Genomic DNA, 57,671 nt, shown 5'->3' with positions numbered 1-57,671 from the left:
GACGCGACCCGCGGGGTGCGCGACTTCGCCGACGACGTGGCCCCGCTGCTGGCCGAGCTGGCCGGCGGCGGCAAGGTGACCGTGGTCGGCCACTCGCTCGGCGGCGGCGTGGCGATGCAGCTGCTGCTGGACCACCCCGAGCACATCGGCGCCCTGGTGCTGGAGGCGCCGGTCTCGCCGTACGGCTTCGGCGGCACCCGCGACCTCGACGGCACCCCGACCACGCCCGACTTCGCGGGCACCGGCGGCGCCTCGGCCAACCCCGACTTCGTCCGGCTGCTCGCGGCGAAGGACCGCGGCACGGACGAGCAGACCAGCCCGCGCAACGTGATGCACGCGTTCTACGCCGCGCCCGGGTTCGACTTCGGGGCGGACGAGGAGCCCCTCCTCGACACCATGCTCTCCACGGCGATCGGCGAGGCGAACTACCCCGGCGACGGCACCCCCAGCGAGAACTGGCCCGGCCTGGGACCCGGCACCAAGGGCGTGCTCAACACCCTCTCGCCGCGCTGGCTGAACCTGTCGGGGATCGTCGACGTGGCCGAGAAGCCGCAGATCACGTGGATTCGCGGGGAGCTGGACGCGATCGTCTCCGACACCTCGTTCTTCGACCTCGCGCAGCTGGGCAAGCTCGGCCTCGTGCCCGGGTGGCCCGGCGAGGAGGCGTGCCCGCCCCAGCCGATGATCGGTCAGACGCGGGCGGTGCTGGAGCGGTACGGCAACTACCGGGAGCTCGCGTGGGCGGGCGTCGGGCACAGCCCGCACGTCGAGCGCCCGGAGGAGTTCGCCGCCGTGCTGCGGGAGGTCGTGGGGGCCTGACGTTCGGATGCGCCGGGCCGCGCTGTGCTGCACAGTGTTGCGTGTGGATGCGACCGACAGCAGCGGCCTGGTCTCCGTCATCACCCCGATCTGCGTGATCGTCGGGCTGATCGGGGTGCTCGTGCCCATGGTGCCGGGCCTGGTGCTGTGCTGGGCCGGCGTGGCGGCGTGGGCCGTGTTCGGCGGCCACGGCGCGACCGGGTGGGCGGTGGGGATCGCGGCCACGGTGGTGCTCGCGCTGGGGTTCGTGGCGAAGTACCTCGTGCCGGGCCGCAACCTCAAGCGTGCCGGCGTGTCCAACCTGACCCTGTTCCTGGGCGGGGTCGGCGGGATCATCGGTTTCTTCCTGATCCCGGTGGTGGGGCTCGTCATCGGCTTCGTGCTGGCCATCTTCCTGGTGGAGCTGGCCCGCCACCACGACGCTCGGGCGGCCTGGGGTTCGACGAAGCACGCCCTGAAGGCGGCCGGGCTGTCGATGCTCATCGAGCTGGCGACCGGCCTGATCATCGCGGCCGTCTGGCTCGCGGGCGTCTTCGTCGCCTGACCCCGGTTGCCCCCCTCGCTGCTCCCGCGTCCATCCGGTAGCCGACCGAAAATGTCGTACCCGTGTGGCACTGTGTCGGCATGGAGATCGGTCGGCACATCGACGCCCTGGAGCGCGCCGGGCTGGATCTCGTCGACGCCGCGGGGAAGGCCGGCTTCGACGCCCCGGTCCCGACCTGCCCCGAGTGGACCGTCCGCGAGCTGGTCCAGCACGTCGGCTACGTGCACCGCTGGGCGGCCACCTACGTCCGCGACGGCCGCACCCAGATCCTGACCGACGACGAGGAGGCCGACGCGGTCGGCCCCTTCCCCGCGGACCCGGCGCTGCTCGACTGGTTCCAGGCCGGCCACACCGCCCTCGTCGACCTCCTGCGCGCCGCCCCCGCCGACACCCCCTGCTGGCACTTCCTCCCCGCCGAGACCCCGCTGGCCTTCTGGGCCCGCCGCCAGGCCCACGAGACCACGATCCACCGCGCCGACCTGGAGGGCGCGGTGGGCGACATCGCCGGCGTGGACGCCGGCCTCGGCCTCGACGGCATCGACGAACTGCTGATGGGCTTCTACGGCACCCGCGGCCGCCGGCTGCGCGCCGAGACGCCCTGCACCCTGTCGGTCGAGGCCCTTGACGGCGCCGCCGCCGACGGCCCGCACGCGTGGACGGTGTCCATGACCCCCGCGGGCGCCACCATCACGCGCGGCCCGACCCCCGGCGCCGACTGCACCCTGCGCGGCCCGGCGAGCGCGCTGTATCTGGCCCTGTGGAACCGCCGCTCCACCACGGACCTCGACGTCCAGGGCAACGGGTCGGTGCTGTCCCTGTGGCGCGAACGAGCCACGATCCGCTGGACCTGACCTCCCTCCCTCTCTCACGCTGGGGTTCTCGGGTTTCTGGTCGTGCACCTCCTCCTCTCGCACTTCGCCTCTCCGGATCCTGTTTCTGCGCCTTGGTCTCTCGCGCTTTGCGGGGCGGAGGGGGATTTGCCACACGATGTCGGATCGACGAGGGTCGGCGTGGCAGACTCGGCCGGGACCTGAATCATCGTTAGGGAGGGCGGTCGCATGGGGCGCGAGTTTGCATCCGTCGGGGTGGTGGGGCTCGGGACCATGGGGGCCGGCATCGTCGAGGTCTTCGCCCGCAACGGGATCGACGTCCTGGCCGTCGAGGTCAGCGACGCGGCGCTCGGCCGCGGCGAGCAGACCCTGCGCGGCAGCGTCGACCGGGCCGTGCGCAAGGGCAAACTGTCCGAGGCCGAGCGCGACGAGCTGCTGAGCCGCGTCACGTTCGCGGTCGGGCTGCCCTCGCTGCACGCCGCGGACCTCGTCATCGAGGCCGTGCCCGAGCAGCTCGCGCTCAAGCAGCGGATCTTCGCCGAGCTCGACCGCGTGTGCAAGCCCGAGGCGATCCTGGCCACGAACACGTCCAGCCTCTCCGTCACCGAGATCTCGGTCGCCACGAGCCGTCCCAACCAGGTCGTGGGCATGCACTTCTTCAACCCGGCGCCGATCATGAAGCTGGTCGAGGTCGTGCGCACGGTCGTCACCGCCGACGACGTCGTCGCCGACATCGAGGGCCTGTGCGCGCGGCTGGGCAAGGTCGACGTGACCATCGGCGACCGGGCCGGGTTCATCGCCAACGCGCTGCTGTTCGGCTACCTCAACCAGGCCGTGTCCCTGCTCGAGGCGAAGTACGTCACCCGCGAGGACCTCGACGCCGCGATGCGCCTCGGCTGCGGCCTGCCCATGGGCCCGCTCGCGCTCATGGACCTCATCGGCCTCGACACCGCATACGAGATCCTCGACACCATGTACCGCCGGGGCGGCCGCGACCGCCGCCACGCCCCGGTGCCGCTCATCAAGCAGATGGTCACGGCCGGTCTCCTGGGCCGTAAGTCGGGGCGGGGCTTCTATACGTACGAGAAGCCGGGCTCGCCCGTGGTCGTGCCCGACGAGTTCACCAGCCTCGCCTCACGCGCCGGGCCCGTCTCGGCCGCGACCACATCGCCCGACTCGGCCGCGACCGCATCGCCCGCCTCGGCCGCGACCGCATCGCCCGCCTCGGCCGCGACCGCATCGCCCGTCGCGACCGGCTCGCCCGCGACCGCACCGCCGCCCGTCGCGACCGGCTCGGCCGCGACTGCGCCGCCCGCCTCGACAGGCGCGGACACGTTGCCCGGCGAGACGGCGGTTGGGGCTCCGGACCGCGGGGTCGAGCCGGCCGTGCTCGCGCGGGCGGTCGCGAAGGTCGGTGTCGTCGGCTCCGGCACGATGGCCACCGGCATCATCGAGGTCTTCGCCCGAGCCGGGTTCGAGGTCGTCTCCGTGACCCGCGGCGCCGAGCAGTCCGGCCGCACCTGCGAGACCTTGAAGACGTCGTTGAACAAGGCCGTCGTACGCGGCCGGCTCGACGAGGCCGGACGCGACGCCGCGCTGGGCCGGGTCACCTGGTCCGCGACCATCGAGCACCTCACCGACGTGGACCTGGTCGTCGAGGCGGTCGTGGAGGAGCTGTCGGTCAAGAAGGCCCTCTTCGCCTCGCTGGACGAGATCTGCAAGCCGGGCGTCGTGCTCGCGACCACCACGTCGAGCCTGCCGGTCATCGAGCTCGCGGTCGCCACCGAGCGCCCCGCCGACGTGGTCGGCCTGCACTTCTTCAACCCGGCGCCGGCGATGGGGCTGGTCGAGGTCGTGCGCACGATCCGCACCTCCGAGCAGGCCGTCGCCACCGCCACCGCGATCTGCCGGGCGTTGGACAAGCACGCGGTCGTGTGCGCGGACCGTTCCGGGTTCGTGGTCAATGCGCTGCTGTTCCCGTACCTCAACGACGCCGTGAAAATGGTCGAGGCCTCGTACTCGACCGCCGACGACATCGACCACGCGATGAAGCTGGGCTGCGGCTACCCGATGGGCCCGTTCGAGCTGCTCGACGTGGTCGGCCTGGACGTGGCCCTGGCCATCCAGCACGAGCTGTACCTTGAGCTGCGCGAGCCCGGCTTCGCCCCGGCGCCCCTGCTGGAGCACCTGGTGACGGCGGGCTACCTGGGCCGCAAGGTCGGCCGCGGCTTCCGCGACTACTCCCGGAGCTGACCGAGCCCACGGCCGCCGAGCCCGCATGAAGGTCGGCCGCGGCTTCCGCGACTACTCCCGGAGCTGACCGAGCCCTCGGCCGCCGAGCCCGCATGACCCCGGCACCGGTCGCGGGTCGAGCAGTGGACGCGGGCGCAGCGCGTGGCGGTGGTGGTCGTGCGCGGCGCGAGGTGGGAGATTGCCCGGGTGCGTGCCGCTCCCGGGTGCGGGTCGCGCGATGCGCCGGGCGTGCGGAGCGATAGGCCGGTCGCCCGTCGTGCACGCGCTCGGCCGGCTCGCGTGCCGCTCCCGGGTGCGGGTCGCGCGATGCGCCGAGCGTGCGGAGTGATAGGCCGGTCGCCCGTCGTGCACGCGCTCGGCCGGCTCGCGTGCCGCTCCCGGGTGCGGGTCGCGCGATGCGCCGAGCGTGCGGAGCGATGGCGACCGGCGGATACGCTGGACATGTGTCTCCCCGGCGCAACCACCCCAAGCGCGACGACGCACCGCCGCCGATCGACCTCGATCGGGTCAAGCGGGGCGTCGGCGCCGTGCAGCAGTGGAGCGACGGGGAGTGGCAGGTGCGCAACATCCCCGCGGGCGGGGCGACGAAGGCGTACCGCTGCCCGGGCTGTGACCAGGAGATCGGGCCGGGCGTCCCGCACCTGGTGGCCTGGCCCGCGGACGAGCGCGGGGACCTGACCGATCGGCGGCACTGGCACACCGGCTGCTGGCGCGCTCGCGACCGGCGCGGGCCCAACATCCAGCGGAGCCGCAGCGCGCCCCGCTACGGCTGAGAACGCCACCACCGCGCCCGAGACGATGCGAGCCGCCGAGGGCGCGAAGGCCGCCAAGTGGCGCGAGCCGCCGAAGGGGCGAAGGCCGCCGAAGGTGCGAAGGCCCGAGCGGTGCGGGCCGTTGACAGGTGCGAAAGGCCCCGAGTGCGCAGGCGGGAGCGTTAGGGCTGGGGAAGGTCGCGGCGCACGAACGAGCGCGTCTGCACCGGAACGAACGGCATCGGCTCCTGTGAGGACAGCCACGTCGATCGGCGGCGGCGGATGGACAGCCACGGCTCGCCCGCGACCGAGCGGGCCAGTGCCGCCGCGCTCAGCATCAGGCCCATCGCCCGGGTCCGGCCGGGGGTGAGATGCCGGTGCGCGAAGGCCATGCGCTCGGTCAGCAGGGCGGTGCTCACCAGGCGCGCCGGGCGCGGCGAGGGCGGGTTCGCGGTCATCTGCGCGTCGGGGACGAGGGTCGGGCGGGCGCCGAGGGCTCGTGCGCGTACCGACAGATCCGCCGTGGGAAGGCGCTCGTCGAAGCCGCCCAGCATGTCCCACAGCCCGCGCTCGATGAGCAGCATCCGCGGGGTCAGGGCCGGCACGGCGCCGCCGATCGCCCGGTCCAGCCGCGGCAGCCGTTCGGGGTCGAAGGGGAGGCTCAGTGCCAGGCAGGCCGTGCCCAGCAGGGTGGGCGCGGCCTCGACGGTGCGGCCGTCGTCGGCGCCGTCACGCAGGGTCCGGCCGGTGCAGAGCCGCTCGTCGGGGTGGGAGCCCGCGTGCTCGAGGAGCGTGCGGACCGCGTCGCCGACCGGCTCGAGGCCGGGGTCGAGGAACAGCAGCCACGGCGCCCGGGTGCTGGCCGCCCCGAGGTTCAGCGCGGCCGGCGCCGGCAGCGGCTCGTCCTGGCGGATCAGGGTGACGTCGCGGAAGGCGTGCCGCACGGCGGCCGCGGTGTTGTCGGTGGACCCGTTGTCCACCACGACCATCTCGGCCGGCACTTCCGTCCCGGACTGGATTGCGCCGAGTCCCCGCAGCAGACCGCCGCGCTCGTTGCGCGCGACGGAGACGATGCTGACGACCGGTGCTGGCTGGCTACTGCTCACGAGTGGCTCCCACGGCGAGGCTGAAGCTTCCCGGATAGTACCGGCGGCCGGGGTGACCCAAGCCGAAAGTACCGAGGGAGCTTGGCCGATCCGGCGGGTGACATTCCGGCGGATGGGCGCTGCGAGCAGCGAAAACGTAGATATTGGACATGAACTCAGCCCGGGTCCGACTGCCGCCGGGTGGCGTGTCGCTGCTATCCTCTCGACGGCGGCGCAGGAAAGCCCGGCCAGCTATTTGTGCTCATGCGTTCAAACATTCCTCGGACCATTGCCTTCCGGACCTGAAACGGAGTGCAGCCGGAAACGGGGACGAACGCAATGCACGACGGCGGCCGAGGCGATGGCTTGACGGTGACGCTCGGTTTAAGCCCCTGCGGTGTGTGATGGCGCTAGAACGGACGGTGATCATGCGGTGCTCATCGGTGATCATGCGTTCGGCCTGGTTATCGCGATCAGGTTCGATTGGTCGCCGTCACTGCCCGGTCCTTAAGTCCGGCATAGAACTCAATTAAGGCGACGCAGCGTGATTTCCGGCGCACGAGCGGCGTCTTGTCCTTTTTTCCCTTATTGGACGATGCCTTCGGCAAAGGTGCAGCACCGCTGGTGTCAATAGCACCTTCAGCCACGTCGGGAATGCGGCACGATGGTTCCGGCAATGGCCGCTTCCTCGGTACCTTACCGCCGGGGTTCGGCCGCCCAACGGCAGTCAAGGTGACGAACGCCACCGCATTTCACCTTCGATAAGTGGATTGAGCAGCACGTAAGGGGGTTGGGATGGTTTTGGCGGATTCGGCCACGGTCGAGACCGCGGTGATGGCGGCTTTCCCAGGGGTCCAGCGGCGCCGGCTCAGGTCGACCGGGCGCAATCTTCTCGTCGCGTTCCTCGGCGATACGCTGGCGGTCACGATCACCATCACGACCGTCGTACTGTTCATGGCCGGCGACCTGATGGGTGGGGCATTCGTCGCACCGGGCGTGGGGGTCGCGCCCGTGTACTCCGTCACCGCGTTCGGACTGTTCTGGCTGCTATTACTGGCGGGCAACCGCATGTACGACCGCTGGTTCCTGGAGAACCGCACCGGAATGATCTATCGGAGCCTGCGCGCCGCGGTGATCGCGGTCGCGATCCTGGCCCCGATCTGCGTGCTCTTCGACCTGCTGTACCTGCTCAAGCCGATCATCGTCGCCGTGCCCGTCGCCGCCGGCCTGACGATCGCCGGCCGCTACGCCACGCTCGCGGTGCTGCGCACGGTGCAGCGCGAGTACGTCCGCCAGCGCACCCTGGTCATCGGCCCGGCCGACTCGGTCGTCACGCTCCTCACGGCGCTGCGCCGCGATCGCTCCTACGGCCTGCGGGTCGCCGGAGCCTGCATCACGGACCTCGACCAGGCCCGCAAGGTCACCGCTCACTCCATCCCGGTGTACGACGACCTCAAGGACGTCGCCGGCACCGCACTCAGCACGGGTTGTACGGCGGTGCTGGTCGCGCTGCCGCTGGAGATGGACCCGTACAAGATGCGCCGCCTGGCCTGGGAACTGTCCGACAACGACATCGAGCTGCTGGTCGCGCCGGCCCTGCCCGAGGTCGCCCCCGAGCGCGTGGCCGTGCTGCCCAGCGGCGGCGGACCGCTGCTGCACGTGCGCGCCCCCGTGCTCACCGGCCCGCAGCGCGCGGTCAAGAACGTGCTCGACCGTCTGCTGGCCGGCATCCTGCTGATCCTGGCCGGACCGTTCATGCTGGTCATGGCGATCATGATCCGCGCCACGAGCCCGGGGCCGGCCCTGTTCCGCCAGCCGCGCGCCGGGATCAACGGCAAGGAGTTCACCTGCTACAAGTTCCGCACCATGGTCAAGGACGCGGACAAGCTGCGGCAGGAGATCGAGCACCTCAACCAGCACACCGAGGGCCTGCTGTTCAAGATGAAGCGGGACCCGCGGGTGACGAAGGTCGGCTCGATCCTGCGCCGCACCTCGCTCGATGAGCTGCCGCAGCTGCTCAACGTCATCAACGGCACGATGTCGATGGTCGGCCCGCGCCCGCCGTTGCTGTCGGAGGCCGCCGAGTACGACGACGACGTGCGCCGCCGCCTGCTGGTCAAGCCGGGCATGACCGGGTTGTGGCAGGTCAGTGGCCGCTCCGAGCTGTCCTGGCAGGAGTCGGTGCGGCTCGACCTCAACTACGTCGACAACTGGTCCCCGCTGCTCGACCTGCGCATCCTCGCCCGCACCGCGAACGCGGTCGTCCGGGGCACCGGCGCCTACTGAAGCTCGAGACGAACCCCCGGCGAGCCCGCTCGCCGGGGATTTTGCTGTCTCAGCGGGTGCTGAGGTCGCTGCCCCAGCCGCCCTTGTCGCGGCGGACCCGGCTCAGCGTGCGGTCCAGCACGAGCACGCCGAGGTAGGCGGCCGCGTCGACCGGGCTCACCTCGCGGCGCCGCAGCAGACCCGCCAGCGAGCCCAGGCCGGGCCCCGCTGCGCCGCCGGTCGTGTGCGGGCGCTGCAGGGCCGCGAGCTGGCGGTTGCCCCGGCGGACGCGGACCCGTCGGTTCAAGTGCGATTTGACGGTACGAGCTGGGCGCACCAAAGACCGGGCCTCGGACACCACCAGGCGCTCGTCCGGGGCGAAACTGGTGTGCACCCAGCCGTCATCGGCGATCACGTCCGGCATCGGGAAGACCCGTGCGTGGCCCGCCTCGGTGAGCACGTAGACGCCGACCCCGGCGAGCGCGCGCGTCGGCGCGAGGAGCCGGTGGTGCACGCGGTGGACCCGCCGCGCGATCGGCCCGACGCGGTCGAGATCGAGCTCGGGCACGGGCGCGCAGGCCAGCACGCCCGGCCGGGCACAGGCCCGGACCAGGGCCCGGACGGACTCGGCGGTCAGCTCGACGTCGGCGTCGAGGTAGAGCCGGGGGAAGCTGCGGCAGGCCTCGTCCCCGAGCCGCAGCGCGGGCACCTTGCCCGGCACGGGCGTGTCGATCACCCGCACCCCGGGGACGGCGGCCGCGGCCTCGGCGGTGGCGTCGCTGCACGCGTTGGCCACGACGATGACGTCGAACTCGCCGGGCTCGGCGCCCTCGAGCAGCCGGTTCAGGTTGCGCCCGATGACCGCGGCCTCGTTGTGGGCCGGGATGACGATGCTGACCATGGTTGCCGGTGCCCGGCGCTCAGGCGACGTGGATCTCGGCGGCCACCCCGAGCTCCACGAGGGTCTTGGCGATCTCCTCGTGGTACGCGGGGTTGGTGATGACGACCGCCCTCGGCTGCAGCGCGGTCAGCGTCGACGGCGGGTCGACCCGGTGCCCGGTCACGGGCAGGAACCGCCCCCACTTGCGCGGGTTGAGGTCCACGACGCCGGCCAGGGCGAGCTCGCGGTCGGCGAGGGTGAGGAACTGCACGCCCCGCGTCCCGGCGCCCCACAGCACCGGCTTGGCGCCCTCGGCGTCGAGGCGCGCGATGGTGGCCCGCCAGCGCTCCCGCTCGGCGTGGTGCCGCTCGGCGAAGCCGGCCCCGGCGGCGAGCTGCTTGTCGCGGGCCCGCAGCGAGGGCAGCTCGCCCGTGTGCGCGACGTGCCCGCCGGCGCGGGGGCGGTTGGCCGAGACCTCGATGTAGCGGTACATCCCGGAGAACAGCGTCCCGGTCGACTCGACCGTCCAGCCGGCCCGGCCGAAGATGCTCGCGAGGGCGTAGGCGCCGAAGTACGACACGCGCGGGTAGGTGACGTCCCAGCCGGCGCCGGCGAGCTCGTGCGCGGCGTCGGGGACCTCGACGTAGCCGAACACCTCGCGCCCGGCGGCCTGTTCACGCAGGTCGACCAGGAACTCGAACGGGTCGTCGAGGTGTTCGAACCAGTGGCGTGAGGTGAAGAAGTCGTACCGTGGGAGGCCGTCCTTGCGCGGCGCCAGCGCGCTGTGGAACGTGGTGGCGCCCTGCTCGCCCTCCTCGCCGGCGTACCGCGCGTCGTAGCCGACGCCGCCGGCCCCGCCGATCCGGGTCAGCTCCTTGAGGAACTCGCCCTGTTCGCACCCGATGTCCAGCACGAGCTTGCCGTTGAGGTCGTAGCGCTCGTTGAGGTTCTCGACGAGTTCGGTGGAGAACCGCTGGAAGGCGGGGGAGAAGTACAGGCTGGTGTCCATCGTCGTGTCGTAGACCAGCCGCTCCGGCTCGAACGCGATGTTGCGCACGTACGCGCAGCGCGGGCAGGCGGCGAGCGTCATCCGGCCGGTCGGCGAGGCGACGGCGTCGCCGTGCGCCTCCCAGTGCACGCCGTTGAGGACCGGGACGTCGCCGAGCTCGGCGAACGGGACGAGCTTGTCCTCGTCACAGGCGTCGCAGACGCGGGGGCCGTGCTCCGTGGTCACGCCGACACCCGCCGATCGTGCCGGGCTTCCCGGCGGTCATGGGCAGTGACGAGCACGCGCATAGCGAAGCTCCCGATCGTCGGCGGGTGGGAGGTGAGTTTATGGTTCGGCAAACGGCCGCGGGGTCGTCTGTCGATTTCCTGACTGGCACCTCTGCGTGGCGGGGTTCGGTTCAGATCTTGTTTTGTCGCGGGCCTTGTGGTTCGCAGGCCCTTTTGGTTCGCAGGCCTTGTGGTTCGGCGGCCTTTTGGTTCGGCGGCCTATTGGTTCGGCGGCCAGCAGTCTAAGGCGTCTTCGGCCGAGTGATGCGACCGGCCCGGATCGCGTTGTTTTCGGTGCTTCAGGCGAGGCTCAGCGGGTGCCGTTGGCCTCGACGGTGACCTTGCCGTTGGCCGGGAGCGCGGCGGTGGCGGCGGTCAGCTCCTCGTCGAGCTCGGCCCCGTCCGTCTTGGGCTCCTCCGTCTTCGTGGCCTTGGCGCCCTGGGCCTTCGACTTCCCGTTGCCGTTCGTGCTCGGCTTGGGCTCCGCCGCCTTCGCCTCCGCGGCCTTGAGCGCCTCGGCGGTCTCGGCCTTCGCGGTCGCGACCTCGGCCTCCAGGGTTGCCACCTTGGCCTTCAGGGTCTCGGCCTCGGCGGCGGCGGTGCGCAGGGAATCGGCCTCCGCCGCGGTCGCGCGCAGGGTCTCGGCCTCGGCGGCGGCCTCGCGCAGAGCACCGGCCTCGGCCTCCAGGGCGGCGATGCGGGCCTTGAACTGCGCGGCCTCGGTGTCGGCGGCGGCGCGGATCTCGGCCGTCTCGGCCTCGGCGGCGGCGCGGGCGGTCTCGGCGGCCTTCAGGGCCTCGTCGGCCTTGGTGGCGGCCTCCGCGCGCAGGGCCTCGGCCTCGGTCGCGGCCTTGGTGCGCACGCCCTCGGCGTGGGTCGCGGCCTCGGCCTTGACGGTCTCGGCGTGCGTGGCCGCCTCGGCCTTGACGGTCTCGGCCTGGGTCGCGGCATCCGTGCGCAGCGAGTCGGCCTCGGCGGCCGCGGCCGTGCGCAGGGACTCGGCCTCCGTGGACGCCGCGGCGCGCAGCGAGTCGGCTTCCGTCGCGGCGGCGGTGCGCAGCGAGTCGGCCTCCGACGCGGCGGCCGTGCGCAGGGCCTCGGCCTCGGCGGTGGCCGCGGCGCGCTGCTCGGCCAGCTCGGCGTCGTGGGCGGCGCGCAGGTCGCGCAGCTGCTGCTGGAGGGCCTCGCGGTGGGTGGCGACCTCGGCGTCGGCGGCCTGCTTGGCGGTGACCGTGTCGGCCTCGAGCTTGCGGCGGGCCTGCTCGGCGGCCTCGGCGGCCGCGGCCTCGGCCTGGGCGGCGAGGGCGGCCGCGGCCTCCTGGGCCTGCTTGGCGACCGCCTCCGCGGCCTCCTGGGCCTTGGCGGCCACGGCCGTGGCGGCCTGCTGAGCCTGGGCGGTGAGCGTGTCGGCCTCGTGCTTGGCCTGGGCGGCGAGCGTGGCCGCCTGCTCCTGCGCCTGCGCGACGAGCGCCGCGGCGTGCGACTTGGCGCCGGCGGTCTCCTGCTCGGCGGCGGCGCGCACGGTGTGGGCGTGCTGGTCGGCCTCGGTCTTGACGGCGGCGGCGTGCTGCTCGGCGGCCGTGCGCACCTGGTGGGCGTGGGCCTCGGCCTCGGCGCGGGCCTGCTCGAGCTGGGCGGTGGTGACCTGCGTGACGCGCTGGGCCTCGGCCTGGGCGGCGGCGACGATGCGCTCAGCCTCGCCGCGGGCGTTGGCGGCGCGGTCCTCGATCGCGCGGGCCTCGGCGTCCAGCGACGAGCGGCGGTGGGCGACCGAGCGCTCCTCCTCGGCGCGGCGGGCGGCGAGGGCGAGCTCGAAGTCCTCGTTGGCCTTGGCGGCGCGGTTGCGGGCCTCGGCGAGCAGGCGCTCGGCCTCGGCGCGCAGGCCGGCGATCTCCTGCACGGCGCCGGCGCGGATGTCGGCGGCCTGGTCCTCGGCGAGGCCCAGGATCTTCTCGACGCGCGGGCCGAGGTGGCGGAAGGAGACGACCTCGCCGCGCCCGGGCGCGTGCCGGCGCAGCTCCTGCATCTCCATCTGGAGGTCCTGCACCTGCGAGGCGAGGGCCTGGACCTGGCCCCACACCTCCTCGTTCTCCAGCTTCAGCGCGGCGATCTCGTTCTCGGACTGCGTCCAGTACTTGTCGACCTGGTCACGCCGGTATCCGCGGATCGCCGTTTCGAAGTCTGGCTCCGAGGACACCCCGGTGCCCGAGTTGAAGAGGTCGCCGCCGTCTGACATAACACCCATCCTCACACGCAACGTCCCGCCACGCGCAATTACACACTGCGCGTGACGGGACGTGCGATCGAACTCCCCGTGAATGATTGCAATCGGTCCGGTTTTGGTTGCGGCCCGCAATCCTGAGAAGCGGCACGATCGCCGCGACCCCGTGCTGTCAGGCGGAGACCTTCTCGCCGTCCGACTTGCCCTTCTTGTCGCCGCCGCCCTGAGCCGGCGCCGTCGGCATGATCCCGGCCAGACCGGAGAGCATCTGCCCAAGCTGCGACGTAACCGCATCCTTCTGGCGGGTGAGATCCTCGACCTCGCGGCGAGCGCGCTGCGTCGTGTCCTCGGCCTCGCTACGGGCCTCACTGAGCACCCGGTGGGCCTCGGCGCGGGCCTCGTTGACGGTCTTGTCGGCGAGGTTCTTCGCCTTGTCGACGGTCTCGGCGGCGGCCCGCTCCGACTCGACGCGGCGGGTCTCGGCGCGCTGCTCGATCTCCTTGGCCCGGTCCTCGGCCGCCCGGGCGCGCCCCTCGGCCTCGGTGACCAGCTTCTGGGTGGCGGCGACGGCGGAGGCGTGCCGCGCGGACTCGTCGCGCTCGGCCTTCTCCTGCCGCTCGGCGATCTCCAGCGCGAGGGACTGCAGGTCCTTGTCGCGCTTGTCGCGGGCGTCGGTGAGCAGCTTGGTCGCCTCGGCGCGCTTCTCCTCGGCCTCGCGAGCGGCCTTGGCGCGCAGCTGGGTGATCTCCCGCTCGGCGGTGGCCCGCAGCGTGGCGACCTCACGCTCGACGGTCGCCTTGAGCTCGGCGACCTCGTGCGCGGTGGCCGTGCGCAGCTGCTTGGTCTCGCGCTCGGCGTCCGCCCGCAGCGTGTCGGCCTCGCGCCGGGCCTGCACCCGGACCTCGGCGGCCTCCCGCTCGGCGGCCGTGCGCAGGTTGCCCGCCTCCCGCTCGGCGGTCGCCTTCATGGCCGCCGACTCGGCGCGCGCCTTGTCGGTGATCTCGCGGGCCTCCAGCCGGGCCGCGGAGATGATGCCCTCGGACTCGCGCTTGGCCTCGCCCCGGTGGTCGTTGGCCTGCTCCTCGGCCAGCCGCAGAATCTGCTCGACCCGCGTGCCCAGCCCCGAGAGCGTCGGCCGGTTGTTCTCTTCCAGCTGCTTGTTGGTGTCGCTGAGCTTCTGCTCCATCGTGCCGAGCCGCTGCTCGGCCTGACGGACCCGGCGCTGGGCCTCGGCGAGTCGGCCCTCGGCCTCTTCGCGGGCCTGATTGGCCTGCTGCATCTGCGCGGTGAGGCGCTGCAGCTTGCTGTCGACCTGCTGACGGTCGTAACCGCGCAGGACAACACTCAGCTCTTCGTGATCAGAGCCGTTCTGGAAGAAGTCAACCGAGGACTGCTGCTGGGGCATTGGCACATACTTGCAGACCACCCGGGGGAGTTCGCAAGGGTGGAACGGCTATCTTCCGCACGGCCCTCATGGTCAACTTTCCCAGGCCAGGACACGCCGCATTTTTGTCACGCGTTCTGGGCGTGGCGCGATGAGCTGGACGTGCGGCTCGAATGGCCGAATCGACCGGAACGCGTGGGTGCTTGATCCCCACCGCGTTGGTGGGGGATCGAGTGACCGGCGGGTGAGCACCGCGCGGGTGCCGAGTTCGCACCACGCCACGCCCCGTCCTCGCCGCACCCTGTCTCGCCCCGCGCCTCGGCCCCGCGCCTCGGCCCCGCGCTCGCCCCGCGCCCGCGCTCGCCCCGCGCCCGCGCTCGCCCCGCGCCCGCGCTCGCCCCGCGCCCGCGCTCGCCCCGCGCCCGTTGCGCCCGCCGTCTTCGCCGCGCCCCCATACCCCGTGCTCCGCCCGCCCGCCCGCTCCCGCGCCGCGCCCGTGCTCGTTGCGCCCGCGTCGGCCCCGCGTCCGTGCTCGCCGCGCCCGCGCCCCGCGCTTGGGTCCGCGCCGCGCATGCGCCTCGCACTCGGATCCGCCCCGCGCCCGTGCTGCGCCCGAGGTTGCGGCGGAGGAACGAGCTCACGCGCGGTCGGAGCCGGGCTGTGCGGGGTGGGAGCTGCGAGAACGGGTGCTGGGCGGGCGGTATGTGCGCGTCCGGGCGGGGCGGACGCGGACGCGGGTGTGGGTGCGGGTGCGGGTGCGGGTGGTGCGGGGTGGGAGCGGGCGCGGGGCGGGCGCGGAGCCAGAGCCGGCGCGGGCGAGGCGCGGGGCGGACGCGGGTGCGGGTGGTGCGGGGTGGGAGCTGCGGGGACGGGGGCTGTGCGAGTGGCATGCCCGCGCCCGCGCCGAGACCGGGCGCGGGAAGTGAGGGGTCAGCGGGCGTGGGTGGCCAGGTCAGCGGTTGCGGAAGCGGTTGATGGCCGGCTCGTGCCGCGCCCGCAGCGCGCCGTCGCGAACGCCCAGGCCCTCCGACGGGGCGAGGGCCAGCACGCCGACCTTGCCCTGGTGGAGGTTGCGATGCACGTCGTACGCGGCCTGCCCCGTCTGCTCCAGCGGGTACACCCGGGAGAGGGTCGGGTGGATGCGCCCCCGGGCGATGAGACGGTTGGCCTCCCACGCCTCCCGGTAGTTTGCGAAATGGGAGCCCACGATGCGCTTGAGGTGCATCCAGAGGTACCGGTTGTCGTACTGGTGCGCGAACCCCGAGGTCGAAGCGCACGTGACGATCGTCCCGCCCCGCTTCGCCACGAACACGCTGGCGCCGAACGTCTCGCGGCCCGGGTGCTCGAAGACGATGTCGGGGTCCTCGCCGCCGGTCAGCGCGCGGATCTCGGCGCCGAAGCGCTTCCACTCGTCCGTGTCCTGGGTGTGCTCGTCGCGCCAGAAGCGGAAGCCGGAGCGGTCGATCACCAGCTCGGCGCCCATCGCCCGGCACAGCTCGGCCTTCTGCGGGCTGGAGACCACGCACACGGGCGTCGCGCCGCCGTTGAGGGCGAACTGCACCGCGTACGAGCCCAGGCCGCCCGAGGCGCCCCAGATGAGCACGATGTCACCCTGCTTCATCCGGGCGCCGTGGTGGGAGACGAGCTGGCGGTACGCCGTCGAGTTGACCAAGCCGGGGCACGCCGCCTCCTCCCAGGACAGGTGCGCGGGCTTGGGCATGAGCTGGTTGGCCTTGACCAGGGCCAGCTCGGCCAGGCCGCCGTAGTTGGTCTCGAAGCCCCAGATGCGCTGCTGCGGGTCGAGCATCGTGTCGTCGTGCCCGGCGGCGTCCTCGAGCTCGACGCTCAGGCAGTGCGCGACGACCTCGTCGCCCGGCTTCCACTTGCTCACCCCTGGCCCGACGCGCAGCACCACGCCGGCCGCGTCGGAGCCGACCACGTGATACGGCCGGTCGTGGCGCGCGGCCAGAGCGTTCAATGTGCCGTACCGACGCAGAAACCCGAACGTCGAAACCGGCTCGAAGATCGAGGTCCACACCGTGTTGTAGTTGACCGCGGAGCCCATCACGGCGATGAGCGCCTCGCCCGGCCCGACCTCAGGGGTGGGGATCTCCTGCACGTGCAGGGACTTGCGGGGGTCCTTCTCGCGCGTCTCGAGCCCGTCGAACATGGCCGCCTCGCCGGCGCGCACCACGACGCCCCGGTAGCTGTCCGGCACCGGGAGCCCGGCCACCGCCCGCAGCTCGGCGGCCGGGTCCGGGGCGCCTTCCGCCTGCATGATCGCGTCGAGGATGTGCTGCATCGCTGGCGCTCCTAACGTCCGGTGAGGAAGCGTCGCCGCACACGGCGGCCGACGACCATGGGGACCGTCCACACATCTCGATCCCCGGGCCGGACGTTACTGACCGGTAACTAGGCGCGGAAGGCGCTAGTGAGAAACTGCATCAGCGGGCTGTACCAGCTCGACCAGCACGCCCCCGGCGTCCTTGGGGTGCACGAAGTTGATCCGCGAGCCGGCGGTGCCGCGCCGCGGCTCCGCGTACAGCAGCCGCACCCCGCGCTCGCGAAGGGCGGCGCACGCGGCGTCCACGTCGGTCACGGTGTACGCCAGCTGCTGCATCCCCGGCCCGCTGCGCTCGAGGAACTTGGCGATCGTCGACTCCGGCGACAGCGGCGCGAGCAGCTGCAGGCACCCACCCTCGGGCGTCGGGCCGACCGAGAGCATGGCCTCGCGCACGCCCTGCTCCTCGTTGGTCTCCTCATGGACGCAGCGCATCCCGAACACGCGGCCGTAGAAGGCGATCGCCTCGTCGAGGTCGGCCACGGCGATGCCGACGTGGTCGATGCGCTGAATGCCGATGGGTGATATATCCAACTTCTGAGCCGAGGTCTCCATGGCGATAGTCTGAACTGATCCAACGTTCAGGTCGCGACGATGCGATGTGAACCTTCTCTCGGAAGGTCTCCTGCGATGACTCAGTCGGTGATCGTCAACGGCGCCCGCACGCCGATGGGCCGCCTGCTCGGCGCCCTCAAGGACTTCCCGGCCACCAAACTGGGCGAGGTCGCGATCCGGGCCGCGCTCGAGCGCTCGGGGGTCGCGCCGGAGCAGGTGCAGTACGTGATCATGGGTCAGGTTCTGCAGGCCGGCGCCGGGCAGATGCCCGCTCGCCAGGCGGCGGTGGGTGCCGGGATCCCCATGCACGTCCCCGCGCTCACGATCAACAAGGTGTGCCTGTCCGGCCTCGACGCGATCGCGCTCGCCGACCAGCTCATCCGCGCGGGCGAGTTCGACATCGTCGTGGCCGGCGGGATGGAGTCGATGACCAACGCGCCGCACCTGATGCTCGGGCAGCGGCAGGGGTACAAGTACGGCGACGTGGTGATCAAGGACCACATGGCCCTCGACGGGCTCACCGACGCCTACGACCAGGTCTCCATGGGCGAGTCGACCGAGCGGCACGTGGCCCGCCTCGGCATCACCCGCGAGGCCCAGGACGCGTTCGGCGCGGCCAGCCACCAGAAGGCCGCCGCCGCGCAGAAGAACGGCCACTTCGCCGAGGAGATCGTTCCGGTCGAGATCCCGCAGCGCAAGGGCGACCCGCTGGTCGTCGCCGACGACGAGCAGATCCGGCCCGAGACCACCGTGGAGAGCCTGGCCAAGCTGCGCCCGGCGTTCACCAAGGACGGCACCATCACCGCCGCGACCTCCTCGCCGATCTCCGACGGCGCCTGCGCCGTGGTCGTGATGAGCAAGGCCAAGGCCGAGGAGCTGGGCCTGACCTGGCTCGCCGAGATCGGCGCCCACGGCAACGTCGCCGGCCCGGACAACTCGCTGACCAGCCAGCCCTCCAACGCCATCAAGCACGCGCTGGGCAAGGCCGGGCTGAGCGCCGGCGACCTCGACCTGGTCGAGATCAACGAGGCCTTCGCCGCCGTCGGCGTGCAGTCCACCGCCGACCTCGGCATCGACCCGGCGATCGTCAACGTCAACGGCGGCGCGATCGCGCTCGGCCACCCCATCGGCATGAGCGGTGCCCGGCTCGCCCTCACCCTGGCCCTGGAGCTGCGCCGGCGCGGCGGCGGCCTCGGCGCGGCGGCCCTGTGCGGGGGCGGCGGCCAGGGCGACGCGCTGCTGCTGCGCGTGCCCAAGCAGTGACGATCCGCCGCTCGCGCGACGTGCCCGCGCTCGTGGGGGCCGCCCGGGAGGGCGACCCCCGCGCCGTGGCGCGCCTGATCAGCCTGGTCGAGGACGGTGACGAGGCGCTGCCGGCCATCGCGGCGGCGCTCGCCCCGCACACCGGCACGGCCGCGGTGATCGGGCTCACCGGCTCGCCGGGCGTGGGCAAGTCCACGACGACGAACGAGCTCGTCCGGGCGTTCCGCAAGGCCGGGCGGCGGGTCGGGGTGCTCGCCGTCGACCCGTCCAGCCCGTTCACCGGCGGCGCGATCCTCGGCGACCGGGTGCGCATGCAGGACCACGCCACCGACCCCGGCGTCTACATCCGCTCCATGTCCAGCCGCGGCCACCTCGGCGGGCTCTCGGCGGCCACGCCCCAGGCGGCCCGGGTGCTGGAGGGCGCCGGCTGCGACCCCGTGGTGGTCGAGACCGTCGGGGTCGGCCAGGCCGAGGTCGAGATCGCCGGGCTGGCCGACACCACCGTCGTGCTGCTGGCCCCGGGCATGGGCGACGCGATCCAGGCGGCCAAGGCCGGCTTGCTGGAGATCGCCGACGTGTTCGTGGTGAACAAGGCCGACCGCGACGGCGCCGACGCCACCTACCGCGACATCCAGAACATGATCGGCCTCGGCGAGCGCGCCCCCGGGCAGTGGCGCCCGCGCGTCGTGCGCTGCGTCGCCGCGCGGGGTGAGGGCATCGACGAGCTGGTCGAGGCGATCGAGGCGCACCGGTCGTACCTGCACGACTCCGGCGAGCTCGACGCCCGCCGGGTCCGGCGCGCCGAGGCCGAGATCGAGGCGATCGCGCTGGGCACGCTGCGGGCCCGCATGAAGGACCTGCGCCGCGGCGACGCCCTCGCCACGCTGGCCCGCGACGTCGCGGGCGGCCGCACGGACCCCCACGCCGCGGCCGGCGCCCTCCTGGCCCAGCTCGGCTAGTGTCTGCGGGTCAACCAACCCGCTGATCAGCACCTTGGGGGCTCACGTGACGGCCTGGACCGTCATGCTGCGCGGCATCCGGTACCGGGCCGGCCGGTCGTTCGTGGTCCTGCTCCTCGCCGTCACGGCGACCACGGCGGCCGTCCTCGCCCCCGCGTACAGCCGGGCCGCGCAGCAGTCCGTCCTCACCGACGGCCTCACCGGCGCGACCGGGCTGACCGTCGGCGCGAAGGGCACGCGGGACAGCGCCGCCTTCCTGGACCTGGCCGAGATCCGGCTGGTCATGAACGCGGCCCTCGACCAGGACCGGCCGCTCGGCGACCGGCTCGGCCGCCCGGTCGCGGCCATCGACACGGAGGTCACCTACGCCGGGGCCGGCGCCCGGCTCGCCTACCGCCAGGACGTCTGCGCGCAGCTGCGGCTCGAGGGCGACTGCCCGGACGAGCCGGGCGAGGTCGCGGTCAGCCGCCGCACCGCCGACGCGCACCACCTCCGGGCCGGCGACTCGATCGCCGTGCACCTCGGGCCCGCGGGCGCCGGGCGGGACAAGACGTTCAAGATCAGTGGGCTGTACTCCCCGAAGGACGCCGACGCCGCGTACTGGGGCCGCACCGCGTACTTCAGCGCCGGCTCCGACGGCGAGGGGGAGCGGGCCGACTCGCTGTTCAGCCTGACCGAGGAGGACCTGCGGGCCGAGCCGGGCGCGACGCTGTCGACGCGGCTGGAGTACCCGCTGCGCGCCGAGCGCGTCCGCCTCGACGACGTCGCCGGGCTGCGCGACAGCCTCCGCGCGCTCGCCGGCCGGATGCGCGGCCACGAGTTCGAGGTCACCACCACGCTGCCGGCGGTCCTGCAGGCCGTCGACGCCCAGCAGGGGGCGATCGCGCGGACGGCGCCCGTCATCGCCGTACCGCTGCTGCTGCTGTGCTGGTTCGTGCTCTTCCTGCTCGTGGCCTCGCTCACCGAGGAGCGCGGGCCCGAGATCGCGCTGGCCAAGCTGCGCGGCTACCCGGCCGGGCGCGCCGCGCGCTTCGGCCTCGGCGAGGTCCTGCTGCTCACCGCCGCGGCCGTGCCGATCGGCCTCGCCGCCGGGCTCGGCCTCGTCCAGGCCGCCGCGAGCGCCCTGCTGGCGCCGGGGGTGCACGCCGAGCTGCGCTGGCCGGTGTTCGCCGCGGCCGGGATCGCGCTCGCCGCGAGCGTCGGCGCCGCGCTGCTGGCCGCCCGGGCCACGCTCGCCCGCCCGGTCCTCGGCCTGCTGCGCCGCGTGCCCGAGCGCCGCGGCCGGAGGGCCGGGCTCGCCGAGGGCATCGTCGTCGCGCTCGCCGCGGCCAGCCTGGTCGCCGCCGCCGGGGACCGCACCTCACCGCTGGCCCTGCTCGCCCCGCCGCTGCTCGCGCTGGTCCTCGGCATCGCCGCCGCCCGCCTGCTCGGGCTGTGGTCGGCGGCCCGGCTGCGCCTCGCGCGCCGCCGCGGCCGGATCGTGCCGCTGCTGTCCGCCGCGCAGCTGTCGCGGCGCCCGGGCGGGCAGCGGCTCGTCGTGGTGCTCACCGTGGCCGTCGCGCTGCTCTCCTTCGCCGCGACCGCCTGGGACGTCGCCGCCCGGGCGCGCGGGGACGCCGCCGAGGACGCCGTCGGGGCGCAACGGGTCTACACGGTCAACGCGCCGCACCCGGAAGCGCTCGAGGCGGCCGTCGCCGAGGCCGATCCCGGTGGGCATGCGATGGCGGTCGTACGGGCGAGCCAGCGCTTCGACAACGCCCCGATCGAGCTGCTGGGGGTGCAGTCCGACCGGCTCGCCGACGTCGCCGTCTGGCGCGGGCACTCCCGCGAGCAGGTCGGCGGCGTCGCCGCGCGCCTGCACCCGTCGGCGCCCGACCCGCTGCGCCTGGGCCGCGAGCTCGGCGCCGAGGTGAGCGTCGACGCGCTGCCGGCCAAGCCCGCCCTGCGCCTGGCCGCGATCGTGGCCGGCCCCGGGCAGCCGCCGCGCACCGTCACCCTCGGCGCGCTGGCCAAGGGCACCCACGGCTACCACGCGGCGCTCGTGGGCTGCACCGCCGGCTGCCGGCTCATCGGGCTCGCGGTCGGCCGGTCGGCGGGCGGCAGCGACCCCTTCGCGGTCACCGTCACCGTGCGCACGTTGTCCAGCGACGGCGAGCCGCTCGCCCCCGGCTTCGACCTCGCCGGGCGCTGGCGGGCCCGGCCGGCCGCGAACGGCGGGGCCACGGTGACCGTGCGCGCGGGCGCGGCGCTGGGCGTCGACGTTTCCGGCAGCGACCCCGCCGACGCCGTGGTCGAGCACGTGGACACCCCGGACACGCTGCCCGCGGTGCTGGCCGGTGGGGCGCCGGCCGACGACGCCGAGGCCGCCGCGTTCAGCCTGCCCGGCTTCTCGGACCAGCCGCAGCCGTTCGCGGTCGCGGCCCGCGCCGACAGCCTCCCGCGGGCCGGTCGCCGCGCGGTGATGTTCGACCTCGACTACGCCACGCGCCTCGCCGAGCGCACCGCGAGCCTCGCCGACAACGGCAGCCTGCGCTACGAGGTGTGGGCCGCGCCCGGAGCGCCCGCGGACCTGGCCGCCCGGCTCGGCGCCCGGGGCGTGCAGGTGCTCGGCACCGAGACGATCGACGGCTTCACCGAGCGGCTGGCCCGGGGCGCCCCCGCGCTCGGGCTCCGGCTCTACCTGCTCGCCGGGGGCACGGCGATCCTCCTCGCGCTCGGGGTGGTGCTGCTGAGCGCGTACGTCGGCGTCCGGGCCCGCCTCGACGAGCTGGCGGCGCTGCGGGTCGCCGGGGTGCGGGCGGGGCAGCTGCGCCGGGCGCTGCTGCGGGAGTACCGCGCGCTGCTCGGCCTGCCCCTCGTGGCCGGGCTGGCCGCGGGCATCGCCGGCGCGCTGGTCATGCTGCCCGGGGTGCCGCTGGTGACGGTCGGGGAGCCGGCCGGCTCGTTCTCCTACGAACCCGGGTTCGGGGCGCTGCCGGTCGCGCTCGGGCTCACCGTGCTCGGACTCCTGGTGACCGTGGTGCTCGTGCTGCGGCTGCTCGGCCGGGCCACGCCCCTGCGGCTGCGGGACGGCGGGCAGTGAGCGGTTCGGAGCGCAGCGGAGAGGCCGCTCACCATGAGTTCAGTGTTGTCTCGCGTCGGTGCCGGAGCGAAGCGGAGGCGGCAACGTGAGCGCCGGGCTGGCGGTCATGTGCCGGGGGCTGGTGTACATCTACCGGCTGGAGGGGTACGACATCGTCGCCCTTTCCGGGGTGGACCTGGACATCTCGGCCGGGGAGTCGGTCGCGCTGCTCGGGCCCTCGGGCTCCGGCAAGTCCACGCTCCTGTCGCTGCTGGCCGGGCTCCTGCCACCGTCGGCGGGACGGCTCACGGTCGGCGAGCACGACCTCGTGCGCGCGACGCCGGCCGAGCTCCAGGCGATGCGCGCGGCCGACGTCGGCGTGGTGCTGCAGGGGGCGTCGCGGAATCTGCTGCCGTACCTCACCGCCGAGCAGAACGTCCGTTTCGCCCAGCGCGCGGTCCCCGGCGACCGGCGCCGCGGCCTGCCCGAGCCCCGCGACGTGCTCGCGACGGTCGGGCTCACCGGACGCGCACGCAACCGGCAGCGGCCGCAGCGACTCTCTCCTGGTGAGCGTCAGCGGTTGGCGCTCGCCGTGGGGCTGGCCGGACGGCCGGGCCTGCTGCTCGCGGACGAGCCGACCAGCCAGCTCGACCCCCGGGCGCGCGACGAGGTGCTCACGGCCCTCGACGCGGTCCGCCGGGCGGGCACGACCGTGGTGGTCGTGACCCACGACCCGGACGTGGGGCGGCGCCTGGGCCGGACGGTCACCATCCGCGACGGCCGGGTCGGGGCGGAAGGCCGGCGAGGAGAGGACTACGCGGTCGTGGGCCGCGACGGTACGGTGCATCTGCCGCAGGACGTGCTGCGCATGCTGCCGCCGGGGACATTGGTGGGCGTCGAGCCCCAGCCCGACGGCACGGTGCTGCTGGTCCCTGCCCGAGCCAACGTGGAGGGATTGCAGTGAAGACGCTGACGGTCGAGGGGGTCACGGTCGCGTACGAGCGGGACCACCCGGTGCTGCGCGACGTGTCGGTCGTGGTGTCCCCGGGCCAGATCCTGGCCGTGACCGGGCCCTCGGGCGCGGGCAAGACCACGCTGCTGTGGGCGATGGCCGGCCTCCTGCGCCCGGCCGAGGGCGTCGTGACGGTCGACGCGACGCCGCTGCGCGACCGCGACCACGCCGTCTCGGAGCGCGTGGTGCTCATCCCGCAGGACAACGGGCTCGCCGCGATCCTCACCGCCCAGGAGAACATCCAGGTCGCCATGATCGCGGGCGGCTCGGCCCCGGCCGACGCCCGGCGCGCCACGGTCTCCTCGCTCGAGCGGCTCGGCCTCGCCGGGCAGGCCGACCAGCTGGTGGAGGAGCTCTCCGGTGGTCAGCAGCAGCGCACGGCGATCGCGCGGGGCCTGGCCCTGCACGGCGACGTGCTGCTGGCCGACGAGGTGACCAGCGAGCTGGACGCGACCAACCGGCAGAAGGTGATGGAGCTGCTGCAGGAGGAGGCCCGGCGGGGCGCCGCGGTGGTGTTCGCGACCCACGACCCGGAGGCCGCGGCCGCCTGCGACCGCGAGCTGCACCTCTCGGACGGGGCGGCCCAGCTGGTGCGCGGCTGACCGCACTGTCTTCGCCGTGACTCAAGCCACCTCCCGGCCCTGATTCGCGAGTACGCTGCTCGCGTTTTTCATGACTCTGGGGAGTAGTGATCATGAGCGAAACCACCGACATCCACGACCCCGATCTCACCGGCGACGCGCTCGCCACCGTCGAGCCGGCCTCGGGCGTCGTCGTGCCGGCCCAGGCCGGGGCGCCCGAGCAGGAGCACTCGCGCTTCGACGAGGCGGCCGAGAAGGTCACCACGTTCGCGACCGGCGCGGCGGACCGGGTCGGCGAGTTCGCGGCCAGCACCGCCGCCGCCTCCGGGCGGGTCGCGTCGCAGGTGGTCGACCGGCTGCGCAACAACGCGGAGCTGACCGCCGACCGCGGCACCACGACCATCGCCGACGAGGTGGTGGAGAAGATCGCCGGCATCGCCGCGCGGCAGGTCGAGGGCGTCTACGACCTCGGCGGCGACGTCGCCCGGGTGTTCGCCGCGGTCCGCGACCGCATCGGCCTCGGCGACGACGAGCGGGAGAACGGCAACCGGGGCGTCTCGGTGCGCCTCGAGGGCCGCAATGCCACGGTGCGGGTGACGCTCGTGATCGAGTACGGCTACGTCGTGTACTCGGTGGCGGAGAAGGTGCGCACGCAGGTCATCGGCTCGGTGGAGAACCTGCTGGGGCTGGAGGTCACCGCCGTGGACATCGTCGTGGACGACGTGCACGTCGAGGATCGGGACAAGGCGGCGAAGTAGGCGGCACCGGCGAGGCCCGCGCCGAGTGGCGCGGGCCTTAGCGATCGTTCAGGTGGCCCGCTAGCATCGTGGTATGGATGCCCACGACATCGCGGAGGGGCGCGCCCGCTGGCAGCGCCGCTACGACGAGGCCCGCAAGCGTGACGCCGACTTCACCACGCTGTCCGGCACGCGGGTCGAGCCCGTGTACGGTCCGCCCGAGGGCGCCGACGTGCCCGGCTTCGAGCGGATCGGCTGGCCCGGCGAGTATCCGTACACGCGCGGCCTGCACCCGACCGGGTACCGAGGCCGCACGTGGACCATCCGCCAGTTCTCCGGGTTCGGCAACGCGCAGCAGACCAACGCGCGGTACAAGATGCTGCTCGGCGCGGGTGGCGGGGGCCTCTCGGTGGCCTTCGACATGCCCACCCTCATGGGCCGCGACTCCGACGAGCCGCAGTCGCTGGGCGAGGTGGGCCACTGCGGCGTCGCGATCGACTCCGCCGCCGACATGGACGTGCTCTTCGACGGCATCCCGCTGGCCGACGTGACCACGAGCATGACCATCTCCGGGCCCGCGGTGCCGGTGTTCTGCATGTACCTGGTGGCGGCCGAGCGGCAGGGCGCCGATCTCGCGCGGCTCGACGGCACGCTGCAGACGGACATCTTCAAGGAGTACATCGCCCAGAAGGAGTGGCTCTTCCCGCCCGAGCCGCACCTGCGCCTCATCGGCGACCTCATGGAGTACACGAACCGGAACATCCCGCGCTACAAGCCGCTGTCCGTGTCCGGGTACCACATCCGCGAGGCCGGCTCGACCGCCGCTCAGGAACTCGCGTTCACCCTCGCCGACGGCTTCGGCTACGTCGAGCTGGGCCAGTCCCGCGGGCTCGACGTCAACACGTTCGCGCCCGGGCTGAGCTTCTTCTTCGACGCGCACATCGACTTCTTCGAGGAGATCGCCAAGTTCCGCGCCGCGCGGCGCATCTGGGCCCGCTGGCTGCGCGACGTCTACGGCGCCACCAGCGAGAAGGCGCTCTGGCTGCGCTTCCACACCCAGACCGCCGGGGTCTCGCTGACGGCGCAGCAGCCGTACAACAACGTCGTGCGCACCGCCGTCGAGGCGCTCTCGGCCGTGCTGGGCGGCACGAACTCGCTGCACACCAACGCGCTGGACGAGACCCTCGCGCTGCCGACCGACGAGGCCGCCGAGATCGCCCTGCGCACCCAGCAGGTGCTCATGGAGGAGACCGGCATCACCAGCGTCGCCGATCCGCTCGGGGGTTCCTGGTACGTCGAGGCGCTCACCGACAAGATCGAGGCCGAGGCGGAGGCGATCTTCGCCCGGATCCGGGACATGGGTCACGATGGTTCGATCACCGCGGGCATCCTGCGCGGGATCGAGGACGGCTGGTTCATGAGCGAGATCGCCGACTCCGCCTTCGCCTACCAGCAGGCGGTCGAGAAGGGCGACAAGCGCGTCGTCGGGGTCAACGTGCACACCGGCTCGGTCACCCGCGACCTGGACATCCTGCGCGTCTCCCACGAGGTCGAGGTGGAGCAGAACAAGCTCCTCGCCACCCGGCGCGCCGAGCGCGACAACGCGGCGGTCAAGGAGCGGCTGGAGCGCATGGTCGCGGCCGCGCGCGGCGAGGAGAACATGATCCCGTCGATGCTGGACGCGGCCCGGGCCGAGGCGACGCTCGGTGAGATCTGCGGGGCGCTCAAGGACGAGTGGGGCATCTACCGGGAGCCGGCCCGCTTCTAGCCCGACCGGTCCAGCCCGCCTGCGTTACCGAACCGCAATGTAACTCCGCAACCGGCACCTTCCCCCGCTGGTCTTCTTACGAACGACTAGACCTCGGGGGAGGGGCCTTGCTGGCAGTCGTGCTTGCAGCGTTGCGGGCCCGCCGTGTCCAAGCGCTGACGTTGGTGCTGCTCAGCACCCTCGCCGCCGCGGCCGCGGCGGCCGCACCCTGGTATGTGCTGGCTTCGACGGAGCGGATCGCCAACCGGCACGTGGAGCACGCGCCGATCCAGGAGCGGTCGCTGGAGACGATCGGCGAGGGGCCCGTCGAGGGCGGGTCCGTCGAGGCGCAGATCGCCGCCCAGGCCCAGCTGACCCAGCGCATCGTGGGGCTGTCGGGCCTCGTGACGTACACGGAGGCCTATCTCGACGGCCGCCCGACCACCGGCAGCTCGCAGGCGGCCAAGGGCGGCGGCAACGAGGAGCGCACCTCCGACTCCCAGCTCGTCGTGCGCACCGACGCCTGCTCGCACGCGACGTTCGAGGGCCGCTGCCCGGCCGCCGCCGACGAGGTCGCACTCAGCTACCGGACCGCCCGCTGGCTGCGGGTCAAGGCCGGCGACACGATGACCTACGTCACGCCGAAGCTGCCCCGGCCGCTGCCGCTCAAGGTCGTCGGGGTGTACCGCCCCGACGACCCCAACGCCCCGTTCTGGAGCAGCAACAACGACCTCGTCGCCAAGGCGCTGCCGACCAGCGCCCCGCCGGAGATGACCGAGCCGGTCGACGACGCCGTGCTGGCCGCGCCCGCGCTGTTCGACCACAGCCTGGCCCCGGCCGGGGTAGCCATCCGCACGATCACCGACATGGTGGCCGAGCCGCAGCTGCTCGTCGACAACGCGCCCGAGGACGTCGGCGCGCGGCTGGCCGGGGCGACCGTCGAGGCCGGCAACAACCGGCTGACGCTCAACACCCAGCTGCCGGCGACCATCGACAAGGTCGAGCGCGACCGCCGGCTCGTGTCGCTGGGCGTGCCGGTCGGCGCCTTCCAGCTGCTCGTGCTGTGCTGGTTCGCGCTGTACCTCGCGGTCAAGTACACCGGCGAGGAGCGGCGCCCGGACATCGGGCTCGTGAAGCTGCGCGGCGCCACCCGCATGCGCACCTGGGCCCTGGTCAGCGGCCAGAGCGCGTTGCCGATGCTGGTCGGCGCGGTGCTGGGGCTGCCGATCGGGTGGGCCGCCGCGACCGCGGTCACCGGCGCCATCCAGGACACCGAGGTCAACGCGCTCGCGTTCTCCCTGTCGGTGGGCGCGGTCGTCCTGGCCGTGCTCGGCGCGCTGCTCGCCGCCCTGCTGGCCGAGCGCCGCGCGCTCTCCTCCAGCGTCTCCGAGCTGCTGCGCCAGGCCTCGGCCCGCGGCCGCGTCTGGCGCGACCTGTTCGACCTGCTGCTCGTCGTGCTCGCGGTCGTCGCCGTCTACCAGGTCAAGCACCGCGCGGAGGGCGACGCCGCCGGCCTCGCGCTGCTGGCGCCCGGGCTCGCCGCGCTGGCCTTCGCGCTGGTGGCCGCGCGGCTGATCACCTTCGCGGCCGGGCGCGCGGTCGAGGGAGCGCTGCGCCACGGCCACCCGGCCCGCGCGCTCACCGCGATCTACCTGGCCCGCCGGCCGGGCGTGCACCGGCTCGCCGCGCTCATGATCGCGACCGTGGCGCTGCTGACCACCTCCGCGCTGACCTGGAACGCCGGGCGCACCGACGGGCAGACCCGGGCCGAGCTCGAGGTCGGCGCCGACCGGGTGCTCACCGTCCGGGCCGAGAACCGGCTCGCCCTGCTCAACGCGGTCCGGGCCGCCGATCCGGCCGGGAAGCACGCGATGGCCGCGGTGTCCTCGGTGCGCTCGAACAGCGACCGGGTGCTGCTGGTCGACAGCCCGCGGCTGCCCAGCGTGGCGACGTGGCGGCCCGAGTACGGGCTGAGCGCCGCCCAGACCGCGGCCCTGCTGCACCCGGCCGCCCCGGACCCGGTGACGATGACCGGCGGCGACCTGGCCGTGGACCTCACCAGCCAGATCGACGGGGACACCGCCCGGGTGGTCTTCCTCGACATCGTCTTCGCCGACGCGAAGGGCGAGCGGATCGCGGCCCGGCTCGGCCCGCTCGCCTCGGGCCGGGCGACACTGCGCGCGTCGCTGCCGGCCTGCGCGGGCGCGCCCGGCTGCCGGCTCAGCTCGCTGCAGCTGGTGCAGTCGACCCCGGAGCAGAAGGTCTTCTTCGCGGCCCGGGCCGGCGTGGACGTCGTCGTGCACGGCGCGACCGCGGGCGGGCAGCCGGTGCTGGGCAAGGACCTGCTCGCCGACCGGACCCGCTGGCGGCTGGGCGTGAACGGCAACCCGCCCAACCTGGTGGCCGTGCCGGTCGCCGACGGGCTGCGCCTGACCGTCGCGCCGCAGCGCAACGGCGGCACCAACGATCCGGGCGTGTATCCGCTGGACACGCCGGCCCCGTTGCCGAGCGTGCGGGCCACCCGGCTGCAGCAGCGGCTCGTGGGCGACCAGCGGGTCGGCTTCGGCTCGGTGTCGATCTCGGAGGAGATCGCCGCGACCGCGCGGGCCCTGCCGCAGCTGGGGACCAAGGGGGTGCTGCTCGATCTCGAGTACGCCGACCGGCTCAGCGCGGACTTCGGGGCGGGCGAGTCGCTGCAGGTGTGGCTGAACGCGAGCGCCCCGGCGAACATGACGAAGCTGCTGCGGGACCAGGGGCTGATCGTGCTCGGCGAGGAGTCGATCGCGGGCACGGCCGACCGGTACGCCTCCTTCGGCCCGCCGCTCACCCTGCAGTTCATGCTGCTGTCCGCGATCGTCGGGCTGGCGCTGGCGATCGGGGCCGCGGTCGTCGTCGCCGCCGTGGAGCGCCGGCCCCGGGCGCGGGAGCTGGGCGCGCTGCGGGCCCAGGGGGCCTCGGCCCGCATGGTCAAACGCGTGGGCGTCGAGGGGTACCTCGTGCTGGCCCTCTCCTCGCTGGTGTTCGGGCTGATCCTGGCCGCCGTCATACGCGCCTACATCGGCGACGTCCTGCCTTACTTCGCCGACGGTTGGAGCAAGCCGTGAGCAATCCGGAGCTGGAGCTTGCGGAGGTGCCGGCATGATCGGTCTTGCGTTTGCGATGGTTCGGGCCCGGCCGGGGCAGGCTCTGACCGCGTTCCTGCTGGCCGTGTTCGCGATGGCCGCGGCCGTCAGCGCGCCGGTGTACTCCACCACCGCCGACCGCGCGGTCGTGCACAGCCAGGTGGCCGCGGCGACGACGAGCGAGCGGGTCGTGCAGGCGCGGCGGACCTCGCCCACCCCCACGGACCACGACTTCGAGAACCTCCTGCCGCAGCTGTTCAACGGCAGCGGGTTCGCCGGCGTCTTCAGCACCGAGTACGACATCCTCATCCCGCCGCCGGCGCCGGAGGCCAACAGCATCGCGCCGCGCTTCGTCTACCGCGACGGCGTCTGTGCCCACCTGCGCATCACCGCCGGCCGGTGCTTCGTCAGCGAGACCGAGGTCATCCTCAGCACGGCCCAGGTGCAGGACCTCGGGCTGCACATCGGCGACGTGTTCCAGGCCGCCTGGGCGACCGTCGACCCCCAGGGCGGCGACTTCGTCGAGCGGGGCAAGCGGGCCTCGCTCACCCTCGTGGGCTCCTACGACCCCCGCAACAAGGCCGAGCAGTACTGGTCCGACCTGGACTACTTCAACCCGCGCCCGAGCGCCCGGTTCACCACCGAGCCCGCCTTCGCCGGACGCCTGACGCTGGAGGCGCTCGAGCACGGCCCGGAGAAGCAGGCCCTCGACGTCGTCATCGACGACTCGGCCATCACCCGGGAGTCGCTGGACGGCATCAGCGCGCAGGTCCAGGACGGCAAGAGCAAGCTCGAGGCGCTGCCCGGCCACGCGGTCGTCAGCACCGGGCTGCCGGCCCTGCTCAAGCGCATCGACGGCGACCGGAGCCTAGTGGCCCAGGTCGTGCCGGTGGCCGCGGTACCGCTGGTGCTGCTCTGCTGGTTCGTGCTGTTCATCGCCGTGGCCTCCGCGACCCAGGAACGGCGCCGGGAGCTCGGCCTGTTCTCGCTGCGCGGGCTCACCGTCCCGCGGCGCTGGTGGCTCGCGGCCGGCGAGAGCATCGTGCCGATCCTGGCCGGCGCCGTCGCCGGGTTCTTCCTCGGCCACTACGTCGTGCGCCTGGCCGCCTGGGCGCTGCTGAGCACCTCCTCGGACGTGCCGATCAAGGCCGGGCTGAACTGGTGGGCGGCCGTCGCCCTGGCCGGCGCGCTGCTGGCCGCGCTGTTCGCCCAGCGCGCCGAGCTGGCCAAGCGGACCGTGGACCTGCTGCGCAACGTGCCCAGCCGGATCTCGCGCTGGGGCGCGCCGGTCTTCGAGGTCGTCGTCGTGGTGCTGGCCGTCGTCTCCGTCATCCAGCTGCGCCGGGGCGGCGGCGGGCTCACCGGCTTCGCGCTCGTCGCCCCGTCCGCCGTCGTCATCGCGGTGGCCCTGGTCGCGGCCCGGCTCGTGCTGCCCGTCGCCGAGCGCGTCGGGCGGCGAGCCTCCCGGCGCGGGCGGATCGGGCCGATGCTGGCCGCTTACGCGCTGTCGCGGCGCCCCGGCACTCAGCGGGTCCTGGCCCTCTTCGTGGTCGCGATCGGCCTGCTGGTCTTCGCCGCCACCGCGGCCAGCGCGTCCGGCGACGCCCGCGACCACCGCGCCCGCGTGCAGCTCGGCGCGCCCCGCGTGCTCACCGTCGACCCGCTCAGCCGGGCCGCGCTGCTGTCGAAGGTCCGCGCCGTCGACCCGCACGGGCAGTTCGCGATGGCGACGGCGCTGCTGCCGACCGCCGAGGACGCGACCCCGCCGGTGCTCGCCGTGGACAGCCAGGCCCTCGCGGCCACCGCGCTGTGGGACGACCCGCGGCTGTCCGCGCAGAAGGCGGCCGAGCTGCTGCACCCGCCGCTCGGGCGCGAGACGATTGAAGTCGACAACAAGGAGCTCTCGCTCGACGTCAGCATCGACAACCTGGTCGACGCCTTCCGCGTGCACTGGGTCGCGGTCGTGGTGCCCAGGGACGGCTCCGACGTCGGCCGGGTCGACCTGGGCCAGGTGAGCACCGGCCGCAAGACCTACGTGCGCAACCTGCCGATGTGCGTGAACGGCTGCCGGCTCGCGGCGCTGGAGATGGAGCAGCCCGAGGCGCGCGGCTTCGATGCCAACGTCGTGCTGCACAGCCTCAGCCAGCACGGCAAGGCCATCGTCGACGAGGCGGGCTTCGCGCAGGCCGACGGCTGGCGGGTGCCGGACACGCCCGGGCCGAAGCTGCTCGTGCCGACCCTCACCGCGCAGCAGGACGGGCTGCGGGCCGAGATCTCCAACTACAAGGGCGCCGACACCGCGATGCGGGTCATGCCGACCGACGTGCCCGCGCCGCTGCCCCTCATCGCGGCCCGCACCGCCGGGTTCGGCGACCACATCACGGGCCTGGACGGGGCGGTGCAGCCCATCGGGCTCGCCGGCGAGGTCGAGACCGTGCCGCGGCTCGGCTACGGGGGCGGGCTGGTCGACCTGGACTACGCCGAGCGGGTCGCGACGGACGGGGGCGATGCGCTGTACCCGCAGATCTTCCTCGGCCCCAAGGCGCCCGCGGACGTCGTGGACCAGCTGCGCAAGCAGGGCCTGACGATCAGCCTCGACCGGCCCCTGGGCCCGGTCCGCGACGCGCTCGACGAGCAGGGGCCGGCCATCGCGCTGCGCTTCCACGAGCTGGCCGGCGTGCTCGGGGTGATCCTCGCCATCGGCGCCCTGTGGCTGGTCTCGAGCCTCGACCGGCAGCGCCGGGCCGGGGAGATGCGCTCCCTGCGCGCGCAGGGCATCGCCCGGCGGGACGCGGCCGCCAGCGGCTACCTCGCGCTGGTCGGCGCCGCGGTCGTGCTGGCCCCGTTCGCGGCGCTGGCCAGCTGGCTGCTGGTGCGCGAGTATCTTCCGGTGTTCAGCGACGACGCCCAGGGCTTCCAGGCCGCATACTGGCCGTCGCCGCTGCCGGTCGCCGTCGCCTGGGGAGCCGCCGCGGTCCTGCTCGCCGTCGCGGCGCTCGTCGCCGGCGCGAGACTGCGTGCGGCCGCGACACTGAAGCGCTGAGGAACTCCGGGATGGGAATGGGGACGCGATGAACGGATTGGCGGTCGCCTGCCGGCGGGTCGTGCACATCTACCGGGCCGAGGCGGGCGACGTGGTGGCGCTGGCCGGCGTCGACCTGTCGATCGGCCCGGGCGAGACGCTCGCGCTCGTCGGGCCCTCGGGGTCGGGCAAGTCGACGCTCATTGCCCTGCTCGCCGGGCTCATGCGCCCGTCGGCCGGCCGGGTCAACATCGGCACCTACGACATGGGCAAGCTCTCCGACGGGGAGATCGCCCGGCTGCGGGGCACCGAGATCGGCGTCGTGCTGCAGGGGGCGGCACGCAATCTGCTGCCGTACGCGTCGCTGCACCGCAACATCTGGCTGGCCCAGCGGCGGGCGGCCCGCACCGAGGGCATCAAGCTCGACGACCCAGACCGCATCCTCGACCTCGTCGGCCTGCCCGGCCTCGGACGGGCCCGCATCGACGAGCTCGCCCCAGGCGCCCGGCAGCGCGCTGCGCTCGCCGTCGGCATCGCGGCCGGCCCCGGCCTGCTGCTCGTCGACGAGCCCACCAGCCAGCTCGACACGCACGGCCGCGACGAGGTCCTGGAGGCCCTCGAGACCGTCAACCGCGAGCGCAACACCACGATCGTCGTCGTCACCCACGACGGCGAGGTCGGCACCCGGCTCGGGCGCGCGGTGACCATCCGCGACGGCCGCGTCGGCGCCGAGGGCCGCGATGGCCAGGACTTCGCGGTGGTGGCGGGCGACGGCACGGTGCAGCTGCCGCCGGAGGTTCTCGGCGACTTCCCGCCCGGCACGCTCTTCACCGTGGAGCACATCGACGGGGCCGTCACACTGGTAGCGGGTGGATCCGACCGGTCACTTGCGGCAGAGCACTAGGGGAGCGTGCAAAACTAGGGCCATGACCGACCCACGCCAGTCACAGTCGATCTTCACCCGCGGGGCGGTGGACCTCGGCGCCCTGGCCGCTCGCAACACCGCGGCCGCGGCGCGGCCCGCCCCCGATGCCCCCGCGGGCGCCCCGGCCGGCGCCAACGTGATCGAGGTCACGGAGGCGAGCTTCCAGCAGGACGTCATCCAGCGTTCGCTGACCGCGCCGGTCGTCATCGACTTCTACGTCGCCGGCAGCGCGCCGGATCAGCAGTTCTCGCCGCTGCTGGCCGCGCTCGCGGCCGAGGGCGCGGGCACCTGGACGCTCGCGCGGGTCGACATCGAGACGAGCCCGCGCCTCGCGCAGATGTTCCGCATCCAGAACATCCCGTACGTCGTCGCGATCATCGGCGGGCAGCCGGTCGACGCCTTCAACCAGGCGCTGCCCGAGCCGCACCTGCGCCAGTGGATCGACGCGGTGCTGAAGGCGGCCGGCGTCGAGGTCGACCGGCCCGAGGACCCGCGGCTGCTCGCGGCCGACGACGCCATGGCCGACGGCGACCTCGACGCGGCCGAGGCGGCCTACCAGAAGATCCTCGACGAGACGCCGAACGACATCGTCGCCGAGTCCGGGCTGGCCCAGGTCGGCCTGCTGCGGCGCACCGACGGCATCGACCTGGCCGGTGCGCTCGCCGCGGCCCAGGACGCGCCCGACGACCTGCCGGCGCAGCTGCTCGCCGCCGACGTCGAGGTCCTCACCGGGGAGGCCGACAAGGGGTACACCCGCCTCGTCGGACTCGTCCGCCGCACCGCCGGCGAGGAGCGCGAGTCGGTGCGCAAGCACCTGCTCTCGCTGTTCGCCATCGCCGGCCCCGACGATCCCGCCGTCGCCAAGGCCCGCCGGGCACTGGCGAGCGCGCTGTTCTGACGGCGGCCGCCGTGCGCCGCATCGCCGTCGTCGACGCGCCGAGCAACCTCGGGTTACGGCCACCGACCGCAACCTCGGTGCCCGGCTGCGCCAAGGCGCCCGGCGCGCTGCGCGACCACAACCTGCTGACCCGGCTGGGCGCACGCGACGCCGGCTGCATCACCCCGCCACGGTATGACCCGGCGGGGTGGCAGCCCGGCGACGGCGTGGCCCAGTCGGCCGAGATCGCCGTGTTCGTCAAGCGCCTCGCCGACCGCATCGGCTCGGTCCTGAGCGCCGGCGACTTCCCGCTCGTGCTCGGCGGGGACTGCTCGATCCTGCTCGGCGCCGGCCTGGCCATGCGCCGCTACCAGAACGAGGCCGGCGGCCGCATCGGGCTCGTCTACGTCGACGGGCACTCCGACTTCCGCCACGAGGGCAACGCCTCCTACGTGGGCGCCGCGGCGGGCGAGGCGCTGGCCCTCGCGACCGGCCGGGGCCAGGCCAACCTCGCTTCGATCGAGCAGCGGCGGCCGTATTTCCGCGACGTCGACGTCGCCCTCCTGGGCATCCGCACCCACGACGAGTATCGCCTCGATCTGCAGGCCGCCGGGATCGTCGCCCGCGCCGTGCCCGAGCTGCGCTCCAACGGGGCCGCCCGGTCCGCCCAGTGGGCCCGCGAGCAGCTGCGCGACTGCGCCGGCTTCTGGGTGCACATCGACGTGGACGTCCTCGACCCGGCCGTGATGCCGGCGGTGGACGCCCCCGACGTCGGCGGCATCGCCTACCGCGAGCTGGAGATCCTGCTCAGCGGGCTCGTCAGTGACCCGCGCTGCCTGGGCGCGCAGGTCACCGTGTTCGACCCGGACTACGACCCGGACGGGCAGTATGCGGCGGAGGTGACGGACGTGCTCGTCGCCGGGCTCGAGCCGCTCATCACGTCCTCGGCCCTCGTGGCGGCGTCGCCCGACCCGATCATCTCGGCGCCGCCGTTCGCGGCCCCGGTCTCGGCCCCGCCGATCTCGGCGCCGCCGCTGGCCACGCCGCGGCCGCCGGCCTCCCTGCCGCCGCTGATGCCGTCGCCGGACGGGCACTCGCCCGCCGATGCGGGCACGATGCCGCGGTTTGTCGACGTTGCTCCGCGCATCTCGGATATATCGGAAATGTCCGACAGTGGGTGGGCGGGGACGAGTGCGCTGCTCGCGGGGGCGGCGGCGAGAATCGATCACGGTCCGGTTGCGGACGACGGGGCCGGGGGCTTCGAGGAGGAGCCGGCGGCCGGGGCCCGGGGCTGGGACGAGTGGCCCGTGGCCGAGGAGCGCGGCGCTTTGCGCCGCGCGGCGCGCGAGGGCGAGTTGCCTTCGGGGGAGGGGCGCGGCCTTCTGCGGAACGCGGCGCGCGAGGATGAGTCGCCTTCGAGAGAGTCACCCGCTGAGACCGAAGACGAGCCGGAGTCGGTAGAGGATGAGCCTGAAGCCGAGCTTGAGCCCGAAGCCGAGCTTGAGCCCGAAGCCGAGCTTGAGCCTGAAGCCGAGCCCGAGCCTGAGTCCGGAGTAGAGCCCGAAGCCGAAGACGAGCCCGAAAACGAGCCCGAAGTCGAGGCCGAGTCCGTGGCCGAAGCCGAGGTCGTGGGCGTTGGTGTGGACGGGGAAGGCGCTCCGGAGAAGCCGACCTGGTTGCTCGGGCGCTACAGCCGCTCCGCGTCGCTCTCGCTCGACTCGCTGCCCCGGGACTCGGTCGGGCCCGGGGGCCTGAAGCGCGCCGGTGGGCCGTTCGTGCCCGCGCAGGCCGCCCGGCGCGGCGTCGAGGACTCGCCCGAGTCGCCGCTCACCGATGTCGTGCCCGCCGCCCGCACGCCGGTCGAAGAGGAAGAGACCACGAGCTGAGCGCGCCCGGGCTCCCGGATGTGGGAGCCCGGGCGCGGTGGCCTCAGCCGATGGTCTGGAAGAACTTGCCCGCGATCGGCACGGCCGCCGCGGTCGAGGCGCCGCCGTTCTCGACGAAGACGCAGAAGGCGATGTCGCCGCGGTAGCCCATGAACCAGGAGTGGGTGTGCGCGGGATCGTTGTCGTACTCGGCGGTCCCCGTCTTGCCCCGCAGGTCGCCCGAGAGGCCCTTGAGCTGGCTCGCCGTGCCCTCGGTGACGACCTCGCGCATCATCTGCCGCAGGGCGTCGACGGAGGCCTGGTTGAGCTGCGGGCCGTCGGCCGCCGGGCTCTTCGGGGCCGGCTCCAGCACCAGCTGGGGCTGCTTCCACTGGCCCCGGGCGATGCCGGCCGCCGCGGCCGCCATGATGACCGGAGAGACGAGGTTGGTGCCCTGGCCGAACGCGGCCGCCGCCTGCTCGGCCTTGGAGCCGTTCACCGAGATCTTGCCGGTGAACACGTCCGCCCCGAGGTCCCACGGGATGCCCAGGCCCAGCGTCTGGGCCGTCTTGCCCAGCCCGTCGGGGGCGATCTGGGGCGCGAGCGAGGCGAACGCGGTGTTGCAGGACTTCGAGAAGTCGGTCCGCAGCGGTACGCTGCCCAGCTCCTCGTCGTGCGAGTTCTTGAACGTGCGGCCGTCGACCGTGAGCGTCTTCGGGCAGTTCACGACGGACTCGCCGGTCATGCCCTTGTCCAGCACCGCGAGCGCGGTGACCGCCTTGAGCATCGAGCCGGGCGGGGTCTGGCCGACGAGCGCGAAGTTGTTCGCGGCCGCGCCGGGACCGTTGGCCACCGCGACGATCGAGTTGTCGCTGATGCGGATCGCCACCAGGGCCGAGCGTCGCGTGTCGCCCGCGAGGGCCTGCTCCGCCGCGTTCTGCATGTTCTGGTCGAGGCTGAGCTTCACCGTGCCGCCGGTGGTGGCGTCCGAGGAGAAGAACTCCTTGTCGGGCGTGCCCTGCGGCATGGAGACGATCACCCTGACGCCCGGCTTGCCCTGCAGGACGGCGTCGTACTTCTGCTGCAGCCCGCCGAGCCCGACCACGTCCCCGATCTGGTACTTGCCGGGGTTCTTGTCCATGATCTCCTTCGTCACCTCGCCGGTCGTGCCCAGCAGGGCGCGGGCGAACTGCGCGGAGGGGGCAAGGGCCTGGGTCGAGTTGCGGGCGATCACGCCGGGGGTCGAGTTCAGCTTGTTCGCGATCGGGTCGTAGATCTCCTTGCGCAGCGTCACGATCTGCACGAAGGCGTCGGGCGCGGCGCTCTTCACCTTCGCCGGCAGGCCCGACACGTCGACGTCCACGTTCGCCTGCTTGAACGCATCTGTCAGATTCCTGACCACGATGTTGATGTCGGTGATCGAGCGCGGCTGCACGCCGATGATCACGACCGGCTTGCTGCTCACGATCGGCTGGCCGGAGCCGTCGAGAATGCTGCCGCGCGCCCCCGCGGTCTTGCGAATCGAAAGCTTGTCCGTGGCCTCGAACTTCGGATTGATGGTCTTGGCGTCGAAGACGACCCGCCACTCCTTGTCCACCCGCTTGGCGTCGACCGTCGTGTCGTACTCCCACGTCGAGTCGGCCACCGGCCACGCCACGTGCACGACGGCGCTGCTGTTGTCGTCCTTGACCACGGGCGCGCCCTTGAGGGTGAGCTTGGGCGGCTTGGCGGCCAGGTCACCCGCGACCGTCGTCCACAGCTTCTGCGCCGCGTCGCCGGCCAGGGCTTTACCGTCCGGACCCAAGAACTTCAGCCCGGCGAGGTTGCCCTGCTCCCAGGCCCCGAGGAACGTCTTGAGCGAGTCGTCCGGCGGCTTGCTGGAGCACGCGGGCAACGTGCCGAGCAGCGCCAGGGCGACGGCGAGTGCGGTGACACGACGGATCGAAACGGCCATGTGGGCGATTCTGCGCTATGAAAGCACCGTTCTGCACGCCCCAAGATCGCACAAGCGGGACAATTCAGTGCGCCGAGCCCCGCTTGATCGGGTACACGACGATGGTGAACCGGACTGAGGCGAGCCACCCGCAGAGTCTTAGGCTGAGGGCGGACAACCCACAACGACGTGGGCGAGGGGAGAACAACCGATGAATCGGCCTGGGGCGACCCCGGTGAAGGACGACACGCGGGACTTAGGCAGCGCGCGAAATCCCGACGCGGTCGAAGACGACGAGCTGGAGCAGTCAGTGCCCAACGCGGAGCACCTGGTCGCGGAGGCAGTTGTGCTGGCCACCGCGCGGGATGCCGATCCCGAACTGGTCGCGGCCTACTGGCGCCTGGTTCCTGACGAGGAGCTGGCCGCCTGCAATGTCGCCAAGATGGTCGACGCCACCCGATCACACCGGGAGCTCGCGCAGCAGCGCGTGCCCGGCGAGCTCAAGCTCCGCCTGGGACTGAGCGTCACCGGCGGCACCGCGGTGGAGATCGTCACCGACGACATGCCGTTCCTGGTCGACTCCGTCACCAGCGCGCTGTCGTCGCGCAACATCGACGTCAACCTGCTCGTGCACCCGCTCGTCGTGGTGCGCCGCGCCCCGCTGGGCGCGCTGGAGGACGTCCGTGTCGGGATCGAGCCCGAGGACGCGATCGCCGGCGACATCGTCGAGAGCTGGATCCGCATCGAGGTCGACCGCATCCGCGACGAGGCGGAGCTCGAGGAGCTGCGCACCGACCTGGCCCGCGTGCTCAACGACGTGCGCGAGGCGGTCGAGGACTGGCCGAAGATGCGCACCCAGGCGCTCGCCCTGGCCGACGAGCTCGGCTCCGCGCAGCTGCCCGTGCCGGACAAGGACATCACGGACTCGGTCGAGCTGCTGCGCTGGCTCGTCGACGACCACTTCACGTTCCTGGGCTTCCGGCAATACAAGCTGATCCGCGGCGAGCACGGCGAGGAGCTGCTGCAGGCGGTCCTGGGCAGCGGCCTGGGCATCCTGCGCGGGGACCGGGTCCAGCCGCGGGTGCTGTCCTCGATGACCGCGGAGGCCTACGCCAAGGCCCTGGAGAAACGCCTGCTCATCATCACGAAGGCGAACTCCCGCGCCACGGTGCACCGCTCGGCGTACCTGGACTACATCGGCTTCAAGATGTTCGACGCCGACGGCAACGTGACCGGCGAGCGGCGCTTCCTCGGGCTGTTCTCCTCGGCGGCGTACCGCACCAGCGTCCGCGACCTCCCCGTGGTCAAGCGCAAGGTCGCCGAGGTGGTCGAGCGCTCCGGCCTGTCGCCGCGCTCGCACTCGGGCAAGGACCTGATGGAGACGCTGGAGACGTATCCGCGCGACGAGCTGTTCCAGATCGGCACCGAGGAGCTCTACAAGGCCGTCATGGGCGTGCTGCGTCTGGCCGGCCGCCGGCAGCTCAAGCTGTTCCTGCGCCGCGACGCGTACGGCCGCTTCATCTCGTGCCTCGTCTACCTGCCCCGCGACCGGTTCACCACCGCGAACCGGCTGCGCATCCAGCAGATCCTGCTCGCCGAGCTCAACGGCGTCGGGGTGGACTACACGACCCGGGTGAGCGAGTCCAAGTTCGCCCGCGTGCACTTCATCGTGCGCACCGAGCCCGGCAACCCGCCCGGCTGGGTCGACGTCGACGACCTCACCGAGCGGCTCTCCGAGGCGACCCGGCTCTGGGACGACGACTTCCGGCTGGTGCTGGAGCGCAAGCTCAACGACGAGCACCAGGCCAAGGTGCTGTACCAGCGCTACGGCGGGGCGATCTCCGACACGTACAAGGACGAGCACACGCCCTACGAGGCGGTGAAGGACGTCGCCAAGCTGGAGCTGCTGGACGAGCCGGGCCAGCTGGTCATGCACGTGTACCGCCGCCGCCAGGACGAGTCCGACATCCGCTTCAAGGTCTTCCGCTACGGCGAGCCCATGGTGCTCTCGGCCGTGCTCCCGGTGCTGCACTCCCTCGGGGTCCAGGTCACCGACGAGCGGCCCTACGAGGTGGTGCGGGGCGACGGGACGATCTACCTGTACGACTTCGGCCTCCAGCTGCCGCCCGACTCCCGGGCCATCGCCGAGGTGCGGCCACACCTGGAGAACGCGTTCTCGGCCACCTGGCGGGGTGAGGCCGAGGTCGACAACTTCAACAGCCTGGTGCTCAAGGCCGGGCTGACCTGGCGCGAGGTCGTGGTGCTGCGGGCCTACGCGAAGTACCTGCGCCAGGCCGGCACCGTCTTCTCCCAGGACTACATGGAGACGACCCTGCTGGCGTACCCGGCCGTCGCCTCCAAGCTCGTCGCGCTCTTCGCCGCCCGGTTCGACCCGCGGCTGCAGCTGTCGGAGGCGAGCCGCTCGGTGCAGTCCAAGGAGCTCGTCGCGGCGATCAACGCCGACCTCGACGAGGTCACCAGCCTCGACCAGGACCGGATCCTGCGCTCGTTCCTGCATCTGATCCAGGCGACGTTGCGCACGTCGTTCTTCCAGCGTGGTGATGGTGGGCGGCCGAAGTCGTACACGGCGTTCAAGCTTGATCCGCAGTCGATTCCGGATTTGCCGGCGCCGCGGCCGCGGTTTGAGATTTTCGTGTACTCGCCGCGGTTCGAGGGTGTGCATCTGCGGTTCGGTTCGGTGGCGCGTGGTGGTCTGCGCTGGTCGGATCGGCGGGAGGATTTCCGGACCGAGATTCTGGGGCTGGTCAAGGCGCAGATGGTGAAGAATGCCGTCATCGTGCCGACGGGGGCCAAGGGCGGGTTCGTGCTGAAGCAGAATCCGGGCGACCGTGACGAGGCGGTGGCGTGCTATCAGCTGTTCATCTCGGCGTTGCTGGATGTCACGGACAATCTGGACGGTGGCAAGGTCGTGTCGCCGCCGGATGTGGTGCGTCACGACCCTGATGACCCGTATCTCGTCGTCGCGGCGGACAAGGGCACGGCGACGTTCTCGGACATCGCGAACGAGATTTCGGTGCGGTACGGGTTCTGGCTCGGTGACGCGTTCGCGTCGGGTGGGTCGGCCGGGTATGACCACAAGAAGATGGGGATCACGGCCAAGGGTGCTTGGGAGTCGGTGAAGCGGCACTTCCGTGAGCTGGGTGTGGACACGCAGGCGAGTGAGTTCACGGTGGTCGGCGTCGGTGACATGTCGGGTGACGTGTTCGGCAACGGGATGCTGCTCTCGCCGTTCATCCGGCTCGTGGCGGCGTTCGACCACCGGCACATCTTCATCGACCCGTCCCCGGACGCGGCGACCTCCTACGCCGAGCGGCGGCGCATGTTCGAGCTGCCCCGCTCCTCGTGGGACGACTACGACCGCTCGCTGCTGTCGGCGGGCGGCGGCGTCTACCCGCGCACGGCCAAGTCGGTCAACCTCTCCGAGGAGGCCCGGGCGGTGCTGGGGATCACGGCCACCGGGCCGCTCGCCCCGAACGACGTCATGCACGCGATCCTCGCCGCGCCCGTGGACCTGTTCTGGAACGGCGGCATCGGCACCTACGTGAAGGCGACCGGGGAGTCCCACGCCGACGTCGGTGACAAGGCCAACGACTACGTGCGGGTCAACGGCCGGGAGCTGCGCGCGAAGGTCGTCGGCGAGGGCGGCAACCTGGGCCTGACCCAGCGGGGGCGCATCGAGTACGCGCTCAACGGCGGCCGCATCGCGACGGACTTCATCGACAACTCCGCCGGCGTCGACTGCTCCGACCACGAGGTCAACATCAAGATCCTGCTCGACCGCGCGGTCGCGGCGGGCGAGCTGGAGGCGGCCGAGCGCAACCCGCTGCTGGCCCAGATGACCGACGAGGTCGGCGAGCTGGTCCTGCGCGACAACTACGACCAGGCGACGGCGCTGGGCAACGCGCGGGCGCAGTCGCGCTCGCTGCTGCCCGTGCACAAGCGGCTCATCGCCGACCTGGAGCGGCGCGGGCAGCTCGACCGGGCCCTGGAGGGGCTGCCGAGCGACGAGCTGCTCGACGAGCGGGCCGCCACCGGGGTCGGGCTCACCTCGCCCGAGTTCGCGGTGCTGCTCTCCTACGTCAAGATCGTGCTCGAGCACGAGATCCTCGACTCCGACCTGCCGGACGAGGAGTGGACCAACGAGGTGCTGGTCGAGTACTTCCCGACCCCGCTGCGCGAACGGTTCGCCGAGGCGATGGCCGAGCACCCGCTGCGCCGCGAGATCGTCACCACCGCGGTCGTCAACGAGGCCGTGAACCGGGGCGGCACGTCGTTCTTCCACCGCGCCTCCGAGGAGACCGGCGCCGGGGCCGCGGACGTGCTGCGCGCCTCGGTGGTGGTCAGCGAGGTGTACGGGCTGTCGGAGCTGCGGCGGGCGGTCGAGTCGCTCGACAACAAGATCCCGACGAAGTCGCAGACCGCCGTCTACCTGGAGATGCGGCGGCTGCTCGACCGGGCGGTGCGCTGGCTGGTCTCCAACCGGCGGCTCCCGATCGACGTGCCGGCCGAGATCGCGCGGCTGAAGCCCGGCATCGCCCGGCTGCTGCCGCAGCTGGACACGCTGTTCCGGGGCCGGGAGCGCGACGCGCTGCACGCCAACACCGAGGGGCTGCGGGAGCTGGGGCTGCCCGAGGAGATCGCGGACAGCACGACCCGGATCATGTACGGCTTCGGCCTGCTCGACATCGTCGAGGTCGCGTCCACGACGGACCGCGACGTGAACGAGGTCGCGACGGTCTACTACCTGCTCTCCGAGCGTTTCCGGGTCGACGATCTGCTGTCGCGGATCTCGGCGCTCCCGCGCGAGGACCGGTGGCAGACGCTCGCCCGGATGGCGTTGCGCTACGACCTGTACGCCGCGCTGGCCGCCCTCACCGCGGAGGTGCTCAACGGCACCTCGCCGGAGGCGGACCCGGAGGAGCGGGTGCACGAGTGGGAGCAGAGCAACGCGACCTCGATCGCGCGGACGCGTAACGCGATCGGCGAGTTCGGGGAGTCGCCCGGAGACCTGGCGGCGCTGTCGGTGCTGCTGCGTCAGATTCGCACCCTCGTGCGAGCCTCAGCCGCGTAGCGGCTGGTGTCCGTGGCACCACGGACATGGCTAGGGCGGTCCCTTTCGGCCGAAGGCCCTCCAGGGACCGCCCTTTTGTCTGGCGGGAGCAACGGTCCGCAGGTGACGCGGACCCGAGCAGGAAGCTTGTGGCTCTTGGTTCTTGGCTTCTGGCTCTTGGCTTCTGCTGACTCTTGGCTTTTGAGCTGCGCTTTTGAGCTGCGCTTTTGAGCTGCGCTTCTATGCGGCCAGGCCGAGCGTCTCCGCGGCGGCGCGGCCGTTGGCGTGGCTCGCGCCCCACGTCGTGATGAACGCCTTCGCGCCGCTCGGGCGCCATGACGACGGCCAGCCCATCTCGACCACGGTCACCGCGTGGGTCTGCGCCAGCGTCTCCACCAGCGCGCGGGCGCCCGGGAGGCGGTGCACGTTGCGGCCGACCACCACGATCGGGCGGGCGGCCGCGCGGGCGCGCAGCTCGGCCGGGTCCGCCTGGGCGGCCACGACGCGCAGCTGCTCCGTGCCGTTGACGTGCGGGCCGAGGCCCCACGGCACGCGGCCGGCGGCGATCGACGACTCGGACTCGAGCTGGACGATCAGCGGCGCGGTCGCGCGGTCGTGGGTGCCCTCGATCCGCACGGCGCTCAGGGCCGCGGGGTAGCCCAGGCCCGGCTCCTCGCGGTCGGTGCGGTCGCCGCTGCGCGTCCACGCGCTCAGGTCGGCCACGCGCGCCACGGCCTCCTCGAGGCGGGCGAGCGGCAGGCGCCCGTCGCGCACGGCCGCGACGATCTCGTCCGCGCAGGCCCGCGTGATCTGCTCGTCGATGTCGGCGCCGATGCAGAGCAGGTCGGCGCCCGCGGCCAGGGCCAGCACCGCGCCCTCGGGGATGCCGCCGGCGTAGCGGGCCGCACCCAGCATCTCCAGCGCGTCGGTCACCACGACGCCGGTGAAGCCCAGCTCGCCGCGCAGCAGGTCGACCAGCACCGCGCGGCTGAAGGTCGCGGGGGCGTCGCCGGTGAGCGCGGGGACGCGGATGTGCGCGGACATGATCGACTTGGCGCCGGCCTCGATCGCGGCGACGAACGGGGGCAGCTCGCGACCGCGCAACAGGGCCGGGTCGATGTCCACGGTCGGCAGCTCGTGGTGCGAGTCGGCGAGCGTCGCGCCGTGGCCGGGGAAGTGCTTGGCGCACGCGGCGACGCCCGCGCCCTGCAGGCCGAGCACGGCGGCGGCGGTGTGCGTGGCGACGGCGATCGGGTCGGCGCCGAAGCTGCGGGTGCCGATGATCGGGTTGTCGTCGGCGGTGTTGACGTCCACGGTGGGCGCGAGGTTGAGGTTGATGCCGAGGGTCTCGAGCTCGGCGCCGATGGTGCGGTACACCCTGCGCGTGACGGCGGGGTCGCCGAGGGCGCCCAGCGCGGCGTTGCCCGGGTAGGGGCTGCCGGCCCGGTGCGCCAGGCGGGTGACGTCGCCACCCTCCTCGTCGATCGCGATGAGCACGCCGTCGCGCGCGGCGTGCAGGCTCGCGGTCAGCTTCGCGAGCTGGTCGCGCTCGACGATGTTGAAGCCGAAGAGCAGGTGCCCGGCCATCCCCTCGGCGAGGAGGTCCACGGCCCACGCCGGGGCCTCCTCCCCGCGGAAGGCGCCCAGCAGCGTGCCCATGGCCAGCCGGTGGAGTCCGGGATCGGTCGACACGTTGGTTCCCCCCTCAGCGCGGGCGCGCGTGCGGCGCGGGCGCCGCACGCTCGTCCGATGCGCTATCCACGATCGTAAGAGCTTTTTGACCGGTTGTGCGTAGGCCGAGTGGTGGGTCCGGCCGTACGCTCTCCGAATAGGTTGCTTGTGGCACGCTAATAGGAAAGTTTCCTAAATACTAGGGGTCTTCGTCACGATGAGTTCCGCCCGACTGCCCGGCACGCCTCGCCTGCTGCGCGCCCTCAATGATCGTGCCGCCCTCGAGCTGCTGCTGAGCCGAGGACCCCTCACCCGTGCGCAGCTCGGCGAGCTGACCGGGCTGTCCAAGGTCACCGCGTCCCAGTTGGTCGAGCGGCTGGAGGAGCGCGGCCTCGTGGCCCGCGTCGGCGAGCAGGCCGGCGGGCGGGGGCCGAACGCCCAGATGTACGCCGTGGTGCCCTCCACCGCGTTCGTCGTCGGCGTCGATGCCGGCCCCGCGCACGTGGTCGCCGGGGTGGCGGACATCACGGGCAACATCGTCGGGCGCACCGACGTGGCCATCGGCGACGGCGACGACCCGGTCAAGGTCGTGCACGCCGCCGTCGTGGAGGCGGCCTCGGCCGGAGGCGCGCCGATCGACCGCATCCGGCGGATCGTGCTCGGCACGCCCGGCCTCGTCGACCCCAAGAGCGGCGAGATCACGTTCGCCTGGGACCTCCCGCGCTGGCACCGCGGCCTGCTCACCGCCCTGCGCGAGGACCTCGGCCGCCCCGTCATGTTCGAGAACGACGTGAACCTGGCCGCGATCGCCGAGCAGCACTCGGGCGCGGCCGTCGGGGCGCGCGACTTCGTGCTCGTCTGGCTGGACCGCGGCGTCGGCACCGCGGTCGTGCTCGGCGGCCGTCTGCACCGCGGCTCGGCCGGGGCCGCGGGCGAGATCGGATACCTGCCCGTCGCCGGCACCCAGATCAGCCGCGACGTGTCCCGGCGCTCGAAGAACGGCTTCCGCACCCTGGTCGACGCGGCGGCGGTGCGCTCGATCGCGAAGACCCACGGGTTCAAGTCGGCGGGGGCGGCGGAGGCGGTCCGGGCGGCCATCGCCGCGGGCACCGCGGGCAGCCCGTTCCTCGACGAGCTGGCGCGGCGCATCTCGCTCGGCGTCGCCTCGGTCGGCCTCGTGCTCGACCCGGAGCTCGTGGTCCTCGCGGGCGACGTGGGGCAGGCCGGCGGGGCGGATCTGGCCCAGCGGGTGCAGCACGAGGTCGCCGCGATCGCCGTGGTCTCCCCGCGCGTGGTGGCGACCGAGGTGTCCTCGGAGCCGGTGCTGCACGGCGCGATCCTGACGGGTCTGGACGCGGTGCGCGAGGAGGTCTTCGGCTCGACGGCGTGAAAGTTTCACGCCGTCGAGCCGATCAGGCGATCAGCGGGCGTCGCGGCGGCGCATGGACAGGAAGGCCGCGGCGGCCACCGCGGCCACCACCGCCGCGATCACCAGGCCGCCCGTTCCCCACGTCGCATGGAAGGTCGACCGGGCCACGTTCGCGGTGGCGCTCTGGTCGGGCAGGACGCCCAGGTTCAGCCAGGCGCGGGCGTAGCTCGACAGGCGGTACGGCTCCGCGTAGTCGGTGGTCTCGACCACGGTGAAGACGACGGTGCTGCCGAACTCCCACAGCAGCAGGTACGCGATGCCGGCGCCGAGGGCGGCCGACGTGTGCCGCCCGATCGACGCGACCGAGAAGCCCAGCGCGGTGCCGGCCATGGCGACGAACACGACGCGCAGGCCGGTGAGGAGCAGGGATCCGAACTCGGGCGCGCTCATCCGGCTCACGTTGTCGTCGCCCGGGGCGAGGGCCAGGAAGGCGGCCGTCCACAGCCCGAGGTACACGACCGACATGAGGGCGACGCCGGAGACGACGGCCAGCAGTTTCGCCCCCAGCACGGCGCCGCGGCGGGGGGCCCACAGCAGCAGGCCGGCCATGCCGCCGGAGCTCCACTCGACGCCCACGAACGAGGCGCCCAGCACGAAGCCGGCGAGGGCGAAGAGGACGGCGGCACCGTAGTACAGCGCCGGCCACTGGCGGTGGAACGAGAAGCCGTAGTCCAGCAGCGAGTCGGCGGTCGGGCGGGGCCCGTAGTCGCACGCCTTCGGCAGGTCCTCGCCCGGCTCGGCCTGCTCCAGGCCGCTCTGGACGCGGCCGCAGTGCTCGGTGCGCTGGTCCCACAGCTGTGCCAGCGGGCCGGCGCGCTCCGCGGCGGCCGCCTGCTCGGCCGCGCTCGGGCTGCTGCCGGTGAGGGTGAAGCCGAACGTGAGGAAGGCGAGCAGGGTGCCGACCAGGACCGCGGTGACGAGCGAGATGCGCCGGGCGAACAGCCGCGACCACTCCGCGGCGAACAGGTGCCTCATGCCGACACCTCCGCTTCGCTCCGGCGCCGGCATGATTTCGACCCGCATTGATGATGAGCGGCCACTCCGCTTCGCTCCGTACCGCTCATGCCGGCCGCTCCTCAGGGGTCCACTCGGAGTCGTCCACGGGCCGGAAGGAGCCGCGGGAGCCGCCGCCCGTGATGGTCAGGAACGCGTCCTCCAGCTGCGCGACCGGGGACAGCTCGCGCACCCACATGTCGTGGACGCCCAGCGTGTAGGACACCCAGGCCGGCTCCGCGAGGTCGTGCACGACGAGGTGGTCGCCGGTCACGCTCACGTCCGCGCCCGCCTCGGCCAGGATCTGGGCCGCGCGCTGGTGGTCGTCGACGCGCACACGGTACGAGCCCTTGTCCGCGACCGCGAGGACTTCCGAGACCGGGCCGGCGGCGACCGTACGGCCGCGGGAGATGATCGTGACGGAGTCGCAGACCTGGGCGATCTCGGCCAGGATGTGACTGGAGATGACGACCGTCTTGCCCTGCTCCGCGTGGCCGCGCAGCAGGTCCCGCATCTCGCGCACGCCCGCGGGGTCGAGCCCGTTGTTGGGCTCGTCGAGGATGAGCAGGTCCGGGTTCTTCAGCAGCGCCGACGCGACCGCGAGACGCTGGCGCATGCCGAGGGAGTAGGACCGCACCATGTCCTCGGAGCGGTCGGAGAGCCCGACCTGGTCGAGGACGATCCCCACCCGCTGCTTCGGCACCCCGCCGGCCTTCGCCAGCAGGGAGAGGGTTTTGTACCCCGTCAGGTTGCCGAAGAACGCGGGCGCCTCGACGATCGCGCCGACCCGCGCCGCCATCTCGGCCTGGAACCGCGGCACCGGTTCGCCGAAGATGCGCATGCGTCCGCCGTCGGCGCGCAGGAGGCCGAGCAGTGTCTTGAGCGTCGTGGACTTGCCCGAGCCGTTCGGTCCCAGGAACCCGTGGATCTGTCCCGGCTCGACCAGCATGTCCAGCTTGTCGAGCGCGGTGCGCGGCCGGCCGAACACGCTCTGGTACGTCTTGACCAGACCGTCGATTTCCAGTGCGGGTGTCATCGGAGCGCAGAATACGGCCTTCGTCACGTCGGCGTGGCCCCGCCAGCCGTCGATATGTGCGGCGTGGTTGGATTGGCACGTGTCAGATGACCTTGTCATCGCCGTCGACGATGCGACGGTCACCCGCAACGGCAACCATCTCATCCGATCGGTGAGCTGGCAGGTCGAGCTGGACGAGCGCTGGGTGATCCTCGGCCCCAACGGGGCCGGCAAGACCACGCTGCTCAACCTCGCGGGCGCGCGGATGCATCCGTCCAGCGGCACGGTCACCGTGCTGGGCGAGCAGCTGGGCCGGACGAACATCGCCGAGCTCAAGACCCGCCTGGGCTTCTCCTCCAACGCGCTGCGGCTACCCTTCGAGGAGACCGCGCGCGACGTGGTGCTCACCGCGTCGTGGGCCGTGATCGGGCGCTACCGCGAGGCCTACGACCGCATGGACGAGGGTCGCGCCATGGCCCTGCTCGACCAGCTCGGGGTCGCGGGGCTGGCCGACCGCGTCTACGGCACCCTGTCCGAGGGGGAGCGCAAGCGGGTACAAATCGCTAGGGCCCTCATGACGGACCCGGAGCTGCTCCTGCTGGACGAGCCCTCGGCCGGCCTGGACCTGGGCGCCCGGGAGGACCTGGTGCGCCGGCTGGCCGACCTCGCGGCCGACCCCGACGCCCCCGCCATCGTGCTGGTCACCCACCACGTGGAGGAGATCCCGCCGGGCTTCACCCACGCAATGCTGATGCGCGAGGGCGGCGTGGTGGCGCAGGGCCTCCTGCACGACACAATCACGGCGGACAACCTGTCGAAGGCGTTCGGCATGCCCTTGAAGCTCACGATGGTGGACGACCGCTTCCACGCCCAGTCCTGACGCGTAGCGCACCTGCCACCTTCGCGCCGCTGGCGCCGGCGCCACCCGCGCCCGCCGCCACGTCGTGGTGCCCGCTCCTTCGCGTGGTGTTTGCATCTTCGTGTCCGCAACGCGTGGTGTTTGCGTTGCGCCGTGGTGCTTGCGTTGCGCCGTGGCGTGCCGCTGCGTCTGTGCGCCGCGTCCGTCCCGCGCCGCCCGTGCCGCGCCTTCGCGCCGCGGTCGCGGCGTTCGCGCCCGTCTGTCGTGCTGCCGTGCTGCGACGTCGGCGCCGTTCGCGCCGTCGCGTCCGTGCCGCGTGCCCTCACACCGCGCGTTGTGGTGGCCGCGCCCGTGCGCCGTCGCGCCCGTGCCTGCCGCGGCGTCGCGCGCCTTCGCACCGCGCGTTGTGGTGGCCGCTCCCTTGCGCCGTGGCGTCCGTGCCTGCTGCGGCGTCGCGCGCCTTCGCACCGCGCGTTGTGGTGGCCGCTCCCTTGCGCCGTGGCGTCCGTGCCTGCTGCGGCGTCGCGCGCCTTCGCGCCGCGGTCGTGGCGTCTGCGCCGTCCCTGCCTGCTGCCGCGCTGTGACGTCGGCGCCTTTCGCGCCGTTGCCTCCGTGCCGCGTGTCCACGCCTTCGCGCCGAGGCGTCCGCGCCGCGCGCCCTCGCGCCGCGCGCCCTCGCGCCGCGCGCCCTAGCGCCGCGCGTCGTGGCGTCCGCGCCCTCGCGCCGCACCCCCGGCCCTCGCGCCGCGCCCGCGTTCTCGCGCCGTGCCCTCGCGCCCGCGCGTCGCGCGCCGTGACGTCCGTGTCTGCTGCCGTGCCGAGGCGTCCGCGCCCGCGCGCTGCGTCCGCGCGTGGCGCTTGCGCCCTCGCGTCGCGCGCCATGACGCCCGTGTCTGCGTCCGTGCCCTCGCGTCGCGCGCCATGACGCCCGCGCGCCGCGCCCGCGCCCTCGCGCCGCGCCGAGGCGTCCGCGCCCTCGTGCCCGTGGCGTTCGCGCCGTGACGTTCCGCTGCGTCTCTGTGCCGCGTCCACCCCGCGCCGCAGTTGGCTCCCGAGATGGCGTCTGCCTCCAGGCCGCGCCGCGGCTCGCCGCCGCGTGTGTGTTGCAGTTCGTGGGCGTCTGCCCCGCGTTCGCGAGGATGCGCAGCGACGATGGGCGATCCATGCCGGTAGAAGCGACAAATCCCCTGGCAGGCGAAAAATCCGATACGGCCGAGCATCAATCGGGTCAGGCGGCGTGGCTTCTGCGCCGGTGCCACAAGTTCGGGTTGGACTGGCCGTGAACGGGTCGGTGCCGTCCCGGTCGATTTCGGATCGTGTCCTGCGGCCGGTTCGGTGGAATGGAGACGCGGCGGTGAAATTGCACGGCCTTGACGTGCGGAATTTTTGCAGGGAAACGCGGCGCCGGGCTTGGGGTCGACTCGGGTGCGATTCTCCTCGGCGCGTCGGTGTGCGTCGGACGTGGTGATTCCCGCGGGTCCGTGGATGCGGCGCAACTTCTCCGCATGCCGCCTCACCAGCCCCCAGTCGCGCCGCCGCTGCGCCTCCTTGCGGAACTCATCCTTCCCCGGCCACCAATTCCGCGCCTTCGTCCGATCCCGCATAGCAGCCAATTCCCGCGAACTGAACAACTGCATCTGCCCCATGGTGACAATTATCCCCGAATGCGACCGAAACCACGATCTTGGATCACGCCTCGGCGCAAATGGCGAATATATTGGACCCCGAGAGGAATGCCTAACGACGCCGCTGGGCCGGGCACATCGCCGGCCCGCTGCCGCGCTTCGCGCGAGTCTGGGCAGGTGCGATCGGCTGAGCGAAGGTGAGCGAGGAACGGCCCGCCGGAAGACCGCGAGCGGCGGGGCGCCGGCTCTGTCGGAGTCGCGGCGCCCCGCTGCGGGCTAGGGCTCAGCGGCCCCCGAAGGAGGGCTTACGCTTCTCCACGAAGGCGGTCATGCCCTCGGCCTTGTCCTCGGTCGCGAACAGCCCCGCGAACAGCTGGCTCTCCCAGGCCAGGCCCGAGGCGAGGTCCATCTCCAGGCCCCCGTCCACCGCCTGCTTCGCCGCGCGCAGGGCCAGGGCCGGGCCGTTCACGTAGGGGCGGACGAGGGCGAGGGCGGCCTCGTAGACGTCGGCGCGCGGTACGACGCGGTCGACGAGGCCCATGGCCAGCGCCTCGGGGGCGGGGACGAAGCGGCCCGACATGATCAGGTCCTTCGCTCGGGCGGGGCCGACCAGGCGGGCCAGGCGCTGGGTGCCGCCGGCGCCGGGGATGATGCCCAGGGTGATCTCCGGCTGGCCCAGCTGGGCGTCCTCCGCGGCCACGCGCCAGTCGGCGGTCAGGGCCAGCTCGCAGCCGCCGCCCAGGGCGTAGCCGGTGATCGCGGCCACGACCGGCTTCGGGATGCGCGCTACGGCGTCGAAGGCGGAGCTCAGCGCGACCGCGCGCTGGGACATCTCGGCGTAGCCCATGCCGGCCATCTCCTTGATGTCCGCGCCGGCCGCGAAGACCTTCTCGCCGCCGTAGATGACCACCGCGCGCACGTCGTCGCGCGCGGTCGCCTCCTGTGCGGCCGCGCGCAGCTCCTCCTGCACGGCGATGTTCAGGGCATTCATCGGCGGGCGATCGAGCCGGATGGTGCCGATGCCGTCCGCGGCCTCGAGCCTGACCAAAGTCACCTTGTGTCTCCTCAACGTCGTTGTCGTTGCCCGGAGCGTATTCGCCTGTACCGTCTGAGGTGCCATGGCCACCACGTACTACCGCGACAACGTGGTGCACATCAGCTCCGGCGGTGTGCGCGTCGCTGAAGCCTGGTATCCCCTCGACACGCTCACCTACATCTGGCACGAGCGCACGGGGCGGCTGCGCCACGGGGCGTACATGATCGGCACCCGCGGCGGCGCCGTGCTCCTCGTCATCGGGCTGCTGGTCGCGGCCGCGATGGCGGCCCGGAGGATCGACTTTCACGGGGAGCAGCGCACGATGTACATCGCCGGCGGCATCCTCGCCGTGATCGTCATCGGCGGCGTGGTCGCGTTCTGCCTGGAGGGGCTGCTCGATCTGCTCGACCGCGCCCACGACCACGGCAAGGGCGTGCACGAGATCTGGGTGCGCACGACCGGCGGGGACTCGATGATCTATTCGACCACGGACGCCCCTAAATTCGGGCAGATCTATCGCGCGCTCCAGCGGGCGGTCGAGCAGTCCGCCTAGACTGCGCGGCATGGTGGCCCTCGGCGTGGACTTCGGCACGTCGCACACGGTGGCGGTGGCTCGCTGGCCCGACGGCCGCACCCGCCCGCTGTTGTTCGACGGCTCGCCGCTGCTGCCCTCCGCCGTGACGCTCGAGGAGCAGGGGCTGCTCGTGGGCCGCGACGCGGTGCACGGCGCCCGCCGCGCGCCCGAGCGGTTCGAGCCGAACCCGAAGCGCCGCATCGACGAGGGCTCGGTGCTGCTGGGGGAGCGGCCGGTCGCGGTCGCGGAGATGATGACCGCGGTGTTCCGGCGGGTGCTCGCCGAGTTCTCCCGCACCGCCGGCGGCGCGCCCGGAGCGGTGACCGTCACCCACCCGGCCGGCTGGGCCTCGACGCGGCGCACGACGCTGCACGAGGCGGTGCGCCGGGCCGGGCTGCCCGGGGCCGTGCTGGTGCCCGAGCCGGTCGCCGCGGCCACCTACTTCGTGAGCGTCCTGAAGCACATGGTCCCCGTGGGTTCGGGCGTCGTCGTGTACGACCTCGGCGCGGGCACATTCGACGGCAGCGTGGTCGCCCGCACCGCGGCCGGCTTCGACGTGCGCGCCGTGGGCGGGCGCGACGACCTCGGCGGCCTCGACTTCGACGAGCTCGTCGTCGGGCTCGTGAGCCGGGCCGTGCCCGCGGAGGACTGGGCCCGGGTGACCGCCGACCCGCGCGCGACCCGGCAGCTGCGCGACGAGGCGCGGGAGGCCAAGGAGCGGCTGTCGCGGGCCGCGTCGGTGACGGTCATGGTGCCGGTGCTCGACGTGGACGTACCGGTGACGCGGGAGGAGTTCGAGAACGCCGCGCGGCCGCTGGTGGAGCGCTCGGTCGGCTCGCTCGCCGAGACGCTGCGCCTGTCGCGGCTCACCGCGGACCGGGTCGCGGGCATCTTCCTCGTCGGCGGCGGGAGCCAGATGCCGCTGGTCGCGACCGAGCTGCACCGTGAGTTCGGGCGGGCGCCGGTGACCATCGAGCAGCCGGAGATGGTGGTCGCCGAGGGCGCCGTGCTGGTCGGCAAGGCGGTGCGCACCACGAAGACCGGCCAGGTCGTGCCGGAGCAGGCGCAGCGCTCCGAGCAGATGGCGCTGCCGGCGTCACCCGCGTCGACACCCAGTCGCCCGATAAGCTCGACACCCGTCAGCCCGGTGCCGGTCAGTCCGACGCCCATCAGTCCGACGCCGATCAGTCCGGTCCCGGTCAGCCCCATGCCGCGGCCCTATCCGGTCCCGCAGCGGCCCGTCTACCAGCCGCCGGTGTTCCTGCCGCCGCCCCCGCCGCAGATCGTGTACTACCCCGTGGCGCCGATCCCGATCCGCAAGGGCCCGTGGTCGATCCGCTGGCCGGCGGCGTTCATGACGACCTACGGCATCCTGCTCTACTTCCTCACCGGCCTGCTCCTGCTCGCCGCCGGGCTGCCGCAGCTCCTGCGCGACAACCCGCCGCCGGAGTGGGACGAGGCGCGCATCGACCAGGTCACCACCGAGGCCCTGGAGTGGGCGGGCATCTGCGCGGTCGCGGCCACGCTGCTCATCAACGGTGCCATGCGGGCGCGGAGGCCGGCGAGCGGGCATCACTGGTACCCCCTCGCGCTCTGCCTCGTCGCGGCCGTCGGCAACGCGGCGCTGACCTCGTCCGGTGGCGGCTACTGGACCCTCGTGCCCGCGGTGGTGTTCGGCCTGTCGACGGCGATGCTCCTGCTGCCCGCGTCGAGGCGCTGGATGCGGCGCCCGCCGAAGCCGGCTGCCCTGAAGCCGACCGACAGGGAGGCCGGGTCGTAAGCGCGGCCTAGACTTCAGCTCATGCCTACGCCAGGGATCCGGCTCGGGGTCGACTTCGGCACCTCGAACACCGTCGCCGTCGTGCGGTGGCCGGACGGGCGCTCCCGGCCCCTCATCTTCGACGGGTCGCCGCTGCTGCCCTCGGCGGTCTACGCCGAGCCCGGCGGCGCGATCATCGTCGGCCGCGACGCCGTGCACAGCGCGCGCCTGGAGCCGGCTCGCTTCGAGCCGAACCCGAAGCGGCGCATCGACGACGGCACGGTGCTGCTCGGCGACCGCGAGGTGCCGGTCCAGGAGCTCATCGCGGCCGTCCTGCGCCGGGTCCGCGACGAGTGGGTGCGCACCGTCGGCGACGTCGTGCCGGAGGCGACGGTGACGATCCCGGCGTCCTGGGGCGCGACCCGCCGCCTCGCGATCGCCGACGCCGCCGAGGCCGCCGGCCTGGGCCGGGTGCGCCTGGTGCCCGAGCCGGTCGCGGCGGCCGCCTACTTCACCCAGGTCCTCGGCCACGAGGTGAAGGTCGGCTCGGTCGTGGTCGTGCACGACTTCGGGGCCGGCACGTTCGACGCCAGCGTGGTCGCGCGCACCGCCGACGGCTTCGAGGCGCTCGCCGTCGACGGCCGCGACGACATCGGCGGCATCGACGTGGACAACGCCGTCGTCAAGCACATCGGCACCATCTGCGAGCCGCGCGCGCCGCAGGAGTGGTCGCGGCTCATGAGCCCGCAGACCGTCGAGGACCGCCGGCACCGCCGCCTGCTGTGGGACGACGCACGGGTGGCCAAGGAGCGGCTCTCCCGCCAGCCCGCGTCGGACCTGACGATTCCGCTGCTCAACTTCGACGTACACCTGACGCGGGAGGAGCTCGAGACCCTCGCGCGGCCGATGATCGAGCAGACCGTGCGGGTGACCCAGGGCGTCATGCGCTGGGCCCAGCTCAGCGAGGGCTCGGTCGCGGGCGTGTTCCTGGTCGGCGGCTCCAGCCGGATGCCGCTCGTGGCCACGCTGCTGCACCGCATGCTCGGCACGGCGCCGACCGCGATCGAGCAGCCGGAGCTCGTCGTGGCCGAGGGCAGCATGCTCACCGGCTCCAAGTCCACCCAGCCGAGCGCGCAGCCCGCCCCGGGCCCGTCGACGGGCGTGCTGCCGCAGGTGCCGGGCTTCCTGTGGGAGCGGCCGGAGCAGCGCACGGAGCAGCCCCCGGCGCCGCCGGTCTCCGCCCCGCCCGTGTCGGCCCCGCCGGTCTCCGCGCCGCCGGCGTTCTCGATGCCGCCCCCGAGCCGGTTCGGCACCCCGGTCTCGTCCCCGCCCGCCCAGAGCCCGATGTGGCTGGAGACCCCGGTCTCCACGCCGCCGCCGGTCTCGTCGCCTCCCGTCTCCGCGCCGCCCCCGGTGTCGTCGCCACCGGTCTCCGCGCCGCCGAACCGGCCCGTGAGCGCCGGGCGCGTCTACGGCTCCGGCGGCGGCGTGCCCGAGTCGGCGACGCGCTACGACGAATACGGCCGCGCCTTCCGCAACGAGGCGCCGCAGCAACGACCGCAGCCGCCGAGGCCGCAGCCGCAGCCGCAGCCGCAGCCGCAGCCGCAGCCACAGCCACAGCGCGTCGCCGAGCACGCGCACGTGTACTCGGGCGGCAAGGCGCGCCGCGGCCCGGCCGCCCGGTTTTTCCGCGTGCTGTTCGTGGTGGTGCTGCTCGTCGCCGTCCCGCTGGTCGCCGGCGTGATCTCGTACTACCTGACGACCGATCACCTGCCCCCGTTGCTGCAGGAGTGGTTCGACTCGAACCCCTCGTAGCGGCGAACGTGAGTAGGATTCGCGCATGACGACGATCGACGGGCACGGCGGGGACCTCGCGCTGGCGGCGCTGCGCGGCTTCGGGGTCAGCGAGATGTTCACCCTCTCCGGCGGCCACGTCTTCCCGCTGTACGACGCGGCGAAGCGGGCCGGCGTGCGCGTCGTCGACGTGCGCCACGAGCAGTCCGCGGTCTTCGCGGCCGAGGCGGTCGCGAAGCTGCAGCGGCGGCCGGGCCTGGCCGTGCTCACCGCCGGCCCCGGCGTCACGAACGGCGTCTCCGGCCTGACCAGCGCCATGTTCAACGGCGCGCCGGTGGTCGTGCTCGGCGGCCGCGCGCCGCAGTTCCGCTGGGGCTCGGGCAGCCTGCAGGAGATGGACCACCTGCCGATCGTTCAGGCGGTCACGAAGCACGCCGAGACCATCTTCTCCACCGACGAGGTCTACGCGCGGATGCGTGCGGCCGCGCTCACCGCGCTGACCCCGCACCGGGGGCCGGTCTTCGTCGACCTGCCGCTCGAGGTGGTCTTCTCCACCGCGGACGGCATTCAAGAACAAGATCCGGCAGTCGTACCGTCCGAGGAAGCCGACCCCGACGAGGTCCACCGCGCCGTGAGCCTGCTGGCCGCGGCCGAGCGCCCGGTCATCGTCGCGGGATCGGACGTGTGGGCCGGCGACGCCACCGCGGCGTTGCGCGAGGCCGCCGAGGCGCTGCGGATTCCGGTCTTCGCCAACGGCATGGGCCGCGGCTCCCTGCCGCCCGGGCACCCCCTGGCGTTCGCGCGGGCGCGCAAGCCCGCGTTCGGCGGCGCGGACGTGGTCGCGGTCGTCGGCACCCCGCTGGACTTCCGGCTGAACTTCGGCGACTTCGGCGGGGCCCAGGTCGTGCACGTCACCGACGCGCCCTCGCAGCGGGCCACGCACGTCACCCCGGCCGCGGCGCCCACGGGCGATCTGCGGCTGGTGCTGTCGGCCTTCGCGGCGTACGGCGGCCTGGTGGCGGACCACGAGGAGTGGATCGCGACCCTGCGCGCCGCGGAGGACGCGGCCCGGGGGCGCGAGACCGAGGCCCTGGAGGCCGACACCGACCCGATCAAGCCCAGCCGCGTCTACGGCGAGCTGCGCAAGGTGCTGGCCGAGGACGCGGTGACCATCGGCGACGGCGGGGACTTCGTCTCCTACGCCGGCAAGTACCTCGAGCCCGCCCGGCCCGGCACCTGGCTGGACCCGGGGCCGTACGGCTGCCTCGGCACCGGCATGGGCTACGCGATGGGGGCGCGGGTGACCTACCCGGACCGGCAGATCTGCGTGCTCATGGGCGACGGCGCGGCCGGCTTCTCGCTCATGGACGTCGAGACGCTCGTGCGCCACCAGCTGCCGGTCGTGATCGTGGTCGGCAACAACGGCATCTGGGGGCTGGAGAAGCACCCGATGCGCCAGATCTACGGCTACGACCTCGCGGCCGACCTGCAGCCGGGACTGCGCTACGACGACGTGGTGAAGGCGCTCGGGGGCGCC

Annotated in this window: 36 protein-coding genes and 3 pseudogenes (2 of these 39 running past the window's edge); 26 read left to right on the top strand and 13 right to left on the bottom strand. The window is 73.1% G+C overall.

All coding sequences use genetic code 11. The features are described from left to right. The 6 genes and pseudogenes from AC6JBM_RS37085 to AC6JBM_RS37060 all read left to right on the top strand — a co-directional run. Positions 1-819 carry the 3' portion of an alpha/beta fold hydrolase gene (locus AC6JBM_RS37085; protein WP_497978563.1) on the top strand. 168 nt of this gene lie to the left of the window's left edge, so 819 of the gene's 987 nt are visible here — the last part of the coding sequence; its start codon lies beyond the left edge, outside the window; the stop codon is at positions 817-819. A gap of 43 nt (positions 820-862) precedes the next feature. After that, entirely contained in the window at positions 863-1,363 is a 501-nt protein-coding gene (locus AC6JBM_RS37080; RefSeq protein WP_350616122.1) for a DUF456 domain-containing protein, read from the top strand. A gap of 80 nt (positions 1,364-1,443) precedes the next feature. After that, positions 1,444-2,214, top strand: coding sequence for a maleylpyruvate isomerase family mycothiol-dependent enzyme (locus AC6JBM_RS37075; RefSeq protein ID WP_497978562.1), 771 nt, complete (start codon positions 1,444-1,446; stop codon positions 2,212-2,214). A gap of 207 nt (positions 2,215-2,421) precedes the next feature. After that, positions 2,422-3,336 (top strand): annotated as a pseudogene (locus tag AC6JBM_RS37070) (3-hydroxyacyl-CoA dehydrogenase family protein); the annotation flags it as partial. 249 nt (positions 3,337-3,585) lie between these two features. After that, positions 3,586-4,446, top strand: a pseudogene (locus AC6JBM_RS37065) (3-hydroxyacyl-CoA dehydrogenase family protein); the annotation flags it as partial. Between the two features lie 443 nt (positions 4,447-4,889). Beyond that, the gene (locus AC6JBM_RS37060; protein ID WP_350616116.1) at positions 4,890-5,219 is read left to right on the top strand and encodes an Rv1322 family protein; all 330 of its coding nucleotides are present in this window, start codon (positions 4,890-4,892) and stop codon (positions 5,217-5,219) included. Between the two features lie 161 nt (positions 5,220-5,380). Here the strand turns inward: AC6JBM_RS37060 and AC6JBM_RS37055 are convergent, their stop codons facing one another. Both AC6JBM_RS37055 and AC6JBM_RS37050 read right to left on the bottom strand, forming a co-directional pair. Then, positions 5,381-6,304 carry a glycosyltransferase family 2 protein gene (locus AC6JBM_RS37055; protein WP_497978561.1) on the bottom strand — a complete coding sequence of 308 codons (924 nt, stop codon included), beginning with the start codon at positions 6,302-6,304 and terminating at the stop codon, positions 5,381-5,383. A gap of 452 nt (positions 6,305-6,756) precedes the next feature. Next, positions 6,757-7,029, bottom strand: a complete 273-nt coding sequence (locus AC6JBM_RS37050) for a hypothetical protein (RefSeq protein ID WP_497978560.1) — start codon at positions 7,027-7,029, stop codon at positions 6,757-6,759. Between the two features lie 49 nt (positions 7,030-7,078). Between AC6JBM_RS37050 and AC6JBM_RS37045 the strand changes: the two genes are divergently transcribed. Continuing rightward, positions 7,079-8,569: a sugar transferase gene (locus tag AC6JBM_RS37045; RefSeq protein WP_350616111.1), complete on the top strand. Its 1,491-nt coding sequence runs from the start codon at positions 7,079-7,081 to the stop codon at positions 8,567-8,569. 49 nt (positions 8,570-8,618) lie between these two features. Here AC6JBM_RS37045 and AC6JBM_RS37040 read toward each other — a convergent pair whose 3' ends face one another. From AC6JBM_RS37040 to mce, 6 genes are all read right to left on the bottom strand, one after another. Further along, positions 8,619-9,449 carry a glycosyltransferase family 2 protein gene (locus tag AC6JBM_RS37040; RefSeq protein WP_497978559.1) on the bottom strand — a complete coding sequence of 277 codons (831 nt, stop codon included), beginning with the start codon at positions 9,447-9,449 and terminating at the stop codon, positions 8,619-8,621. A 19-nt stretch (positions 9,450-9,468) separates the two neighbouring features. Next, a complete protein-coding gene (locus AC6JBM_RS37035; RefSeq protein ID WP_497978558.1) occupies positions 9,469-10,662 on the bottom strand; it encodes a methyltransferase domain-containing protein in 1,194 nt (397 codons plus the stop codon). A gap of 351 nt (positions 10,663-11,013) precedes the next feature. Continuing rightward, positions 11,014-12,939, bottom strand: coding sequence for a coiled-coil domain-containing protein (locus AC6JBM_RS37030; RefSeq protein WP_497978557.1), 1,926 nt, complete (start codon positions 12,937-12,939; stop codon positions 11,014-11,016). A 157-nt stretch (positions 12,940-13,096) separates the two neighbouring features. After that, positions 13,097-14,329, bottom strand: coding sequence for a coiled-coil domain-containing protein (locus tag AC6JBM_RS37025; RefSeq protein ID WP_497978556.1), 1,233 nt, complete (start codon positions 14,327-14,329; stop codon positions 13,097-13,099). 931 nt (positions 14,330-15,260) lie between these two features. Then, positions 15,261-16,610, bottom strand: coding sequence for a crotonyl-CoA carboxylase/reductase (gene ccrA / locus AC6JBM_RS37020; RefSeq protein WP_497978555.1), 1,350 nt, complete (start codon positions 16,608-16,610; stop codon positions 15,261-15,263). A 126-nt stretch (positions 16,611-16,736) separates the two neighbouring features. Then, positions 16,737-17,183: a methylmalonyl-CoA epimerase gene (gene mce, locus AC6JBM_RS37015; protein WP_497978554.1), complete on the bottom strand. Its 447-nt coding sequence runs from the start codon at positions 17,181-17,183 to the stop codon at positions 16,737-16,739. A gap of 96 nt (positions 17,184-17,279) precedes the next feature. Between mce and AC6JBM_RS37010 the strand changes: the two genes are divergently transcribed. The 12 genes and pseudogenes from AC6JBM_RS37010 to AC6JBM_RS36955 form a co-directional block, all read left to right on the top strand. Continuing rightward, positions 17,280-18,467: an acetyl-CoA C-acetyltransferase gene (locus AC6JBM_RS37010; RefSeq protein WP_350616098.1), complete on the top strand. Its 1,188-nt coding sequence runs from the start codon at positions 17,280-17,282 to the stop codon at positions 18,465-18,467. Beyond that, on the top strand, positions 18,464-19,426 hold the full coding sequence (gene meaB / locus AC6JBM_RS37005; protein ID WP_497978553.1) for a methylmalonyl Co-A mutase-associated GTPase MeaB: 963 nt from the start codon (positions 18,464-18,466) through the stop codon (positions 19,424-19,426). The genes AC6JBM_RS37010 and meaB overlap by 4 nt, the downstream gene beginning before the upstream one ends. Positions 19,427-19,472: 46 nt before the next feature. Further along, positions 19,473-22,508, top strand: coding sequence for an FtsX-like permease family protein (locus tag AC6JBM_RS37000; RefSeq protein ID WP_497978552.1), 3,036 nt, complete (start codon positions 19,473-19,475; stop codon positions 22,506-22,508). A gap of 85 nt (positions 22,509-22,593) precedes the next feature. Then, a complete protein-coding gene (locus AC6JBM_RS36995; protein WP_497978551.1) occupies positions 22,594-23,451 on the top strand; it encodes an ABC transporter ATP-binding protein in 858 nt (285 codons plus the stop codon). Beyond that, positions 23,448-24,101: an ATP-binding cassette domain-containing protein gene (locus AC6JBM_RS36990; RefSeq protein ID WP_497978550.1), complete on the top strand. Its 654-nt coding sequence runs from the start codon at positions 23,448-23,450 to the stop codon at positions 24,099-24,101. The genes AC6JBM_RS36995 and AC6JBM_RS36990 overlap by 4 nt, the downstream gene beginning before the upstream one ends. Before the next feature lie 92 nt (positions 24,102-24,193). Continuing rightward, on the top strand, positions 24,194-24,838 hold the full coding sequence (locus tag AC6JBM_RS36985; RefSeq protein ID WP_497978549.1) for an Asp23/Gls24 family envelope stress response protein: 645 nt from the start codon (positions 24,194-24,196) through the stop codon (positions 24,836-24,838). Between the two features lie 73 nt (positions 24,839-24,911). Beyond that, positions 24,912-26,585, top strand: coding sequence for a coenzyme B12-dependent isobutyryl-CoA mutase large subunit (gene icmA, locus AC6JBM_RS36980; protein ID WP_350616087.1), 1,674 nt, complete (start codon positions 24,912-24,914; stop codon positions 26,583-26,585). Between the two features lie 164 nt (positions 26,586-26,749). Then, complete coding sequence (locus AC6JBM_RS36975) at positions 26,750-29,668, top strand: FtsX-like permease family protein (RefSeq protein WP_497978548.1); 2,919 nt, start codon at positions 26,750-26,752, stop codon at positions 29,666-29,668. Between the two features lie 34 nt (positions 29,669-29,702). Continuing rightward, positions 29,703-32,729 carry an ABC transporter permease gene (locus AC6JBM_RS36970; RefSeq protein WP_497978547.1) on the top strand — a complete coding sequence of 1,009 codons (3,027 nt, stop codon included), beginning with the start codon at positions 29,703-29,705 and terminating at the stop codon, positions 32,727-32,729. Positions 32,730-32,757: 28 nt separating this feature from the next. Continuing rightward, the gene (locus tag AC6JBM_RS36965) at positions 32,758-33,612 is read left to right on the top strand and encodes an ABC transporter ATP-binding protein (protein ID WP_350616081.1); all 855 of its coding nucleotides are present in this window, start codon (positions 32,758-32,760) and stop codon (positions 33,610-33,612) included. A 22-nt stretch (positions 33,613-33,634) separates the two neighbouring features. Then, positions 33,635-34,531 (top strand): tetratricopeptide repeat protein, encoded by an 897-nt coding sequence (locus tag AC6JBM_RS36960; protein WP_497978546.1) that lies wholly within the window; start codon positions 33,635-33,637, stop codon positions 34,529-34,531. Positions 34,532-34,542: 11 nt separating this feature from the next. Further along, a pseudogene (locus AC6JBM_RS36955) lies at positions 34,543-35,484 on the top strand (arginase family protein); the annotation flags it as partial. Positions 35,485-36,439: 955 nt separating this feature from the next. Here the strand turns inward: AC6JBM_RS36955 and AC6JBM_RS36950 are convergent. Continuing rightward, positions 36,440-38,329: a penicillin-binding transpeptidase domain-containing protein gene (locus tag AC6JBM_RS36950; protein ID WP_497978545.1), complete on the bottom strand. Its 1,890-nt coding sequence runs from the start codon at positions 38,327-38,329 to the stop codon at positions 36,440-36,442. A gap of 190 nt (positions 38,330-38,519) precedes the next feature. Here AC6JBM_RS36950 and AC6JBM_RS36945 point away from each other — a divergent pair, with 190 nt between their 5' ends. Further along, entirely contained in the window at positions 38,520-43,400 is a 4,881-nt protein-coding gene (locus AC6JBM_RS36945; RefSeq protein ID WP_497978544.1) for an NAD-glutamate dehydrogenase, read from the top strand. A gap of 219 nt (positions 43,401-43,619) precedes the next feature. Here AC6JBM_RS36945 and AC6JBM_RS36940 read toward each other — a convergent pair whose 3' ends face one another. Beyond that, the gene (locus tag AC6JBM_RS36940) at positions 43,620-45,071 is read right to left on the bottom strand and encodes a glycoside hydrolase family 3 protein (RefSeq protein ID WP_497978543.1); all 1,452 of its coding nucleotides are present in this window, start codon (positions 45,069-45,071) and stop codon (positions 43,620-43,622) included. 196 nt (positions 45,072-45,267) lie between these two features. Here AC6JBM_RS36940 and AC6JBM_RS36935 point away from each other — a divergent pair, with 196 nt between their 5' ends. Next, positions 45,268-46,440, top strand: coding sequence for an ROK family transcriptional regulator (locus AC6JBM_RS36935; protein WP_497978542.1), 1,173 nt, complete (start codon positions 45,268-45,270; stop codon positions 46,438-46,440). A gap of 30 nt (positions 46,441-46,470) precedes the next feature. On the opposite strand, the gene AC6JBM_RS36930 is transcribed toward AC6JBM_RS36935, so the two are convergent. Both AC6JBM_RS36930 and AC6JBM_RS36925 read right to left on the bottom strand, forming a co-directional pair. Continuing rightward, complete coding sequence (locus AC6JBM_RS36930; protein ID WP_497978541.1) at positions 46,471-47,454, bottom strand: ABC transporter permease subunit; 984 nt, start codon at positions 47,452-47,454, stop codon at positions 46,471-46,473. Between the two features lie 85 nt (positions 47,455-47,539). After that, entirely contained in the window at positions 47,540-48,508 is a 969-nt protein-coding gene (locus tag AC6JBM_RS36925) for an ATP-binding cassette domain-containing protein (RefSeq protein WP_497978540.1), read from the bottom strand. 52 nt (positions 48,509-48,560) lie between these two features. Between AC6JBM_RS36925 and AC6JBM_RS36920 the strand changes: the two genes are divergently transcribed. After that, complete coding sequence (locus AC6JBM_RS36920; RefSeq protein WP_497986604.1) at positions 48,561-49,367, top strand: ABC transporter ATP-binding protein; 807 nt, start codon at positions 48,561-48,563, stop codon at positions 49,365-49,367. 1,887 nt (positions 49,368-51,254) lie between these two features. On the opposite strand, the gene AC6JBM_RS36915 is transcribed toward AC6JBM_RS36920, so the two are convergent. After that, complete coding sequence (locus AC6JBM_RS36915) at positions 51,255-52,025, bottom strand: enoyl-CoA hydratase/isomerase family protein (RefSeq protein ID WP_497978539.1); 771 nt, start codon at positions 52,023-52,025, stop codon at positions 51,255-51,257. 64 nt (positions 52,026-52,089) lie between these two features. Here AC6JBM_RS36915 and AC6JBM_RS36910 point away from each other — a divergent pair, with 64 nt between their 5' ends. The 4 genes in view from AC6JBM_RS36910 to AC6JBM_RS36895 are tightly spaced (at most 25 nt apart) and all read left to right on the top strand, a layout consistent with a single transcriptional unit that may run on beyond the window. Then, entirely contained in the window at positions 52,090-52,560 is a 471-nt protein-coding gene (locus AC6JBM_RS36910; RefSeq protein WP_350624317.1) for a DUF6232 family protein, read from the top strand. A gap of 10 nt (positions 52,561-52,570) precedes the next feature. Further along, on the top strand, positions 52,571-54,361 hold the full coding sequence (locus tag AC6JBM_RS36905) for an Hsp70 family protein (RefSeq protein ID WP_497978538.1): 1,791 nt from the start codon (positions 52,571-52,573) through the stop codon (positions 54,359-54,361). A gap of 21 nt (positions 54,362-54,382) precedes the next feature. After that, positions 54,383-56,155 (top strand): Hsp70 family protein, encoded by a 1,773-nt coding sequence (locus tag AC6JBM_RS36900; RefSeq protein WP_497978537.1) that lies wholly within the window; start codon positions 54,383-54,385, stop codon positions 56,153-56,155. Positions 56,156-56,180: 25 nt separating this feature from the next. Next, a protein-coding gene (locus AC6JBM_RS36895; protein ID WP_497978536.1) for an acetolactate synthase crosses the window boundary here: on the top strand, positions 56,181-57,671 show its 5' portion. Its footprint extends 132 nt past the window's final position; the window shows 1,491 of its 1,623 coding nt (coding positions 1-1,491); it begins with the start codon at positions 56,181-56,183; the stop codon falls past the right edge of the window.

The sequence above is a fragment of the Dactylosporangium thailandense genome, from assembly GCF_059739745.1.
Note: the sequence above shows the minus strand (reverse complement) of the source record. Positions and strands in the feature narration are given on the sequence as shown.

What these genes read in the sequence shown, in the direction of transcription:
- AC6JBM_RS37075 (WP_497978562.1), top strand. Translation starts at nt 1,444, where the DNA reads ATGGAGATCGGTCGGCACATCGACGCCCTGGAGCGCGCCGGGCTGGAT.
- AC6JBM_RS36925 (WP_497978540.1), bottom strand. Translation starts at nt 48,508, where the DNA reads ATGACACCCGCACTGGAAATCGACGGTCTGGTCAAGACGTACCAGAGC.
- AC6JBM_RS37010 (WP_350616098.1), top strand. Translation starts at nt 17,280, where the DNA reads ATGACTCAGTCGGTGATCGTCAACGGCGCCCGCACGCCGATGGGCCGC.
- AC6JBM_RS37030 (WP_497978557.1), bottom strand. Translation starts at nt 12,939, where the DNA reads ATGTCAGACGGCGGCGACCTCTTCAACTCGGGCACCGGGGTGTCCTCG.
- AC6JBM_RS36965 (WP_350616081.1), top strand. Translation starts at nt 32,758, where the DNA reads ATGAACGGATTGGCGGTCGCCTGCCGGCGGGTCGTGCACATCTACCGG.
- AC6JBM_RS36930 (WP_497978541.1), bottom strand. Translation starts at nt 47,454, where the DNA reads ATGAGGCACCTGTTCGCCGCGGAGTGGTCGCGGCTGTTCGCCCGGCGC.
- AC6JBM_RS36935 (WP_497978542.1), top strand. Translation starts at nt 45,268, where the DNA reads ATGAGTTCCGCCCGACTGCCCGGCACGCCTCGCCTGCTGCGCGCCCTC.
- AC6JBM_RS36960 (WP_497978546.1), top strand. Translation starts at nt 33,635, where the DNA reads ATGACCGACCCACGCCAGTCACAGTCGATCTTCACCCGCGGGGCGGTG.
- AC6JBM_RS36970 (WP_497978547.1), top strand. Translation starts at nt 29,703, where the DNA reads ATGATCGGTCTTGCGTTTGCGATGGTTCGGGCCCGGCCGGGGCAGGCT.
- ccrA (WP_497978555.1), bottom strand. Translation starts at nt 16,610, where the DNA reads ATGCAGCACATCCTCGACGCGATCATGCAGGCGGAAGGCGCCCCGGAC.
- AC6JBM_RS36985 (WP_497978549.1), top strand. Translation starts at nt 24,194, where the DNA reads ATGAGCGAAACCACCGACATCCACGACCCCGATCTCACCGGCGACGCG.
- AC6JBM_RS36900 (WP_497978537.1), top strand. Translation starts at nt 54,383, where the DNA reads ATGCCTACGCCAGGGATCCGGCTCGGGGTCGACTTCGGCACCTCGAAC.
- AC6JBM_RS36950 (WP_497978545.1), bottom strand. Translation starts at nt 38,329, where the DNA reads ATGGCCGTTTCGATCCGTCGTGTCACCGCACTCGCCGTCGCCCTGGCG.
- AC6JBM_RS36945 (WP_497978544.1), top strand. Translation starts at nt 38,520, where the DNA reads ATGAATCGGCCTGGGGCGACCCCGGTGAAGGACGACACGCGGGACTTA.
- AC6JBM_RS36905 (WP_497978538.1), top strand. Translation starts at nt 52,571, where the DNA reads ATGGTGGCCCTCGGCGTGGACTTCGGCACGTCGCACACGGTGGCGGTG.
- icmA (WP_350616087.1), top strand. Translation starts at nt 24,912, where the DNA reads ATGGATGCCCACGACATCGCGGAGGGGCGCGCCCGCTGGCAGCGCCGC.
- AC6JBM_RS36910 (WP_350624317.1), top strand. Translation starts at nt 52,090, where the DNA reads ATGGCCACCACGTACTACCGCGACAACGTGGTGCACATCAGCTCCGGC.
- AC6JBM_RS37045 (WP_350616111.1), top strand. Translation starts at nt 7,079, where the DNA reads ATGGTTTTGGCGGATTCGGCCACGGTCGAGACCGCGGTGATGGCGGCT.
- AC6JBM_RS37025 (WP_497978556.1), bottom strand. Translation starts at nt 14,329, where the DNA reads ATGCCCCAGCAGCAGTCCTCGGTTGACTTCTTCCAGAACGGCTCTGAT.
- AC6JBM_RS37040 (WP_497978559.1), bottom strand. Translation starts at nt 9,449, where the DNA reads ATGGTCAGCATCGTCATCCCGGCCCACAACGAGGCCGCGGTCATCGGG.